Raw genomic sequence first — 56,184 nt, forward strand, 5'->3', positions numbered from 1 at the left:
CGACCGGCTGGAGGCGCTTTATCTGGAACTGGGCGAAACCAGCGCCGAGGACGTGGTGTGCCGCGCGCTCGAGGAACTGGCGGCGCGGCTGGGTCATGCCGAGCGCTGCTATCGCGAGGGGCGGTTGGGCGAGATGCGCAAGAGCAGCCGCAGCCTGATCGCCATCGCCGATCAGATCGGCATGTCGCTTCTGGCGCGTGTGGCGGGCGATGTGACCGCCAGCATCGACGCGGGCGATCACAACGCGCTCGCCGCTACTTTCGCACGGCTTTTGCGGATCGGTGAACGCTCGCTTTGCGAAATATGGGACGCGCAGGACACCCCGTTTTGACGGGCATGATTTGACGGGTTGCAGGTGGCACAATCGCAGCTAGTCTGACGGGTATCACCTGTTGGAAAAGGTCCGCCCAAATGAGCCTGACGTTCGCCGCCCCCGACACGCCCGCAATCCCGCTGCATGTGGTGGAGGACGGCGCACTCGAGGACTGGCTCGCGGGCCAGCCGCCGCAGGTCGCCGCCTGGGTGCAGGCCATGGGCTTTACCGGCGCGCTTGGTCGCGCGCTTGCCGTGCCGGACGAGGCTGGCGGCCTCGCTTGCGCGCTTGCCGGATACGGCAGCGCCGCCTCGCGCGCCCGGGGCCGGTTTCATCTGGCCGCCGTCGCATCGGTCCTGCCCGAAGGCACCTACCGGCTGGAGGGGCTGCCGGAAGAGGCGGCAGAGACCGAGGCGCTTGGCTGGCTGTTGTCGCATTACGCCTATGAACGCTATCGCGACCAGAGCCCGGCCAAGGCGCGGCTGATCGCGCCCGACGGCGTCGATGCCGCCCGGCTGGAGGTGATCGCGGCGGGCGAGGCGCTGACGCGTGACCTGATCAACACCCCGGCCAATGATCTGGGCCCCGACGCGCTGGAGGCGGCCTGCATCGCCATCGCCGATCAGCAGGGCGCGCGGCTTACCTGCACGCGCGGCCCGGACCTGCTGGAGCAGAACTTTCCGCTGATCCACACCGTCGGACGTGCCGCAGCGCAAGCCCCGCGCCTGATCGAGATGACATGGGGCGAGAGCGGGCCCAATCTGACGCTGGTCGGCAAGGGCGTCTGTTTCGACACTGGTGGGCTGAACCTCAAACCCGGGTCGTCCATGGGGCTGATGAAAAAGGACATGGGCGGCGCGGCGACGGTTCTGGGGCTGGCGCATATGATCATGGCGCTTGATCTGCCGCTGCGCCTGCGGGTGCTGATCCCGGCGGTGGAAAATGCGGTCAGCGGTGATGCTTTCCGACCAGGTGACATCCTGACCGCGCGCAATGGGCTCACCGTCGAGGTCAACAACACCGATGCCGAGGGGCGTCTGGTGCTGGCCGATGCCTTGGCCTACGCGGCGGAGGACCCCCCCGATTTGATGGTCTCCATGGCCACCCTGACGGGGGCCGCGCGCGTGGCGCTCGGGCCGGATCTCGCGCCCTATTACACCGATCATGCGGGCTTTGCCTCGGCGCTGGAAAGTGCCGCGACGCGCGTCGCCGATCCGGTCTGGCGGCTGCCGTTTCACACCCCCTACGAGGCGATGATCGAGCCGGGCATCGCCGATCTCGACAACGCGCCCTCGGGCGGGTTTGCCGGGTCGATCACCGCCGCGCTTTTCCTGCGGCGCTTTGCGGGCGGTCACAATTACAGCCATTTCGACATCTATGGCTGGTGCCCCACCGCCGCCCCGGCGCGGCCCAAGGGCGGCGTCGGCATGGGCGCGCGCGCGCTGCTCGATGCGCTGCCCCAGGTGCTGAGCCTGTGAATGCCACGCATCTTATCGGCTGGCCACTGGTCGATCTGCGGCGCGCCCCGGAGGGTGCGCGCGACCGGCAGTTGCTGATGGGGGAGGCGGTTGAGATCGTGCTCCCGTCATCCTCGGGCCTGACCCGAGGATATCCCGGCTGGGTGGCGGTCAAGGCGCTGCGCGACGGCTACCCCGGCTATATCCCCGAGGCGGCGCTGACCACAGGCACCGTCACCCACCGGGTGAGCGCCCGCGCGACGCATGCCTACAGCGCCGCCGATTTCAAAAGCCCAGAGCGCCTGAGCCTCAGCCACGGCGCGCGGCTTAATGTGCTCTCGGAACAGGGCCGTTTCGCGGAAATCCCGCAAGGCTATGTCCCATGCGCCCACCTCATGCCTCTCGACCAACGCGAGACCGATCCCGTCACCGTTTCCGAAATCTTCCTTGGCACGCCCTATCTCTGGGGCGGGAATTCCGCTTTTGGCATCGACTGTTCGGGGCTGGTGCAGGCGGGCTGCCTCGCCTGCGGTCTGCCCTGCCCCGGCGATAGCGGCGATCAGGAGAGTGCCCTGGGCGAAACGCTTCCCGAGAACGCCCCCCTCCGACGCGGCGACCTGCTCTTCTGGCGTGGCCATGTGGCCTGGGTTGCCGATCCCGGCACGCTGCTCCATGCAAACGTGCATCACATGGCGGTGGCCTATGAGCCGTTGCAGGACGCCACTGCCCGCATCAACGCGCAGGGCGACGGCCCGGTGACCGCCCGCAAACGACTGAAAGGACTGACATGACTTCCGATCCCTTCTTCCATCCGGTCTCGGGCTTCGAGATGCCACGCTTTGCCGGGGTGCCGACCTTCATGCGACTGCCTTATGTCCCGAAAGGGAATGCGCGCTATGACGACGTGCAGATCGGCCTTGTCGGGGTGCCGTGGGATAGCGGGACCACCAACCGGCCCGGTCCGCGCCACGGACCGCGACAGTTGCGCGACGCCTCGACCATGATCCGCGCGCAGCATCCGACCAGCGGCATGCGCCCGTTCGAGGCGGTGAATTGCGCCGATCTGGGGGATGTGGGGCCCAATCCGGCGGATATCATCGACAGCATGACGCGGATCACCGAGTTCTATGATGGGGTGACCGGCGCGGGGATCATGCCGTTGACGGCGGGCGGCGATCACCTGACGACCCTGCCGGTGCTGCGGTCGCTGGCGCGGCGCGCGCCGGTGGGCATGATCCATTTTGACAGTCATACCGACCTTTATCATTCGTATTTCGGCGGCACGATGTATACCCACGGCACCCCCTTCCGCCGCGCGGTCGAGGAAGGGCTGCTCGATCCCAAGCGCGTGGTGATGATCGGGCTGCGCGGCACCATGTATGACACCGAGGACCGCGATTTCGCGAAGGCCGAGGGCATCCGGCTGATCCTGATCGAGGAATTCCATGCCCGTGGCCCCGAGGACGTTATGGCCGAGGCGCGCGAGATTGCGGGCGACGGCGATACCTATGTCAGCTACGACATCGATTTTGTCGATCCGACCTTTGCCCCCGGCACCGGCACGCCCGAGGTCGGCGGGCCGAACAGCTATCAGGCGTTGCAGGTGGTGCGCGGGCTGGAGGGCGTCAGGATCGTGGGGGCCGATCTGGTCGAGGTCTCGCCACCGTTCGATGCCTCTGGTAACACCGCGTTTCTGGGCGCGTCGATCATGTTTGAACTGCTCTGCGTTATGGCGGCACAGGTGGCCCGTTCCTCCGCCTGACCGGCCTCGCGGATCAAGAGAAGAAGATCATATGTCATGCGCCTGAGCCAGTCTGTCCTTGCCGCTTTTGCCGCGCTTTGCGTGGCATTTGGGGTGTTCTGGCTCTCGCTCAGCTTCTTTCAGTCCGAGGAGGAGGCCAAGGCGCGGGGCCGGCTCTCGCTCTATCGCAGCACGGTGATCTCGGAACTGGAGCGGTTTTCGCATCTGACCTATGTGCTGGCGCGCGACAGCCATGTGATAGACACCGCCACGGGTGGGCCGACCGGGCGGCTGGATCGCAGGTTGGCGGCCTTTGCGGCGCAATCGGGTCTTGATGCGATCTACCTGATGCGGCCCGACGGGATGACGATTGCGGCGTCGAATGCGGGGCGACCGGGAACATTCGTGGGGCAGGATTATTCCTTTCGGCCCTATTTTCAGGCGGCACGGGACGGTGCGCAGGGCCGGTTCTACGGGATCGGGGCAACGACGGGCTTGCCCGGCTATTTCATCGCCGATGCGGTGCGTGACGCCGGGGGCGGTTTGGCCGGGGTGATTGCCATCAAGCTGGATCTGACCGATCTCGAAGAGGCGTGGCGCGCGGCCGGAGAGCAGGTGTTTCTGGCCAATCGGGACGGTGTGGTGCTGCTGTCATCGGACCCCGGGTGGCGCTATCGCAGCCTGAGCCCGCTTAGCGCCGATCAGCGCGCGCGCATTGCGCAGAGCCGACAGTTTCCGGGGCAGGATCTCGACCCGCTTGACTGGCAACCCAAGGCCGAGATGCGCGCCGTGATCGGTGGGACGGAGCGCATTCACCTGTCGGCCTCGGTCGCGCCGCATGACTGGGTGTTGCATTACTTTGCCGATGACAGCGCGGCGGTGACGCGCAGCTGGTTGCTGACCGGGCTGGTGATGATCCTCGCTGGAGCGGGATTTCTGGTGTCGCAGGTGCGGCGAACACAGCGCATCGGGGCGGCCTTGCGCCGGTCCGAGGCGGAAGAGGCGCAGTTGCGCGAGGCCAATGAGCGGCTGGCAGTAGAGATCGAGGAGCGGCGCACCGCCGAGCGCCGGTTGAAGCGGACGCAAGACGAATTGGAGCGGGCGAGCCGACTGGCCGCCCTCGGGCAGTTGGCGGCCTCGGTCACGCATGAGTTGGGGCAGCCTATTGCCGCGATGCGCAACCACCTGACCGCGGCCGAGATCGGTGGGCAACCGGCGGCGCGGATCATCCCGAGGATCACAGGGATCGTGGACCGGATGGAGGGGATCACCCGGCAGTTGAAGTTCTTTGCCCGCAACGACCGGGAGGAGTTCGGGCCAGTTGATCTGGGGGCCGTGGTGCAGGCGGCGCTGGCGCTGGTAGAGCCGAATATCGCCAAGGTGGGTGTCACGACATCGGTCGATGCGCCAGATGAGCCGGTGCTGGTGCGGGGCAATCAGTTGCGGCTGGAACAGGTGCTGACCAATGTACTGCGCAATGCCGTCGATGCGGTGGAGGATTGTGCCGCGCGGCGGATCAACATCACGCTGGGGCAGGGCGATGGTGCGGGCTGGGTCGAGGTGCGCGACACCGGGCACGGTCTGGGGCAGGCGCGGCTTGACGAGTTGCAGGAGCCGTTCGTGACGACGCGCGAGAGCGGGCGGGGCATGGGGTTGGGTCTTGCGATTTCAGCCAATATCGTCAAGGCACATCAGGGCCGGTTCAGCGCGGATAACCTTGCCCAAGGCGGCGCGATGTTCCGGATCGAGATCCCGCAAGACGGGATGGAGGAGGATTTGAGCGCGGCATGAGCAGCACCCCCCGTATTCTGATCGTCGAGGATGACCGCGCGATGCGCCTGTCGCTGATCGACCTGCTGGAGGCGTCCGAGTGGTGTGTCGAGGCGCTGCCGCGTGCAGAGCGGCTGGCCGACCGGCTGGAGGCGTTTCAGCCGGATGTCATCCTGTCGGATGTGCGGATGCCGGGCATGTCGGGGCTGGACTTGCTGGACAGTCTCGACCGCGAACTGTCGCCGCCGCTGGTGCTGATTTCGGCGCATGGCGACATAGCCATGGCGGTGGATGCGATGCAGCGCGGGGCCTACAGCTTTGTCGAGAAGCCCTATGAGCCGCGCCGCTTGCTGAACATCCTGCGCCATGCCGCCGATCAGCACGCGATGCGGCGCACGACGGAGCGGTTGAAATCGCGGCTGATGCAGCTGTCTGGGTTGGACCGGGTGCTATTGGGGCAGACGCGGGAAACCGTAGGCTTGCGCGAGGAGGTGCTGGACCTGTCGCAAAGCGGGGCGGCGGTGATGCTGCAGGGCGAGACCGGCACCGGCAAGGAACTGGTGGCGCGGGCGCTTCATGATCTGGGGACGGATGGCGCCGGGCCGTTTCTGGCGCTCAATTGCGCCGCGCTGTCGGCCGAGGGGTTCGAGGCCGAGATGTTCGGCACCGGGGGCGGGGCCAAGGGGCGGTTGCAGGGCGCGGATGGCGGCACGCTGTTCCTTGATGAGGTTTGCTCTTGCTCGATACCGGTGCAGGCCAAGCTGCTGCGCGTGATCGAGGACAAGCAGGTGTTGCCGCTCGGGTCGCAGAGCCCGGTGCCGCTGGCGTTTCGGGTGATTTCGGCGACCAACGAGGAGCCTGAGCAAGCGGTGCGCGAGGGGCGGCTGCGGGCCGATCTGCTCTACCGGCTCAACACCACTATGATTGCCCTGCCGACGCTCAGGCAGCGGCGCGATGACGTGATGCTGCTGGCGGCGCGGTTTCTGGATGAGTTCGCGCGGGTGTACGAGACCCGCGCACCCGACCTCGCGCCCGAGGACAGTGCCGCGCTCTTGGCGCATGACTGGCCCGGAAATGTGCGCGAATTGCGCAGCGTGTGCGAACGCCGGGTGCTGAGCGCGCGGCGCGGGGGCGGGTCGATGGCGCAGGCGCTGCGCCGCGATGCGCTGGCCGATGATGTGCCCGACACGCTGCGCGCCGCCGTTGCGGCGTTCGAGCGGGACTTGATCGCCAAGGCGATCACCGCGCATGAGGGAAAGATGGAGGCGGTGGCAGAGGCGCTCGGCATCGGGCGGCGCACGCTGAACGAGAAGATCGTCAAGCTGGGGCTGGACAAGGAGGCTCTGCTGTAGTCCCCTTGCGGATATCCGCAGGGCGGCTGCCGGGGCATGTGCGGTTTTCTTCATAGCCATCGTGCCGGACATGTCCCAAGGTAGCGCCCATCATACCGCATGACATCTGGGAGGAGAAACCATGCCGAAATATCTGAGTTACACCGCTGTGGCCGCGATCAGCCTTGCCTTTGCCGGTGAGGCGATGGCAACCGAATGGAACGTCTCGCTCTGGGGCAAGCGCCGGGCGTTTACCGAGCATGTCGAGAAGCTGGCCGAATTGGTGAGTGAAAAGACAAATGGCGATTTCACCCTGAACATCAGCTATGGGGGCCTCTCGAACAACCGCGAGAACCTTGACGGGATTTCCATCGGGGCCTTCGAGATGGCGCAGTTCTGCGCGGGCTATCACCGCGACAAGAACCCGACGATCACCGTTCTGGAACTGCCGTTCCTGGGCGTCGAGACGCTGGAGCAGGAGCGCGCGCTGTCGATGGCGCTTTATGATCAGCCAGCGGTCAAGGCCGATCTGGCGCGCTGGAACGCGACGCTTTTGATGCCCTCGCCGATGCCGCAATACAACCTTGTGGGTCTGGGCGACGCACCCCGCAGCCTTGACGATTTCGAAGGGTTGAGCGTGCGCGCCACCGGCGGCATCGGGGCCGCGATGGAGGCCGTGGGCGCCGTGCCGACCTCGATGTCGGCGACCGAAGTGCGGCAGGCGATGGACAGCGGCGTGGTCAAGGCCGTGGCCTTTGCCCCGCATGCCCATATGGCATTTGGCACCATAGAGAACGCGAAATGGTGGACCTCGAACCTGAACCCCGGTACGGTGAATTGCCCGGTTGTGGCCAATACCGACGCGCTCGACGGGTTGTCGGATGATCATCGCGAGGCGCTGTTGGGCTCGATCGACGAGTCGCTTGATTACTACATCGACAACTATCAGAACAACACGCTCGAGGCCTGGGGCCCGGCGCTCGAAGAGCGCGGCATCGAGGTGATCAGCTTTGACGAGGAGTCGCTCGCGAAGTTCGAAAAGGCGGTGGCCGGTCCCGCCGCAGCCGCCTGGATCGAGGACATGGGCAATCGCGGTATTCCCGCGCAGGAGCTCTATGACTTCGCCACCGGCAAGCTGGCGGAACTCAAGGGCGGCTCCTGAGCCTGAGCTTTGCGGCCCGTGATGTATGCGTCGCGGGCCGTCTTTTTCGACCTGAGCGGGAGATGCACCATGGCGGGAGCGGCCTCTGTCCTTTCGGACAACAGCACCCTGAGCAGGCTTGATCGCGGCCTCTACCGGATCGAGCGGCAGCTTGCGCTCTTAAGCGGGCTGGCGGTTTTCTCGCTCATGGTGCTGGCGGTGTTTTCCGTCGGCGGGCGCAACTTCTTCAATCAGCCGCTGCCCGGATATGTCGACTGGATCGAGCAGATCATGCCGCTGATTGCCTTCATGGGCGTGGCCTATACGCAGCGCGATGGCGGGCATATCCGCATGGATATCTTCGTCGGGATGTTCAGCGGCCGGGCGCTCTGGCTGATCGAGTTGATCACGACGCTGGCGGTTCTGGCGCTGATGCTGCTGCTGGTCTGGGGCAGCTGGGCGCATTTCGGGCGCAGTTTCGATTGGAATGCGCCGCTCTGGAGCCGGGACAGCACCATCGACATCGCCCTGCCGATCTGGCCTGCGAAGATCCTGGCACCGATTGCCTTTGGCGTGCTGTCGCTGCGGCTGATGTTGCAGGTCTGGGGATTCGGGCGGGCGCTGATCACCGGGGCTGAGCGGCCCGTTGCCGTGCCGCTGATCGAGGATGCCGCGGCACAGGCCGCGCGTGAGGCCGCGCATGTCAGCGGCCGTGATGAATAAGGATGTCACCTGATGGAGCCAATTGATATCGGGCTGGTCGTGACCGGTATGATGCTGGTCGTTGTGATCCTGGGCATGCGCGTGGCCTTTGCCGCCGCTCTTGCAGGCACGATCGGGCTGATCTGGATTTTCTGGTCCAAGAAGGGCTATGCGGGCGACGAATTTTTCTGGGCGCTGACCGTGGCGGTCAAAACTGCCGGTCAGGTGCCGCATTCCAAGGTCAGCTCGCAAGCGCTGAGCCTCATTCCGACCTTCATCATGATCGGCTATCTCGCCTATTACGCGGGGCTGACCAAGGCGCTCTTCGAGGCGGCGAAACGCTGGATTGCCTGGGTGCCGGGGGGGCTTGCCGTCTCCACCGTGTTTGCCACGGCAGGTTTTGCCGCCGTGTCGGGGGCGAGCGTGGCGACGGCGGCTGTGTTTGCGCGCATCGCCATCCCCGAGATGCTCAAGATCGGCTATGACAAGCGGTTCGCTGCGGGCGTGGTGGCGGCTGGCGGCACATTGGCGAGCCTCATTCCGCCCTCAGCATTGCTGGTGATCTACGCGATTATCGTGGAGCAGGACGTGGGCAAGCTGTTGCTTGCCGGTTTCATTCCCGGCGTGTTTTCGGCCTTTGTCTATGCGCTTTTGATCATCGGTCTGGCGCTGACCATCAAAGGGTTTGGCCCGCCGGTGGGTGGCTTTACCTGGCGTGAGCGTTTCGTGTCGCTGCCGCCCGCGCTGCCCATCGTGTTCGTTGTCGTGACGATCATCTTTTTCGTCTACAACCCATTCGGCGGCGATGCTTGGGGCACACCGACCGAGGGTGGCGCGATCGGCGCCTTTGTGGTGTTCCTGATGGCGCTTTATCGTGGCATGCGCTGGCCTGAACTGAAGGACGCACTGCTGGAGACGGCGAAGCTGTCGGTGATGATCTTTACCATCATCTGGGGGGTGCTGATCTATGTGCGGTTTCTCGGCTTTGCCGATCTGCCATCGGCCTTTGCGGATTGGATTACCTCGCTGACGCTGTCGCCGATGCTGATCCTGATCTGCATCCTGCTGGCCTATGCGGTGCTGGGCATGTTCATGGACGCGATCGGCATGCTGCTGTTGACGCTGCCGGTGGTCTATCCGGCGGTGATGGCGCTCAATGGTGGGATCAATGTCAGCGCGGCGGAGAGTGCCTTTGGCATGAATGGCCAGATGTGCGCGATCTGGTTCGGGATACTGGTGGTCAAGATGGCCGAGTTCTGCCTGATCACGCCACCTATCGGCCTCAACTGTTTCGTGGTGGCGGGCGTGCGCCCTGACCTGAGCGTGCAGGACGTGTTCAAGGGGGTGATGCCGTTCTTTATCGCCGATGCCGTGACCATCGCGCTGTTGGTGGGGTTCCCGGCGATCGTTCTATGGCTGCCGGGTCTGGCCTAGCGAAGTCCGTAAAACTGGATGTGTTAACAGACCGGTAAGCCACCCTGTGCTACCCCTTGGATCGGGTGAGACAAAGGTGGTGAGTATGGACGTGCGCAGCAACGCGGCGCCGGTCATCATCAAACGGAAAAAGATCATTGCAGGCGGCGGGCATCATGGCGGTGCCTGGAAAGTGGCCTATGCCGATTTCGTCACCGCGATGATGGCCTTTTTCCTGCTGATGTGGCTGGTGAACGCGACAACCGAGCAGCAACGCAAGGGCATTGCGGATTACTTTAGCCCGACCGTTCCGATCAACCGTATCTCAGGCGGCGGCAACGGCGCCTTTGGCGGAGACAGTGTTTTTTCGGAAGATGTTCTCGCACAGAATGGTACCGGTGCATCACAGCGTATGTCTACAGAGAGCCGTCAGGCACGTGGTGACATGGGCTTGATGACCGATGGCCGGTCCTCTGCAGAGACCACCGCCTTTACTGCGGTAGAAGAGATGCTCAAGGGTGTCAGCGGTGAAAGCATGGAGGCCGCAAAGAGGCTGCGTCACGTTGTAACGCGCGTTACTGACGAGGGGCTGGTCATCGAGCTGTTTGATCTGCCCGGGGCGCTGCTCTTCGAGGAGGGGCGTGCCGTTGCGTCGCCCTTGTTGCAAGAGCTGACAATGATACTCGCCAGAGCCGCCCGCCTCGTGACGAATGACGTGGCACTTGCTGGGTATAGCCGTGCCCGTCCGATCACGCGAGTGGATAATTCAGTGTGGGACTTGTCCTCTTCCCGCGCACACCAACTGCGCAAAATGCTTGAGACGGCGAGTGTTGATGGCAAGCGAATGCGTCGCGTCACAGGGCACGGGGACCGCTCTCCGAGCGTGCCTGACCCGATGGCCCTGCGCAACAACCGCCTTGAGATGATTTTGCTCAGGTCCGATCCAGAGCATTAGGAAAGATTTTAGCTGTTAGTGGGCTGTTAAAGTAACGCGCGTATGTCTGTGTCCCAAGTTTGGTCGACGCAGCAGAAAGGCGCATCCATGACAATTTCTTCTTCCCTCAATGCCAGTGTCGCAGGATTGAACGCGAATGCAACGCGGTTGGCTACAATATCTGACAATATCGCCAACTCCTCAACTTTTGGCTATCGGAGAATCGAGGCCGATTTTGAGTCGCTTGTCATATCGGGCAATGGAGGCGGCTATTCGGCCGGCGGGGTTCGTGCCAGCACCCAGCGTCTGATCGATCAGGGCGGTTCGATTGTCAGTTCTTCGAACCCGACCGATCTCGCTGTGCGGGACAGGGGTTTTCTGCCTGTGGCGCAGGTCTCGGATCTGACCGTCGCCAATGGCGATCCTCAAATGTTACTGACAACGACCGGTTCGTTCCGAACCGATTCCGAGGGACGGCTTGTCACCGAGTCTGGTCTTGTTCTTTTGGGGTGGCCGGCGAACCCGGATGGAACGGTTCCCGCGTTTTCGCGGGATACCAGTGCCGGGCTGGAGCCGGTTCAGATCAACGTTAATCAGTTGACCGGAGAGCCGACGACCTCTGTCGACCTTGGTGTCAACCTCCCCGCGACCGAGACACGGTTCGATAGTACGGGCGATCCTCAGCAGTTGTCCGTCGAGTATTTTGACAATCTCGGAACCTCCGAGAATATCTCTCTTGAGTTCACACCGACGATCCCCGCCGACGGTTTGTCGAATGAATGGACAGTGGCGTTGAGGGATTCGGCCCAGAATAACGCGTTGATTGGCGAATATGTCCTGACGTTCGATGCGAACCGAGACACTGGAGGGACCTTGTTGGATGTGCAGACGATTTCGGGCGGCCCGTATGATCCAACCACCGGAGCGCTGATCGTCGATGTGGCGAGCGGCCCTATCGAGGTCAGCATCGGGCGACTGGGTACATCAGACGGATTGACCCAACTCTCTGACAGTTTTGCGCCTCTCTCGATCGCCAAGGACGGATCTCCCGTTGGCAACATGACAGCGGCGGAGGTCGACGCAAACGGATTTGTCCGCGCCTCGTTCGACACAGGTGCAAGCCGTATCATCTATCAGGTTCCGCTGGTCGACTTGCCGAATCCCAACGGAATGATTGCCATGGATCAGCAGACATATCGTCCGTCCACGGATAGCGGCACATTCTTTCTCTGGGACGCCGGGGATGGCCCGACCGGTGACATCGTCGCCTTTGCCCGACAGGAGTCCGCGACCGATGTCGCGGGTGAACTTACCGACATGATACAGACGCAACGTGCTTATTCCTCAAATGCAAAAGTGATCCAGACCGTCGACGAAATGTTGCAGGAAACGACGAATATCATCCGCTGAAAGCTCGTGCCGAGCCGTTTTCAAAGGAGTTGCCATGACCTTGTCTGCCGCCCTGTCCAATGCGCTGAGTGGTCTTGCCGCGAGCACACGCACGGCAGATGTCGTTTCCGCCAACCTTGCCAATGTCCTGACCGAAGGTTTCGCACCCAGGGAGATTGCCCTCTCCTCGACGCGGGACAGTGGCGGCGTGCGTGTCGTTGGGGTTTCACGTCAGGTCGACGCAGGCCTTTTGGCGGATCAGCGCATCGCCGAGAGCGCGCGCGCGGCGGGAGAAGTGACTGCCGCATTCTCCCAAGCGCTTGAGCGGGTGATTGGAACGCCGGATGTCCCTGCGTCGCTTTCGGCCCGTTTCGCCTCATTCGAGGCCGCGCTCGTAACGGCGAGCACACGACCGGAGGATAATAATCGGTTGCAGGCAGTGCTGCGCGAGGCGCAGGCCCTCGGTGGGCGCATAAATGCGGCAGCGGACGAGATCGGGGATCTGCGAAGTGAGGCGGATCGCAATATCGCGACTGGTGTCGATACGATCAATTCAAGTCTACGGAGGGTGGTTGATTTCAATGCCCGGATATCGGCCAACTTGTCGCGTGGTGCCGACACGTCGGCGCTTGAGGATCAGCGCCAGCAGGTGATAGACAATTTGGCCGAGATCGTGCCTGTCCGGCAGGTAGCGCGTGAGAATGGCGCAGTGGCGCTTGTCACGACCTCCGGTGGTTTATTGCTTGATGGACGGGCTGTCACGCTCTCGTTCGATCCCGCACCCTTGGTCGCACCGAATATGATGATTGAGAGTGGAGCGCTGTCGGGTATTCGGCTGGACGGGGTCGACATTCCTGTTGGCGCGGACCGTGGGCCCTTGCAAGGTGGCCGGCTTGGGGCGTTCTTCGACATCCGTGACCGGGCTGCTGTTGAGGTCAACGCACAGCTCGATGCGGTTGCGCGCGATTTGATCGAACGGTTTCAGCAAGATGCCGTGGACTCTACGCGTGGGCCTGATGATCCGGGCATTTTTACCGATGCGGGCATCCGGTTTGACCCGGTGAATACGCTTGGTGTTGCAAGCCGGCTTTCCGTGAACCGTGCCATTGACCCGCAACAGGGTGGAGAGGTGTTCCGCATAAGAGATGGTTTGGGCGCATTGTCTCCCGGGCTGTCCGGCGAGGGGGGCCTGATTGCGGATCTTGGCCGTGCCTTGACGCGAAAGAGCAGCCTGCCCGGCAGCATACTCGGTACCGGTGCACGCACCATTGCCGGCCACGCGGCAACCTTGATTTCAAGTATATCACAAGACCGGGTCGCGGCTGAGCAAGAGCTGAGTTTCACCACGGCCCAAGCCGTTGAATTCCGGACCTTGGAGCTGGCGACCGGCGTGGATAGCGATGCCGAGCTACAGCGACTGTTACTGGTGGAGCAGGCGTTCGGTGCAAACGCCAGGATGGTACAGGCGATCGACGAGATGCTCGACGCTATATTGAGGATATGAAGATGAATTTTCAGACAATCGGTGATCTCGCGCAATCTTTTGCATTGCGGCGTCAGGGCGTTGAACTCCGACAGCAGTTGGATCGGCTGGGGCAGGAGCTCGGCACAGGGCGTGTTTCTGATCCGGGGCAACATCTCTCCGGCCATCTTTTGCCGCTTGCCGATATTGAGCATGAGCTTGTTGTCTTGTCCGGACATCAGACCGCCGCGCGGGAAGCAACCCTCGATACGGCGGTCATGCAGGCCGCGCTTGAAAGGGTGCAGAGTGACACCACAGATCTGGCCGCTCACGCCTTGTCGTTGAAGGCCACCGGCAATGTGGCACAACTGAATATTCTTGTGATCGAGTCCGAGCAGGTGCTCGCCACTTTGGTAGGTGCGTTGAATACGGACGCGGCCGGTCGATCGCTGTTTGCCGGAGCGCAGACGGATAGAGCGCCGCTCGCGCCAGCTGACATGCTGCTTTCAGAGCTACGCATTGCTTTGGACGGGGTTAAGGATCGAACAGACCTCCTGACGCGCGTTGACGCTTTCTTTGAGGGTGCGGCGGGTGGGTTTCGGGCAAACATCTACCGGGGGGCCACGTCCGAGGTCGCTCCTTACCAGCTAGGTTCTGGCGAGTCCGTGGCTCTTAATATTCGCGCGGACGATCCGGCGCTACGCGAGGCGCTCAAACATGTCGCTCTGATCGCACTTAGTGCAGATGAGACTTTGCCGCTTGCGGATGCCGAACGTATCGACCTTGCATCTAATGCAGGTGCGGGACTTCAGGAACACCAGAATGCTCTCACAGCCTTGCGCGCCAATCTTGGGCTTGCAGAGGGCCGCATCGCCCAAGCGTCTTCGCGGATCGCCGCGGAAATGACGAGCCTTGAAATCGCGCGTTCAGAAATGGTGTCGGCTGACGCCTTTGAAACAGCGGTCGAACTCGAGCAGGTTCAGTTGCAACTTGAGACCTTGTATACGGTCACCGCGCGCGCGTCGCGGCTCAGCCTTGTAAACTTCCTGTCATGAGTCTGCGATGTCTCCTGGCTTGTGTGCTTTTGGGGCTTGGGCTGCACTGCAGTCCGGTCGATGCGAGTCCGATCAGGATCAAGGATCTTGTCGAATTTGACGGCGTCAGGGGAAACGACCTCGTCGGATACGGTCTTGTTGTCGGATTGAACGGGACAGGCGACGGGCTGCGCAATGCTCCGTTCACCGAAGAGATATTGTCCAATATCCTCGAGCGCCTTGGTATAAATGTCTCGGGAGAGCAGTTTCGGCCAAAGAATGTCGCGGCGGTGTTTGTTACAGCAGAGCTCCCACCTTTCGCGCGCGCAGGCGGACAGATCGACGTCACGATTTCGGCGATCGGGGATGCCAAGAGCCTTTTGGGCGGGACGCTGGTGATGACACCGCTGAATGCGGCGGATGGTCAGATCTATGCGGTGGCGCAGGGTACGATCATTGCCGGGGGCGCCGCCGCAGAAGGCGATGCGGGAGGCGTCGTGCAGGGCGTTCCGACTGCGGGCGTGATCCCGTCGGGTGCGCGTGTGGAGCGCGAGATTGAATTTGATTTCTCTGCGCTCGACACGATCCGTCTCGCTCTGAGAGAGCCGGATTTTACGACCGCGGCTCGGATCGAGCGCGCAATCAACGGCACGGTCGGGCGGGATGCCGCGCTTATGCTGGATTCTGGAACCGTGCGCCTGACGCTTTCGAGGATGCGTGCGGCCTCGCCCGCACATGCGCTTGGCCGGATCGAGAACATTCTGGTGGAGCCGGAGCGCAAGGCGCGGGTCGTGGTCGATCAGCGTTCGGGCACGATTGTCATGGGTCAGGATGTCCGTATTTCGCGCGTTGCGGTCTCACAGGGCAACTTGACCCTGCGTATTCAGGAAGCGCCGCTTGCAGTTCAGCCCAATCCTTTTGCCCAGGGCGAGACTGTCGTGGTTCCTCGGACGCAGGCTGAGATCGAAGAAGAGCCGGGGATCGGACTTGCCGAAGTACCGCCGGGCACATCTCTGGCAGAGGTCATAGCAGGACTGAACGCATTGGGTGTCGCGCCACGGGACATGATCGACATCTTGAAGAGCATCAAGGCGGCGGGTGCCTTGCACGCCGAATTCGTCGTGCGGTGAGCTGCGGATTCGGGAGGAGGCAGCTCACTCGGTTGTAGAGCCAGTGACTTCAGCCAGCCTCCTCCGTCAGGGCCTCTAGGCCAATACGAACCGCGCGATTTGGGTTTGTTGAAAGGATATGCGTCCCAAGCGCTTTCGCAAGTCTGTCATGCCCCTTGGCGACGGCGCGCTTGAAAAGCTCGCGTTGATACCGAGGCGAACCACGTCTTGCGCGCAGCAAGCCATAGTATTCCTCCGAGGTTAGCGTGCCGTTGAGCGCCCCCAGAATGATCGGGCTCAGAATGCCCATTTGGTTGAGCGAACTGCCCAGCCGATGGCCAAGAAGCGGCGCGCGAAGATGCTGCACGTTGTCATGCGTGAAACGCGCCGCATGGTTGGCGTCAAGCGGTTCATAGGGATCGTAGATGATGGAAACGCGATTGGCGGCCACACTTACTTTGGCGGCGTCACCGTATCTTCCTGTGAAGTCGCGATCCCAAACAACCTTGTAACGGGTCTCCCAAGGGACGACCGACTTGTCGACCGTGCTTTGTGGCGAGATGGCCACCACATCGCATCCGGGTGCCGCGGCCGAAAAGGCGCATGCCGCGTAGCCGCCCATCGAGGCCCCGTAGAAAACGACACGTCTGAACTGCTTGAAAAACCCCTCGTCCCGAAGCGCATCGAATTGCTCATGGACCCAAGGCTCCCGATACCAGGTCCATCCGCCGGCCAGAACGCCCAACATCGACCAGCCGTGATCCTTGATGAAGCTATAACCCCAGGGGCGGCGGTCCTCGCGTTTGGTCATGGCTATGTCGAGATTGTCGAATGTCACCACGAGTGTGTCCGAGGCGCGCGGCATATAAAGAAAACTATGCCCGTTTGCGCCGGGTCGGTACCAGCCCTCCCGACCAGCCAATTGACGTGCGATTTCGTGCCACCCGTCCTCCGTGCTGGTGGGTTCCGGCGGCTTGGGTTGCACCCTTATGCGGGTAATTTCGTGCCCGTCTTCCTCGCGCGACGACAACGCGGTGTTAACGCCGAATTTCTTGAGGAATGGGAAGGCGCCCGATCCCTTGCGGACATCCATGAAAACACGCGTGTCGGAATGCATGCAACGGTCGAGGAATTTTCCAAGAAACGGCACATTGTAGCGGTCCCCGAACCCGGCAAGGTTGCATAGCACGTCAACTGGGCGCAGATCGTTCTCATCGCGAATGACCCGGATACGGCCCGGGTCCACGTCGTGATCCATGAGAAACTCAGTGTAGCTTTGAAGCCAGCCCTGATCCCCCTCCTTGAACTTGCCGCGCCGATTGCAATTGACCAGCTGAATCTCACAATCGAACTTGTGATGCAGCGCCAGCATGAAACTACGCGCGCCCCCGGTCAGGTCCGCAGCGACGGAGACGCTTTCGAGATCCAACTCATCGATCAACGCACCGTCAAAGGTTGCCTTCCCACGGCCCTTGATCGGCGCAAGCGCCGGGTTGATGTTGTGATCCTGAACAAGCTTCTCCAAATAGGAGTCTTTGGGTGGCAGGCCATCGTGGATATTACCGAGCTGGCGCTTGTTCGAGGCCCAAAGATGCAGGGCTGTGGTTTCCGGCGTGATCAGCCCTGTGGCGAGCTCTGCCCGGCGCATGAACTTGAACCGCTCGCGGAACGTGATGGGATAGAACGCGTTCAGCGGTTGCACATGGGCCTCAAGCCCGAGGGCGTGGACGTAATGTGTGACCATCATTGGCCCCCAGACGCCCCATGGCTGTTGCGAGACATGCACCGGCTTGCCCTTGGCCGCCTGTTTGCGCATCTGCTCCTGTCTTTTCCGGGGTAGAAAGGGGGCAATCGCATAGCGGTCGGATGTGAATTCGAGCATTTGTTGCAGGATGTCGCTGTCAGCGGGCAAGCCAAGGACCGCATTGTTTACACGGTGCTCTCCGGGCAGCTCATAGCCCATAACGTAGTCGCTGTCATACTCCATTGGGCGGTGACAATAGACATCGGTGTCAACCCAGATCATGCCGGGGCATTGGTGAATCATGTGAAGCCGAAACCAATCGGCAAAGAGCGCGTAGCTGTTCTTTTGCTCGTATTTTATGAAGTCATCAGTATCGATGATTTCCCGCCCATCGCGAAAGATGACGCCCGCGGGCAGGTTCGGGATGGGTTCGTATCCAAAGAGCGTAATCTTCTGGCCACGGTCCACGAATGACTTCAGGCAGAGTTGCTCCATCCAGCTGAGAGGGCCGCCGATCCAAAGCGTGCCAACCTCGCGTTCCCGTGCCACCTTTGCCTCTCCTAATTTGTACGCGCCCTTGGCGGGCAACATTGGGTTTGTTGCAGGGTAACTGCTCTGAATGCGTTTGTGTATCATCGTGGAGAGAGCGGCATGTAGATTTTACCTCAGGCGTGTCAGTCGCGCCATGCCGCTTGCCTCAGCAGGGAGGCACACGCTATTATTGTCGTAAAAAGAACCCGCCGCTTAGAGCAGATACATGAGGCAAAAATGAGTAAAGAGACCTATACCGTCGTCTCGACCATGAAAAACGAGGCGCCTTATATTCTGGATTGGGTGGCTCATTACAAGACACTTGGATTTGACAACATTCTTGTCTGTACGAATGACTGCACAGACACGACCGTTGATATTCTGGTGCGGCTGCAGGAGCTGGGGTTTGTCACTCAGCACAACACGATCGTGCGAAAGGCCGGTATTCATCGCAGCGCGTTGCGCCAGGCAAGTCGGCGCTACGATGTCGTCATGGACGCCAAATGGGTGTTTGTCTGTGACGTCGATGAGTATTTGAACGTGCATATGGGCGATGGTTCAGTCCACGCTCTGGTCGAGGGCTCTGGCCCCGATGCAGACGTGATTTCAGTGCCTTGGCGCATATTTGGCCCGGCTGGTGTCGAGCATTTCGAGGACATACCAGTGGCACAGCAGTTCGCAAAGGGTGAGTTGGAGTGGGACGAAACCGCGCGGCCCAACACCGGTAAATTCGTGAAATCTCTCTACACAAATCAGCATAAGTTTCAGCGCATGGGGCTGCATGCGCCTGTCTCTCTTGATGAGCATGTGGCCGACACAAAGCGGGTGCTGCCGGGCGGGGCGGAGTATATCGTCAATGGCACGCGCACGGACAACCCGCCGCTCTTTACCCATGCCCAGGTCAATCATTACGCGCTGCGTTCGATGGAAAGCTTTCTGATCAAGCGCGCGCGAGGGCGAGCGAACCATTCGCATCACGTTCTTGGTCAGGAATACTGGGAGAAGTTCAACCTCAACGACGAGACCGACAAAACCATTGAGCGATATCAGGACAAGAGCGCCGCGTTGCTTGCAGACCTCAAGAGCGACCCGCAATTGGCGGAGCTACACGCGCGAGGTGTTGAGTGGCACAAGCGCAAGGCGGCTTCGATCCGCATGGACCCGGAAATGGATGAGTTGGTTGCGGCGATATCCGCTGACCTGTAACCGACTGAGTACGGCTTGCCTGGATCAATGCGCGGTTTCGCCCTGTAGCTCGACAGAAAAGAACCAGTCGTCTTCCGGGTCGCGGGCGACAATCTCGTCCGGGATCACCCCGGGGCCGGACAGAAAGACGTTCGATCCGAAATGTGAATGCAGGCGCGACAGCTTTTGCATCCGTGGGCTGGTCAATTCCTCGTAAAACCGGCTGTAATTCGCGGTGGCCCGCAACGCTTCGATCTTGTCCTGATGACACGCGACCGCATGGTGATGCGCTGCGGTGATTTCGGGGTCGCTCATCAGGCGGTTAAGCTCTCTCTGCATCATCGGCAGGCGCGACAGGATGGTGTGATCCTCCTGATAATTGTTGTTCATGCGAAACCAATAGGCAAGCCCCTGATCGCGGTCGACATGGTTCACTCGCCCCCTATCGCGCTTGACCAGAAAGCTCTCGGCCGAGCGCACGGCGTAATGATTGAGTTGCACCAAATCATAGCCGTAGGTCTCGATCGTCGAGCGCCAGCCATTGCGGTACATGTCTCTTGGCAGCGGTTGTCCCGATCCATTGACCCAGTTGATGTCTTCCCAGAGTTGCGGGTTCAGACCCTTGGGGCGGTGCACGCCTAGTTTCTTGAACAGCCCGATATTCTGAAACAGCGTCTTGAAGCCCCATGCCTGATGCGGCTTGCGCGCGAATTCCGGGGCGCAGCGCAGGAATTGTTCGGTGATCGGGCGATCTGCATATTCATGCAGGTCACTATTGCCGAACAACCGCCATGTCATGGCGATCATGTTGGCGTCTGGCACCGCCTCAAAGAGCGCGTCAAGCGTGCCATCGCCAGTCTTGATGTTGATGAATTCATCGACGTCGATACAGGTAGACCATTTGGCCTTGAGGATCACCGGCTCTGCCTCGGCCGATTGAAGCGCGGCATGCTGTGGTTTGAGATCCATTTCGCGAAAGCGGTTCTCGCGGTGTTGCACCAGACCTTTTCGTTCCAGCATCTGGAGCATCGTGTCGGTGCCGTCGGTGCAGTCATTGGTGTAAACTAGGATATCGTCAAAGCCTATGGCGCGATGATAGGCGAGCCATTCCAGGATAAACGGCCCCTCGTTCTTCATCGTGGTGACAATGGCGCACCGCCCCCGCCCCGTTGGTGCGGCATCCGGTTTAATTTCAGGCATGCGAACCGGCTTGTGCCCAAAATGCTCCTGTGATTGCCGCAGGAGCGGAGGATGTTCGATCAGCGAGGTCTTGGGTACGATCTTGGAAATTGATGCTGTCGGATGGCGAAGGGCCATGTGACGATAGAACCCCCTTGCCCGAGTTTCATCGGGCCGCGCATTCCCCACACGAACAAGCCGCCATATCGCATCATCTGGTAGCTTTGCCGGAGCAAGACACCAGCGCTGCCGCCCGCCCTGAGCATCAAACTGAACGCAGATGTGATCTGCAAAACGTATCGGATGTTTGTTGCGTACGCGCCACGGGTAACAATGCCGACCGAGTAGCGGGACAAGGCCGCCATCGGCCGCTACGGCGCTATCAAAAATCGTCTCATCTGTGGGCGCAATGAGATCGTGAACGTCGATATTGGCCACGGCGCGCGCTTGCGCCAGAAAACGCGCGCGTGTGATTTCGTAGTAACTCAGCGTACCGAGTGGCGCGTCCCAAGGTGCAGGTGGTGGAATGTCCATCCGGTCCTTTCCAGGTGCTTCGGGCACGCAAAAAGGATGAGCCTCGGCCGGGCTGTCATGTCTTCCCAACGGCAGATCGCTCGACAGCAGGATGACATGGCATGACACCCCGTGATCCGCCATGCCTTTCCGCAACTCAGGGGCGAATCGTGTGTCCGTGCCGGGTTTCGCGCGGTCGAGGATGACCGCACCACTCATGCCATGCTCCCGGACATGATAGGTGAGCCAGGTCAGTACCGTTTCCGCATCTTCGCCATTGCGTACGGCCGCCAATACGTCGGCCCCTTCAAAAAGCTCCTGCTCCTCTTCTGCGGGTGTCACGTCGAGCATACCGAGAGGCGTGTCGAACTGTGCGCGACCTTCTGGCATCGAGAACGTCAGGATTGGAGCGCCGCCGACGCTCTTTTGCGCGATCAAGGCGGCGCCCTCTGGAGGGATGATCGAGCCCGCCTCAGTTTGCGATCCGAAAAAAAGCGTGATCATGCGCGCCCCGGCAGCGCGTAGCTCAACAGCGTCAAGCAAGATGATGTCACCCAGTTTCTGGCTCGCCATCCGGCGTTCTGTTACGTTATCGCTCATGGTGCTGCCCCACCTCGTGCCAATCGCATCTGGGCGGCGATGAAGGCTCGGCCATCTTCCGCGCTTGGCGGTGTGCTGCCCGTCAGAAAGCCGAGCCGAAACGCGAGCCTTAGCGCTTCGACATCCTCCGATAGTGCTTGATACCGCGAGTCGTGCGCCTTGAGGCAGGCCCTGTGGGCGGTCTCGACATTGGGAAGGCTCATCAAACGCACGACCTCGGCATGCGTCGCCTCCAGCATGGGGAGAATTTCGCCGGCCTCTTCATTGTTCCAGTTGCGCTCTGCCCAGTAGGACAAACCGATTTCGCGATCCATGTGATTGGGCAAGCCCCGCGCGCGTTTGACCATGAATTCCTCGACCGAGCGAAGGGAATAATGATTAAGCCATAGGCGGGGCGAACCAGCGGTCGCCCCGTAGAGCGTTATGGCGGCGTCATTGCGTGAGAACCCGTCATTCTGGCGCGCCCCGTCCGGGCCGAGCCAGCGCGCTGGCTTTCGCGGACGGGCGCGCGGGCGATGCACACCGGGCTGGCGGAATGCAGCTGGGCGGTGCAGGGTCTTGAACAGATGCGCGAGCGGGAAATGCAGATCAAATGGCGCGGCTCGGGTGAAACGTTCTGGTGTCAGGCCTGCAGTTCGCCTTTTCTGCCCCCCTGAGCCATAAAGACGCCACGGCAATGCCAAGGCATCGAATGCACCGGACGTTTTCTCGAAATTCAAGAGCGTTTGCCGAAGCGTATCGTGTGGCGCGCAGATAAACTCGTCGCAATCGAAGAACAGCGCCCACTCCGCAGTCGTGTAGATGTCTGTATCGCGCAGATGACGCAACGCTTGCCATTGCACCGATTTACCGCCCTTCGGAACGAAAGGCAGATGCACGATGCGATCATCCTGAGCGAGCGCGTCGAGGAGCGCGTCACTGCCATCTGTGCAATCATGGCTCAATACCAGCATTCGGTCGAACCCGGCCGCCAGATGGTGCGCAATCCATTCCACGACATAGGGACCGTCATCGCGCAAGCATGTGATACCCAAAAAGCCCAACGCTATCCTCTGCTCCCTCGCCCAACATCTTTTTTGCTTGATTATAAGCCGCAACGTCAAACAAAGTCACTCTCGGTACCCGACATATGCAAAAATTCTCGCGTTGCGACCATAAACAGGACCGAGCAGATGATCACATTCGACGCAGCGATGCGAGCCCTCGACACGCCTGCGATATCCGACTTGAAGACGACCGCGCTTGACGAGAGCGACATGGTCAACCTTATTCTTCAGCGATCCGAGATTATTCGGGATCAACCAAGGTTCAATCGCTATATCCGGGCCTGGACCCGCGGCGATGACACACCTCTGCGAGAGTTGATCGACCAGATGGGGGTCGAGGAGCTGTCGCGTCGTGCCGCTGCATTCATTTACCTTGAATATCTCGAGCTTCGCTGGATTTTCGAGGACAAGCCGCCAAAAAATATTGCCGATATCGGTTGCGGTTACGCGTTCTTTGATCTTTTCCTTGCCCGGGATCACGGCTGCGACGTGGCGCTCATTGACCTGGAGAGCAATGAAAACCGGCATTTTGGATTTGAGGCAGAAGGCGCGGCTTATTCCAGCCTGAAAGTGGCAAAAAAGCTTTTGACGGATAACAAGGTACCTGAAAAAAAGATTCAGACATTCAATCCTGAGACGGATGATGTCACGACGATGCAAGAGTTAGATTATGCGTTCAGTTTCATATCTTGCGGGTTTCACTATCCTTGGAGCGCCTATCGCGATTTTTTCAAAAATTGCGTTGCGCAGGATGGTCGGACGATCCTTGATCTTCGTGCCCGTACGCTAGGTGACGTGATGCTGGAGCTTTCGGAGTTCGGATATGTGCGCGCGCTCACCAAGGCGGCGAACAACAGCGCGCATCGCGTGATGATCGTCAAGGCAGCCTGATTGCTATCGCATCCACGCACGGTTGGCGTTACTCAGAAATATCCTCTGACGAGACTTTGCGCGATTAGTGTCCAGCCATCCGCAATGACAAAGAACGCGAGCTTGAACGGCAAGGACACAATCGCTGGCGGCACCATCATCATGCCCATGGACATCAGGATCGCGGCGACGACCAGATCGATCACCAGAAATGGCAAAAAGATCAGGAACCCGATTTGAAAGGCACGTGAGATTTCCGAGAGCATGAAGCTCGGGACGAGAACCGAGAGCGGCGCGTCGGGACTGGCGATGATGCCGGATGCATCCGGTCGAAGCGCGGCCATGGCAGCAAAGGTGTCGCTCTCCACGCGCCCGAACATGAACTGGCGAAACGGGACCAGCGCGCGTTCGATGGCAAGATCGGCCTCGAGCTCTTCCTGAAGGAGCGGATTGATACCCGTGGTCCATGCGTCCATGAAAACAGGCTCCATCACGAAATAGGTCAGAAACAACGCCAAACTGACGATCAACATGTTGGGTGGCGATTGTTGGAGGCCGATGCCCTGCCGCAGGATCGAAAGGACTGTGACCACGAACGGAAAGCACGTGATCATTATGGCCAGCCCGGGCGCGAGGCTGAGAACTGTGATGAGAGCAATAATCTGTATCGTGCGCGCCGATATCGAGGCGTCATCGCCCAAGGAGATCGAGAGATCCTGTGCCGTTACAGGCACGGTGAAGCCGACTGTGAAGATGACTGCAATAAACACAGCCGCGAGACTATTCCTCATCCGAGACCATCTTGCAGATTGGCAACCTCGGTCAGGCGGACAGCGATCTGGCCTTCCTGATCTCCTTCAACCTCTTCGAGTTGACCGCGGGCGATCAAGCGTTCGCCGACGTAAAGCTCGACCGCGTCGTCAACCCGACGGTCCAATGGCAGAACCGCGTTCTTGCCAAGTTTAAGTAATTCCTTGATCAGCGGGCGCGCCTTTCCGACCGAAACCGTGATTTCTATGGGAACGGATGAAAAGGGTGTCTGCAATTCCGATCTGAGCAAGTCTTTGTCATTGGAAACATCGTCGGTCATGCGACTGCCTTTCTGTTCTCTAGGAAGAAGCCGGATACGGCCTGCTCGATCCGCTTCAATACATCCTGAAGATCGACTGAACGCTCGTTCTGACCGATGCGCAGAAATATCTGTCCGCTTGTGAGGGCTGTATCCTCGACAATCTCGAACTCGACATCAGTCAGGTCGGCTGCAAGCTGATCCAGTATGGGTTTGTCATCCGGACCGACCGAGACCTCAACAGGCTGCCGATCTTGTTGGTCGATCAGGTCATGCAGGATCTCGGTGATGCGAGACGACAGTGTTGCATGACAGACAGCAGGCAGGACCGTAGCGATAATTTGCTGCAGTAACGGGTGCATCATGTCCATGACCGAGGTGTGGACTTCTTCATATGTGAAAGACAGGTCCTGAAGGTTCTGTGACAGGTCGGCCGTTATCCTGCGGCCATCCTCGATCTGCGATTTCACAGAGTCGTCCCATCCGGCCTGATAGCCCTTTTCAAATGCTTCGAGGCGTTCCTCTTCCAAAGAGATATCGGTCATAGCCAACGGCGTTCCTTGTGCGATCGGCCCGAAATCATCCAGCAGATGTGAAATGGACATCAGGCTTTTTCCTCTTCGCCTTCCAGCCAGCTTCGCAGGATTTCGACCGTCTCGTCCTGGCGATGTTCGATCATGTTACGTAGGCGGGCGACCGGATCCTCGGTCTCGTCGCTCATGTGACTCATGGCGGTTAAGCTGCGGTCCGACAGGGCCGTTGCAGAGATGTCGGACAGACCGGTTTCGTCAATGTCCCTCTCGTCGATCTCGCCCGATATGGGGGCCAGATCACTGTCTGGTGGTCCATCGGCTTGGGGTTGTGCAGTCAGGCGTTCTGGAGATGCCGTCGCGGAACGTGCCAGAATTGGCCGCAGGACAAAAAGACCCAGAACCAGAGCGACAACAGCGAGGAATGCAGATTGCAAAAGGGTCAAGACGTCAATCGCGAGCCGATCAAGCAGGTTTGCCTCCACCGGAGTTCCCAAGACTTCCACCGGCTCGAATTGCATGGTTCGGATCGTGATTTTGTCGCCGCGCGCGTCATCGAGCCCGACTGCAGAGGCCACCAGATCGCGAAGCGAATTCAGTTCTTCCTCTGGTCGGGGTTGAAATACGGGCGCGCCAGCGGCATCGGGCGCGGTCAGGCCGTTGATCAGGATCGCGACCGTCATTCGCTTGATCGCGCCGGGCTGCTGGACGATTTCGCGCTCGGTACTCGAGACCTCGTAGTTGATGCGTTCTCGCGTTTCGGTGTTCTCACTGGCCGATGCGCTCTGACCAGCGGCGTCACCGTCGGGAAGGTTTGACGCGACAGTCACATCGCCGCCCTCGTCGGTTGACGTGTTGGCGCGCTCTTCAGTGTCAGTGCTGATTGCAACGCGCCCCTCGGGATCGAACTTTCTCTCGCGGATGGATTCTGTCCGGGTAACGGTCTGTAACGCCAGTTCCACCACAGCATTGCCGCGTCCTACACGCGCCTCGAGCAAACGCTCAGCGCGTATCCGCATCGCCTCTGCCCGGTCATCTGTTGTCACTGCCTTGATTTCCTCCATGCCATTGATCAGACTGCCATCTGCGTCAATGATTGAGACATTCTCGGGCAAAAGCCCCGCGACAGCGGAGGCGACAAGAAACTGGAGCGCACGGGCATGTTTTGGGCTGATCTCGCCGCCGCGCGCTGTAATGGAGACCGATGCGGATTGGCGAATGTCCCTTTGAAAAGGGTTGGATCCCGCAGACGCAAGGTGCACGCGCGCACTCTGGATCGCCGGATGAGCGACGATTGTGCGCGCAAGCTCGCCTTCCTTCGCGCGCCAATAGGCTGCGTCGAACATTTGAGAAGTCGTGCCAAAGCCCGACAGACCGTCAAGCAGCTCGTAACCCCTGGAGCTGGCACTCGGTAGACCGTCGCCGGCGAGGGTCATGCGCAGCTCATCCCGGCGTGCCGAATCGACAAAGATGGAGCCACCTCTCACCTCGTACCGCGCACCGCGTTGTTCGAGCGCACCGACAACTTCGCCAGCGGCGCCGCTCTCGAGACCGGCATATAGCAACGTCATGCTCGGACTCGAGGTCATGCGAGCAAGCGACAGGACCGCCAGGAATATAACAAACGCGGCGCCGAAAACGATAAGTCTGCTGCGCATGCCAAGAGAGTGCCAGAGTGTCGTGATCTGCTGCAATTGAGTGCCTCCGGATACAGGGCTTTTGCCAAGATTCTGAAGCCATCATTCGTCGATCAGACTTAACATTCGGTTAGTTTCTGTCTGCCTATATGAGCGTTGTCTGCAACAAGAGGGCTGAACATGGCGGAACCGGACAAACCCGAGAACAAACCCGCGAAGACCTCTTTGAAAAAGCCGCTGCTCGTAGGGCTCGTGCTCGCAGTATTGGGCGGTGGCGGTGGCTATTTTGTTGTTGGATCCGGTATCCTTGCACTTGGTGCCGACATCGCAGACTCAGGCGAAGATGGGGCGGAAATGGAGCATGCAATACCGGTTGCCGAAATGCCCGACGTCGCGTTCGTGCCAATCTCTCCGCTGGTCGTCTCGGTCGGTCAGGGCGCCGAGCGTCTACATTTGCGCTTCAGGGCAGAGCTTGAGGTGAAGAGTGCGTTCAAATCAGATGTCGAGGACCTTCAGCCACGGATCGTCGATGTCATGAATACCTATCTTCGAGCGCTTAAACTGTCGGATCTCGAAGAGACAAGCGCCCTTGTACGGCTGCGCGCGCAACTCTTGCGGCGCATTCAGGTGGTGACTGGTGGAGGCCGTATCAATGACCTTCTCATTATGGAATTTGTGCTGAACTGAGGATTGGAGCTATGGAAATGATCGCGGATGTTCTGCTTGTCGCCGGAGCGGTAGGCGCTGGTTTTTATTGCTACATTCTCGCACGCCGCCTGACACGCTTCAACGATCTCGAAAGCGGTATGGGAGGAGCGGTGGCAGTTCTCTCGGCGCAGGTAGACGATCTGACCAAGACATTGCATGATGCACGTCACACGGCGGATGAGTCGACACGATCGCTGGAGGCTTTGACGGTGCGGGCCGAAGATGTCGCTCGGCGATTGGAGCTCTTGGTCGCCTCGATGCACGACCTTTCCGATCCACCGCCAAAGACCGAACCGAAAAGGACTGAGCCGCCAGAGGACAGATCTGCCGTGGGATCAGCCCAGGCCTCCGGCCCCGTGTTCAAGCGGCATCCGGGCATGGCGAGAGAGGTGTCGACATGACCCAGCCCGTCAGACGTGGAAGGCGCGGTCACCCACGTGCGCGCGGTGTTCTTTTCATACTGTCGACATTTCTCATATCTTCAGCACTGGTCCGTGTCGGAGGAGGGGCGGGCCAGGCCCTGGCACTGGTCTCTTCGGAGGCGGAACCTCCTGTCGAGCAAGCGGTGACAAACGAGAAATGCGAAACGCCTGACGACCTTCAACTTGTGCTCGACTCCCTTCAGGCGCGTGAAGCCAGGCTTGACGATCGGGAAGCGGCAATGGGAGACCGCCTGCATGCACTCGATATTGCGGAGCAGGAAATAGACCGCAAGATGAGGGCCTTGATGCAAGCAGAGGATAACCTCCGGCGCATGGTTGCCGTTGCCGAAACGGCGGCTGAAAACGACGTGGCACAGCTTATCAAGGTTTATGAGGCAATGAAGCCGAAGCAGGCCTCGGCCGTGTTCGAAGAGATGGATCCCGTGTTCGCTGCCGGATTTCTAGGCCGTATGCGTGCAGATGCGGCCGCCGAGATCATGGCGGGCATGTCGCCTGCGGCTGCGCATGGGATCAGCGTCATTCTGGCCGGCCGGAATGCGAATGTTCCAAGGCAATGACTCTCGGCAAGTCAGCATTTCTTAATCGGTTGATGCCAATATCCGGCTGGTCACTGCCAGCGAGGAAAAAATGTTCGGAATCATCGGCATTGTCGTTATCTTCATCATGGTCTTTGGCGGCTACGTGGCCGCCGGGGGCAAGCTTGGGATCATTCTCAAGGCGTTGCCATTCGAGCTCATGATGATCGGAGGAGCGGCTGTAGGAGCATTTTTGATAAGCAACGATGGCTCCGCGATTAAACACACGCTCAAAGATGTCGGCAAGGTATTCAAGGGCCCGAAATGGAAACCGCAAGACTACCAGGATCTGCTTTGCCTCTTATTCGAATTGATCCGTTTGGGGCGACAGAATCCGATTGCGATCGAAGAGCATATCGAGGCACCTGAGGACTCTGCCATTTTCTCGAAGTATCCGAAAGTAGTGGCCGATACGGAAGCGATTGCCCTGATTGGGGATACCCTGCGATCCGCCTCCATGAATTATGATGATCCACATCAAGTCGAGGAAGTTCTGGAAAAGCGAATGGAGGCCAGCCTGCATCACGCGCTCCATTCCAGCCATGCATTGCAAACCATGGCCGATGCCCTGCCTGCGCTCGGCATCGTTGCCGCGGTGCTCGGTGTTATCAAGACCATGGCGTCCATTGATCAACCGCCGGAAATCCTTGGAAAGATGATCGGCGGTGCGCTGGTCGGCACATTTCTCGGCGTGTTCCTGTCATATGGCTTGGTTGGGCCTTTTGCGGCAAAGGTCAAAGACGTGGTTGAGGAAGATGGGCACTTTTACCAACTCATTCGCGAGGTTCTGGTCGCCAATCTTCACAACCATGCCACAAACATCTGTATCGAAGTTGGGCGCCAGAACACACCGCATCACAAGCGCCCAAGCTTCATTGCTCTCGAAGACGCATTGAAATCACTGAAACAGGATGCAGCGTGATGCGGCGTATCGTCTTCGTTGCCGTTCTAATGCTACCGGCCTCGTTTGCTTGCGCCCAATCCATCCGGGTGCGTTCCGGGGAGCACGAGGGGTTTTCACGTCTCGTTCTCGACATGCCGGCACGTCTGGAATGGTCAAGCGAGCGGCGTGAAGGTGGCGTATCGGTGGTTCTTAAGACTGATCGGCCTGAGTTTGATATACGCGGAGTTCATGATCGTTTGACCGAAGGGCGTCTCAAGGAGATCATCGCCCCGGAGGGCCAGAAGCGTCTCGATTTGACGTTCGCGTGTGATTGTGACGTGAACTTTTTCTGGCACGACAAATCCATGTTGGTCATCGATATTGAGGACAACCCGGTTGGTGCCACGCGCCCGTCCGAGCGAGAGCTGGTGACCGACGAGGAAAATACCGTGCCGCTAGAGTTCTCTGATGCTTTGCGCCCGATCTCTCGTGCCGTTGAAATGACAACGAAAGCGATCATTTCTGGTGCCCAAGAGGGCCTAGCCCGAACTGACTCTGGCAGTGGCTCTCTCCCAGACATGGAAAAGAACCTGATGGCGGAAATGGACCACGCTGCGCGACTTGGATTGCTTGAACCATCGATTGTGAAGCAGGCAGAGCGTCGGACGAGATCTGTGCCAGCTCTGAATACGAACGCCGCAGGTCCGAAAATCCAAGGCACGTCCTCGCATCATCCATTGCAGAACATGAGGGTTGCACCCGCGGGCGGTCTAGAGCATCTGGTCAGATCCCGAAATCCGGGTGATAGTCGCCATCGCATCTTATCGGAGTGTCTTTCCGAGCACCTTGTCGATGTTCCGGCTTGGGGCGCGGATGCGCCTTTTCATGTACAGGTAGGGGCGTTGAATCGGGGCCTCACCCGCGAATTTGACATGGCGGATCCGGAGGCTATCCTCGCGTTGGCGCGGCTATACGTATTTTTTGGGTTTGGCGCGGAGGCCGCGCAAGTCGTCGCGCTCGCAGAGCCTTTTACCATCGAGTTGCAGATTGTCGGGGAAATGGCCGCCCTCGTCGATTCTTTTGAGTCAACGCGCGAACATTTGCTTCGGAATGATCTCGGCTGTGACGGTCCAAGTGTGGTTTGGGCTGCAATTGCTCACCCCACCATCCCGGCAGATCAGCCACTTGATCACCCGGCCATATTGCGATCCTTCGGGGCCTTGCCCGGGCACTTGCGCCGTCACCTTGGCCCGGAGCTGGCTCGGAAGTTTCTGGAGGCCGGTCATCGGGATACGGCGCATTCGATATTGAGGACCATCCGATATGCCGAGCCATCCGAGGCACCGGCCAAGGAATTGGCAACGGCGGAACTGGCCTTTGCCAATGGCAAGGATAAACTGGGTGAGGCTGCTCTTGGAGCCGCGATAGAACATAGCCTAGAGCCATCTGCAAAGGCTGTACTGGCATTGATCGAACGCCGGCTTGGCGAAAATCGACAGGTCCCGTATGACAGTGCGCAACTGGCCGGTGCCTACTTCCAGGAACATCGCGGAGAACCCTTCGGGCGCGCGCTTGGCAATGCCTATGTACGGGCGTTGGCGGCGGCGGGGGCATTCGAAGACGCATTTTCCGAACTTCGGCGCATCGCTCCCGACCTGATGCAAGCGACGGAAGCCGAGACACGGAATGATCTAGTCAGGCTGTTGGTCGAGCAGGCGGGAGATATCGACTTTTTGCGTTATGCGGCAGGAGCCCCCTCCGAGCATCTGCGAGTGCTACCTCATGAAACGGCGCTCAGTATCGCAGAACGGCTTTTGAACGTTGGACTTGTCTTGGAGGCATCTCAAGTCATGGATCAGGTGAACGCAGGCGTGCAAAGTGAACGGCATAGCCTGATCCTTGCGGAAATCGAATTGAAGTTGGGGCACCCGCACGCGGCTGAAGCGGAGTTGCTGGGCCTTGTTAGCCCTGAGAGCGCCCGCGCAAAAGCGCGTGCTCGCAGTATGTTGGGGGATTATGCGGCTGCTGCGGAGTATCTATCCGACTTGGGCGATTCGGCTGAGGCGCAGCAAGCGGCCTGGAGGGCGGAAGATTGGTCCAAACTGGCGCAATCCGATGACGAAGTCATCCGGAAACTGGCGGCCTTGGTCGTTGAGGAGGAAACGCCGGATGGCGAGGACCTTCTGGCGCGCAATCTACGCCTTTTGGACCAAAGTGCGAGTTTGCGAGACGCTCTGGTCGAGCTCCTTGAGAGCCCGTCCTTCGCCACAAGCCCCTGAGCTTGGCGCATCCTTACCAAATCTCAACACCCGGATTCTATGCTGGATGCACGAGTGAAAGAACGTCGTTCTTCGAGGAGATTCCTTGGTATGTTACATAGTAAATCGTGGCCCGGTAACTTGCGGGTGGCTTGCTCTATACCCATCAGCAGCGTGGTCCGTCGCCTGGCCGGTTTTTCTGTCATGTGTCTAATGGCGGGCACCGCGGGCGTTCTGTCAGCTTCAGACAGAGCCGTGGTGTTGAATACCTGCGATGTCGCGGCATATCGCGCATCTATTGCAACAGGAGTCCCTTTGTCCGTGCTCAGGTCGGTGACGCGTGCGGAAACCGGGCGCGGGGTTCTCGGGGACCTTACGCCATGGCCCTGGACGGTCAACATGGAGGGGGCAGGACATTGGTTCGACAGCAGAGACGCAGCGCTGTCCTATGTCTACGCAGAGTTTGGACGCGGCGCGCGAAGTTTTGACATCGGATGCTTTCAGATCAACTACCGATGGCATGGCGAAGCCTTTCGGTCCATTGATCACATGCTTGATCCAGTCTCGAATGCGACATATGCGGCGAAATTCTTGTCGGATTTGCACGAAGAGACCGGAAACTGGTCAATTGCAGCAGGTACTTATCATTCCCGAACTGCTGAATATGCCAACGCATACAGAGATCGCTTCGACCGTATTCATGCGCGCCTCGCTGAAACGACAACTCGGCTTCAAAGGGGGGCAAAACAGGCAAAGTCCCATTCGCTTTTGGAAGATTCGACCGTCTCCGTTCGATCGCGTGCGCTCGGGTCCTCAGTGCCTAAGGGCGGTGTTGCGGGCTCCGTATTTGGCGATAAGCGCAGTGCTTTCATAGGTCTCTGAAGCATGGCATGGGTTTCTCTAAGGGCGATTTTTCAGCCGACGGTCCTTCTTGCGATTGCGCTCATGGCCGTCATCGTAATGATGATCTTGCCCGTCCCGTCATGGATGCTTGACGTGGGGTTGGCAGCGTCTTTCTCACTTGCCATTTTGATTTTCACAGTGACTTTGTTCATCGAACGGCCACTGGATTTCTCTGCCTTTCCTACAATTCTCCTTGCCTCGCTCATGCTCCGGCTCTCGCTGAATGTTTCATCGACCAAGCTGATCATCGGTGAAGGCCACACAGGGACGGATGCAGCTGGCGAGGTCATCGAAGGTTTTGCCAATTTTATTATTGGTGGAAATGTATTCTTGGGGCTCGTCGTTTTCTCGGTTTTGCTGATCGTGAACTTTCTGGTGATAACCAAGGGTGCAGCACGGATGGCCGAAGTAGGGGCGCGGTTTGCGCTTGACGGCATGCCGGGCAAGCAGTTGGCGATCGACAGCGATATGTCGGCGGGAGCCATAGATCATCAGGAGGCGAGAGACCGCCGCGAACGCGAACAGCAGGAAACCACATTCTTCGGGTCGCTTGATGGGGCATCCAAATTCGTCAAGGGCGATGCGGTTGCAGGGCTCTTAATTACGCTTCTGAACTTGTTCATCGGGCTGATGATCGGGATTGTGTTGCATGACATGCCGGTTGGTCGCGCATTTGAAACCTATACGATTTTGACGATTGGTGATGGCTTGGTCACGCAAATACCGGCTGTGATCATATCCATCGCATCCGCCCTGTTACTGGCGCGGGGCGGAAACAAGGGTGCAACCGATCTGACGATCGTCGAACAACTCGGGCGCCATCCGGCCGCACTTGTGACCGTTGCGTTGCTGATGGTGGTCTTTGCTCTGGTGCCAGGGCTGCCCTTTCTTCCATTCATGATTGGTGGGCTTGTGTTGGGCGCAATCGCATTCTTCAGCTTCAGGCATCGTCGGGACAGTATGCCATCTACTGATACGGCACCTAGACCCGTGGTGATGCCTGAAAAATCCATGGGAGATATCCTTGAACTTGATGACATCCACGTTGAATTTGCACCTGATCTGGTCAATATGGTCCTTGATCCCGGCACCGGACTAGAGGCGCGTATCGCCAATCTTCGCCGGTTCGTCGCAACGAGTTATGGTGTTATCCTCCCCGATATTCGATTGACCGATGATCCGGGCATGCCGGCTAGCAGCTATGTGATCCGCATACACGGAGTGGAGCAAGCACGCGCTTTTCTGATGGAAAATCATATGCTTGCGCTTGATCCAGATCACCACCCTGGGCTCCCGTCTGGCGATACTGTTCAAGAACCTGTCTACGGTGCGCCTGCCCGATGGATACCGGCGCATGATCAGGACCATGCTGCGCTCTCGGGCGTCACGCTAGTCGCGCCACCAGAGGTTCTGGCCACCCATTTACTTGAGGTCATACGCCGCAATTTAAGTCGTTTGTTTACAATGAAGGCGATGCGGCGACTATTGGATGAGATGGCTAACCTGAGTGATCAAGCGCGCGCCGAGGCCAATCGCAAGCTTTTGGAGGAGATGATTCCGGATCGTGTCTCTCCTGATCTGCTTCATGCGGTGCTGCGCTTGCTGTTGGCCGAGCAAGTTTCGATCCGCAACATGCCTCTTATTCTTGAGGCGATTGCGGAGGGGCGACACCTTGGCAATCAGCCGGAAATGATCTGTGAGCATGTTCGACAAAGGCTTGGCTTTCAGATGGTCGCCAATATGCAACGAGCGGATGGTAGCTTACCCCTTATACAACTGGCACCGGAATGGGAGGATACATTCGTCACGTACCAGTCAGATGGCGACCGGGGTCGAATGGATGTCGCTTTACCCCCAGATGTATTCAACACCCTGACATCGGCCGTGGCCGAGCAGGTGAAACAGGCCGGTGAAAACGGCGTATCGCCGGTCCTGGTTACCTCAAGCATGCGTCGGAGGTTTCTGCGAACCATCTTGATAGCGAGAAATCTTACACTTCCCGTAATGTCGTTTGAAGAGATCGGACCCGATAGCAAACCGGCCTTGGTCGGCGTGGTGGGCGTGTGACGTCTCTGCCTGCGCTGCTTGACACTGCTCATGAGATGCTTTGGCTGCATGCGCTGGTGTTCTTTCGCATCGCTCCAATCATCGGGCTTTTGCCCGGATTTGGTGAGCAGTCGGTTCCCATGCGGATCAAGCTGATCCTTGCGCTCGCATTTACGCTGGTCACGTCACCAGCGCTGATGCCTGAGCTTTCTAAGGTCATCGAAGAGCAGGCGGTCACAGGTCATGCAATACTTGCTGAAACGCTTGTCGGCATCGTGATCGGCATTGGGCTTCGGTTGTTCCTGATGACGTTGCAAATGGCGGGCTCGATCGCCGCGCAATCGACTTCCCTGTCGCAAATTCTCGGGAGCGCCAGCGTCACGCCGCTTCCGGCCATGGGGCATCTTCTGGTCACTGGCGGGCTCGCTCTCATGATGCTTCTCGGGCTTCACTTGCGCGTAGCCGAGCTTATCATACACAGTTACCGGATCTTCCCCGCCACGGAATTTCCAGCTGTGGAAGCCGTTTCGCAATGGGGTGTGGCGCGCATCGCTCATGCCTTCTCATTTGGCTTCACGCTTGCGGCCCCCTTCGTGCTGGTGTCGGTCCTCTACAATCTCACCTTGGGCATCATAAATCGCGCAATGCCACAACTCATGGTGGTTTTCGTCGGTGCCCCGGCCATCACTGCGCTCGCACTTTTTCTCCTCATGCTTGTCGCTCCGGTCCTCTTGGTGGTCTGGGTTCAGGGCCTTGCGGCGTTCATTGCAAATCCATTTGGTGGATAGAGATGGACGGGCAGGAAGACGATACTGAGAAAACCCATGAGCCGACCCAGCACAAACTGGACGAGGCGCGCAAAAAGGGTGAGGTCGCGCGCTCTGCTGATTTGAACACGGCAGGATCCTATGGCGGGCTTTTGCTGGCGCTTTTGCTCTTAGGTGGTACAAGCGTTCAGACTGTCAGCGGGAGCCTGATGGTTTTGCTCGACCAGCCGCACCAACTTGCCAATCTAATTTTTAAAGATGGGCGCGCGTCCTCTGCCCTTGGTGGTCTGCTAGGGCAAGGAATGGGCGGGCTCTCGGTCTTGTTTATCGTACCGGCGCTGGCCGCGTTGCTCACGGTGTTTGCGCAGCGTAGTTTCGTCGTCGCACCTAGTAAGCTCGAGCCAAAGCTGTCTCGGGTTGACCCTGTTGAAAATGCCAAGAACAAGTTTGGACCATCCGGTCTTTTCGAGTTTGCCAAGAGCTTTTCCAAGCTGGTTCTTTATTGTGCGTTATTAGGCAGTTTTCTGTCCCATCGCCTTTCGGAAATGGCCGGTGCCGTGCACGCGGCACCGGCGATGATAGGCGCTATGATCGGGCAAATAATCATCGAGTTTCTATTGATCACCTTTCTGATCACCTTGGCCGTGGGTGTGATTGATTATCTCTGGCAGTATTTCGATCACCTGCGTCGGCAGCGGATGTCACATAAGGAAGTGCGCGACGAGATGAAGCAGAATGATGGTGATCCCGCCGTCAAACAGCAACGCCGTCGGCGAGGCATGGAAATCGCATCGCAGCAAATGATGGCGGATGTGCCGGGGGCGGATGTGGTGATCGTCAATCCGACGCATTTCGCGGTCGCGTTGAAGTGGAGCCGTGCCCCGGGCTCTGCTCCGGTCTGTGTGGCCAAGGGTGTTGACCACATTGCCCTGGCAATTCGCAAGCTTGCACAGGAACACGGCGTTCCCGTTCAACTTGATCCACCGGTTGCAAGGGCCCTGCATGCCACCACAAATCTGGGTGAGGAAATCGACCCGGACCAATATGCGGCGGTTGCTGTGGCCATCCGATTTGCCGATGAAATGAGGCGCAAGACCAGGAGTTTCGGATGAAACGCGATGCCTATGCCGGAATTGTGGGCTTGACCGACGCGCTCTATCAAGCGCAGGCGGCACAGCTGCAGGCTCTTTTCGCCGAAGAACAAAGGTTGCGTGCAGAGATCAGTCAACTCGAGTCCGTCCGCTGTGCCGCCCGTGACGCGCCAAACGAAAGTTTGCTGGGCTATCGTGAAGTCGGAGCTGATCTGATGTGGCAGGGCTTTATCGGCCGGAGAAAGTCAGAATTGCATTCTGAACTGGCTAGACTCTTGGGCCGCAAAGGACAGATGACTGTCCGTATGCGCCATGCATTCGGCAAGCATCAGGCGGCTTGCCAACTCTCACAGACCGAGACAAATGGCCGGATCGCCCGCCGCATTGCAAAGCGTGCCGGCCTTGTTGATGAGTTTGCGCTGCTGGTGGCGCGGGGCGATCGCGACATCGAGTAGTGGTCTAGCGGGAAGAACCGTCACACGTCCTGCCGGGCGATCTCGGTGATGAGTACCCCTTGCACCGCCTCGCCAAGAATGTTCCGTGCCACGTCAAGCAACGAGGCGCGCAGCATATCCATGTTGCGCGCATTCGTGAATGCGCCGTCGAAACCACCTATGTTCGCGTGATCGAAAAGCGCCTGGAGCAAGGCATCGCGAAGCTTTGGCTCACGCTCATAGACAGCCGAGGCGCTGCCTGGTCCGGTTTCAACACTGAGCGACAGGACCACCATTGCGCCGATCATGTCGCGGTCAACGACCGGGACGACGAACTGATTATTGAGTTTGACAATTTCTGTCGGATTCGTATCGGGCGGTGTGTGACCGTGGGACAGGACCTGATCGGTTGTTTCGGTTGGGGCGTCGTCACCGATATCGGATTCGGATCTTAACATATGTCCCGCACCCGCCCCCGCCACGATCCCGATTAACAGTAGAAAGACTGGCAGTAGCTTTGAGATCATGGCGTAGGGCCTCCTTTGGCTGGTTCAGAAGGGCAAAATGGCATCCAGAACCTGCTGGCCCAGCCTCGGCTGCTGGACGTCGGTAATCTGGCCGCGCCCGCCATAGGAAATGCGCGCTGCCGCGATCTTGTCATAGGTGATCTCGTTCTTGCGCGAAATATCCTCTGGTCTCACAAACCCGGTGACCAGCAATTCGCGCAGTTCGAAATTGACCCTTACCTCTTGTGACCCTTGGATCTCCAGAACGCCATTGGGAAGGACCTGCATCACCGTGGCCGCCACGCGCAGTGTCAGCTCTTCGCTGCGGCTCACCGAGCCGTCGCCGCCGGACCGTCCGGAGGAGTTGAGCCCGACTGCGCGATCGAGACTGGCGCCTTCCGGCAGGTCCTTGTTGATCCGTTGCGGCAGCCCGAAAAGGTCCGGGATCGCGAGGGTCTCCGATCCGGAACGGGAACGTTCGGTCGAATTCGATATCTCGGCCTCCTCATCGATCTCGATTACGACTGTCATGATATCGCCCCTCTGGGCTGCGCGCCGATCCCCCAGCAGGGATTGTTTGCCTCCGCTCCAGAGTGATGCATGTTGCAATGCTGTTTCTCGTGCGGTTGATAGTGGCAGTCCCGGGTTGAGCATCGCGAGCTGCTCGGTGGAATTCATGGTGGGTGTGAAGCTGGGTGCCTTGCCGATATGGTCCATACGCGCGCAGGCGGCGACGGAAAGGATCAGGATCAGGCTGATTGGGAGGCGAAAAGACGGCATCATCGTTCCTATTGCGAGACCATGATCTGGCCGGTTGACGTAACGCGACCCGTGATTGTCGCGCGCGAAGTCAGGTTCATCGCCCGGACGCGATCGCCAATGCCCGCCCGTTCCAGTGACCGACCCTCGATCGTGATCTGAAGGCCCACGCGCGCGTAGATGAGGGGAACAATCTGATTGCGTTCCACGATGGCAGGTGGGCCTACGTGGGCGGCGCGAACCTGACGCCCGGGATAGAGCGCGACGCGCGTTTCCATGCCAATCAGATCGGACAGGACCACGTCACCTTTGCCTGTGTCAGGTTTCAAAAGCAGGTCGCCGGGGCCAAGGATTTCCTGTGCCCGGATTGTGCGGGTTGCCACGATCATGTCCGCCAGCACTGGGCTAGCCAACATGATAGTAAACGTGAATGCTACCGGAAACCGCATCAGCGCACCTGCGTGGTCGCGCTTAGCATCTGGTCGGCGGCGGTGATCACCTTGGCATTGAGCTCGTAGCCGCGTTGGGCCTCAATCAGTTCTGTGATTTCTCGAACCGGATCGACAGAACTGTCTTCGAGGTAGCCCTGACGCAATGTGCCAAGGCCATCCTGCCCGGCAGTCGTCACATTCGCAGGGCCCGAGGCTTCGGTCTCAATAAAGAGATTGTTGCCAATGGCCTCAAGACCTTTTGCGTTGGTGAAACCAGCCAGATTCAACTGGCCAAGCTGTTGTGCTTCGGCAGTATCCTGGAAAAAGCCGAAAACCTCGCCCTCGGCGTTAATCGAGATGCTGCGCGCATCCTCGGGTATCGTGATCTCCGGGGCGACCGGAAAGCCGTCGGAATTCACGATCACCCCATCCGCGGATCGTTTGAGCGCGCCGTCGCGCGTAAAGGCCGCCTGGCCGGAGGGGAGCGTGACTTCAAGATAGCCGCTGCCATCGATGGCGACATCGAGATCGCCATTTGTCTGCGAGAGTGAGCCTTGGGACAATTGCACCGAAATTGCCGATGGCCGCACCCCGAGCCCGAGCTGGACGCCCGTCGGCAAAACCGTACCGTCCGCCGCGTTTATGGTGCCGGCGCGCGCGAGTTGCTGGTAATGGAGGTCCGCAAATTCCGCGCGTCGGGCATTGTAGCCCGTGGTCGACATGTTTGCGAGATTGTTTGAAATCGTCTCGACCCGCATTTGCTGGGCGGCCATGCCGGTGGCGGCGATCTTGAGGATGTGCATCTCTTTCTCCTTGGTCAACGGATGAAGGAATCGAGCGCGGTCATCACGCGCTCGTTTTCCGAGTCGAGAAAGCTTTGGCCCATCTCATAGGCACGCTGCACCTCGATCATGCGGGCGATCTGACTGATCGGATCGACATTCGCGCCTTCCAGAAATCCCTGGAGCACGCGGCTTTCGAGGATTGGCTCAAAGCCGCCCGCGCTGCGAAACATCACCCCGTCCTCGCGGGTCAGCTCAAAGCTCTCGATTGGTCGCACCAAGCCGATCTGAGCGAGGGGGCGCCCATTGTCGCTGAGCGTGCCATCGGGTGATAGCCCGATACTCTGCGAGTCGGGGGGTACAAATACCGGAGCCCCGCCCGCGTCGAGCACCCTGTAGCCATCCGGCGTCACCAGATCCCCTTGTGCGGACATGGTGAAATTGCCCGCACGCGTCAGACGCTCCCCCTCGGGTGTCTCAACGAGGAAAAAACCTTCACCTTCGATCGCCATGTCGAGCGTGCCGCCGGTGTGAACGAGCGGGCCTTGAAGCATCGAGGTCATCCGCACATTGCCGCGCGCCATGGACAGGGACGGGCCCTCTTGACCGCGTGAGACGAATTCGGAAAAGATCAATCCCTCCTGACGATACCCGGTGGTCGCCGCATTGGCGATATTATTGGCCACCACCTGCAATTCGCGCAGGAGGCCGGATTGCCGGGTCAGAGTGGTATAGCCTGCGTTCTCCATCTCAACCTCCTGTGATGAGCGGGATCAGCCGATCCTGAAAGAAGGTGACCAGCGTTTGGGTCATGAACCCCATGGTGATCCAGAACACGACAACGATCGCGCCAAGTTTGGGCACAAATGTGAGCGTGAGTTCCTGAATCGAGGTCAGAGCCTGAAAGAGCCCGACCACCAGACCAGCCAGGAGCGCGACGGCCAGGATCGGCAAGGAAATGATCACAGAGATCCAGAGCCCTTCGCGCAGCGTGTCAAAGAACAGAACCTCATTCAGCATCGGCTCAGACCGGCATGCGGAGGATTTCCTGATACGCTTCCACGACCCGGTCGCGCACTGTGATCGCGGCCTCGACAGCGAGTTCGGTTTGTGCGAGGGCCTGCACGAGCGCATGCGGATCGGCCGTGCCAGTCATGGCCGACATTGCAACCTCTTCGCTTTCTTTCAGGGTGGCGGCAAAATCCTTGGCCAGCGAATGAAGCGCCTCGCCCCCTCCGCTCTCGCCCGTGGCCTCTGTCGCGGCGCGGGACGCGGTGTATTTCTGGGTGGCGCTCAGTCCTGTGATATCCATTCTGGATCTCCTTTATCGACGTAACAGGTCCATCAGCCCGGCAGACATTTGCCGAACCTGATCGAACATCTTGAGATTGGCCTCATAGCTGCGCTGCGCTTCGCGCGCGTCCGCGATCTCGATCATCAGATCCACCGTCGAGCCCTGGTAATGGCCGGTTTCGTCTGCCAGCGGGTGACTGGGGTCGTAGATTTGCTGCGGTGTGCGCCGGTCGAGATTGACGCGGCTTACCTCTACCTTGCCATTGCCATTCGAGCGGCCAAACGCCGTTTCGAAAGACACCGTCTTGCGGCGATACCCGGGGGTGTCGGCATTGGCGATATTCTCGGACACGTGGCGCAGGCGCTGTGCCTGAGCCTTGAGGCCGCTGGTTGAGACTGACAATGCGTTGGAAAAATCGCTCATGACATGCCCCTCAGCGACGCCCGATCGCCGTGCGCAGCACGGTGAGCGAGGATTTGTATATGGCAAGGGCGCGATCATGCTGACGTTTTACATCGACCGACTTGAGCATCTCGGTTTCGAGCGAGACCGAATTGCCATTGGGATCGGCTGTGGCGGTCGGGTCGTCGATGGCATCAAAGCCACGATCCGGACCGCGGCCTATCATATGCCCCTCCCGCGTGGCGCGCGGCAGCAGGGCCGCCGCCTGTGGCTCGTAGAATGACGCAAAGGGCGTGATGTCCCGCGCGGAATACCCGGGCGTGTCCGCATTTGCCATGTTCTGCGACACGATAGCCTGTCGCGCACCGGCATGGCTGGCCATGGCATGCGCCATGCGAAAGATCTCAAGGTTTTCAAACATCGGGGTTCTCCCTCGATTGGCTTCAATCAAGGCTTAACCCTGATTCCTTTAGAAATTGTTTTCAGGAAATGATTGGAGCGTTCGATGATCAGGCAAAACATGGCAGGCCTTCAGGCAGAGATTTCCGGGCTGCGCGCGACGCGCATGGTCGGACGGGTCATATCTGTGCGCGGCAATGCGTTGCGGATCAGTGGCCTGTCTGATCTCGCCCGGCTCGGCGACCGGATCGTCATCCATCGTCGGGCCGGGGGCATACTGGCGGGTGAGGTCATTCAACTGGAGGCGGCCGCGCTATTGGTGCTACCGGATGACGCGCCTGAAGGGGTGGCCCTCGGGGATCGGGTAATTTTGGGTGACAGGGCCGTGATTTCGCCTGCCGATAGCTGGCTTGGCCGGATCATCGACCCTTTCGGTGAGCCCCTTGATGGCCGGCCACTCCTGCGCGGTGCCGGAATACTGCCGTTGCGCGCTGATCCACCACCCCCGGCGCGACGACGTGCGATGGGCACGCGGCTGGAAAGCGGGATGGCTGCCTTCAATACGGTGCTGCCCATCGTGCGCGGGCAACGTGTGGGGCTGTTTGCTGGATCGGGTGTGGGGAAAACCATGCTTCTGGGCCATCTGGCGCGCTACATGCAGGCGGATGTCGTTGTCATCGCGTTGATTGGCGAGCGTGGTCGCGAGCTTCGAGACTTCGTCGAGCATGTGCTGGGACCAGAAGGCATGCGCCGTGCGGTCATTGTCGCCGCGACCTCGGATCGTTCTCCGCTCATACGCCGGCGCTGTGCGTGGGCGGCGATGGCTGTGGCAGAGTTCTTTCGCGATCAGGGACGGCAGGTGCTGTTTCTGGCAGACTCGATCACGCGGCTTGCCGAGGCGCATCGCGAGGTGGCGACCGCGGCCGGTGAGATGCCCGTGCTACGCGGCTTTCCTGCGTCGACGTCGCATTTGATCATGTCGCTCTGTGAGCGCGCCGGGCCGGGAGAGGATGAGACAGGCGATATCACCGCGCTCTTCACGGTGCTGGTTGCGGGGTCGGACATGGACGAGCCGATCGCGGATATTCTCCGAGGCGTGCTGGATGGCCATGTCGTGCTGGACCGTCAGATCGCAGAGCGCGGGCGGTATCCGGCGATAGATCTCTTGCGCTCGGTCTCGCGTAGCCTGCCGCGGGCGGCGAGTGACGAGGAAAATACCCTGATCGCGCGCGCCCGCGGCCTGTTGGGCAGCTATGCGCGGTCCGAGACCATGATAAAGGCGGGCCTCTATGCCGAGGGCAGTGACCCTGAACTGGATCAAGCGATGCGTATCTGGCCCGAACTGGATGGCTTTCTCGCCGAAAAAGAAGCGGTGTCGGCCAAGAACAGCTTTTCACGCCTTTCTGTCATTCTGCGTCGGGCCGGTGCCTCCTCGGGCACGCGGGCCCGGTAAGCTGACCCTGCTCAGGCCGTCATGTGGCGTGCTCGTGCGCCCCGCTCGATCGCGGCGGCGTGCAGGCGGTCCAGATCAAGCTCGTAGCGGATTTCTTCAAGCAGTCGCAATTCGCGTTCATTGAGCGTGCCATCGGCCGCAGCCACGTCGCAGGCAAGCGCGTAGGCCGTCTCATAGAGGCGTTCGGGCAGGTTGGACCGGATCAGACCAAAAAGGGCGTCAAGGCCGTCCTCGACCGCGAAAAGATCGAATACGGTTTGCGACATCACGCGCAGGCGGTCGAGGTCATAATCGGCGAACACTGGCAGATTGTTCACAGTACTCTCTATCTTTACGAGTTCGGCCGTGCGCATGTCTTCGTCCGAGGCGGATATGGCAATCATGACCGCCACGAGGCAATCCTGCGGTGTAAGCGGATGGGGAAGCTGTTCAGACATTCGCTGGCCTTTCGTGGAGGAGCATTGTTGCGGTGCAGAATATTGACTGTTCCGCCCCCCCGCAATAGGAACCGGCGAAGCCCTGCCGGTGGCCTGACCGGTGCGAGAGGAGACAATCCCATGTCCGAGATGCGCGACGCCGCGATGAATTCGAAAGCCTGGCCTTTTGAAGAGGCGCGCCGCGTGCTCAAACGGTATGAGAAAAACCCGCCCGAAAAAGGCCATGTCCTTTTCGAGACGGGCTATGGCCCCTCTGGCCTGCCGCATATCGGCACCTTCGGTGAGGTGCTGCGCACCACGATGATCCGTCGCGCCTTCGAGACGATCAGCGATATCCCCACCCGGCTGATCTGTTTCTCGGACGATCTCGACGGGATGCGCAAGGTGCCGGGCAACGTCCCCAACCGCGAGATGCTGGCCGAGCATCTGCAAAAGCCGCTAACGAGCGTGCCGGACCCGTTCGGCACGCACGCGAGCTTTGGCGCGCATAACAACGCCATGCTGCGCCGGTTTCTCGATACCTTCGGATTTGACTACGAGTTCATTTCGGCGACTGAATTCTATGCGTCGGGGCAATTTGACGAGGTGCTCTTGCGCGCCGCCGAGCGCTATGACGACATCATGAAGATCATGCTGAAAAGCTTGCGCGAGGAGCGTCAGCAGACCTATTCGATCTTCCTGCCGCTCCATCCCGAGACGGGGCGCGTGCTCTATGTGCCGATGAAGGAGGTCAATGCCAAGGACGGCACCGTGACCTTCGACGACGAGATCGGGCGCGAATGGACGCTGCCGGTGACGGGCGGCAATGTGAAGCTGCAATGGAAGCCGGATTTCGGCGCCCGTTGGGCGGCGCTTGGCGTCGATTTCGAGATGTATGGCAAGGACCATTCGACCAACACGCCGATCTATGACGGCATCTGCCGCGCCCTTGGCATGCGCGCGCCCGAGCATTTCACCTATGAGCTGTTCCTGGATGAGAACGGCCAGAAGATCTCCAAGTCGAGTGGCAACGGAATCTCGATCGACGAATGGCTGAGCTATGCCTCGACGGAATCCCTGAGCTATTTCATGTATCAAAAGCCCAAGACCGCCAAGCGCATGCATTTCGACGTGATCCCCAAGGCGGTGGACGAATATCACCAACAATTGCGCGCCTATGCCGGGCAGGACATCACGCAGCGCCTCAACAACCCGGTGCATCACATCCACAACGGCGACGTGCCAGAGAGCCGCATGGTGGTGCCGTTCTCGATGCTCCTGAACCTCGCCTCGGTTTCGGCCGCGCATGACAAAGAGACGCTGTGGGGCTTCATCCGCCGCTATGCGCCTGAGGCAAGCGCCGAGACCCATCCCGACATGGATGCCGCCGCCGGTTACGCGGTGCGCTATTACGAGGATTTCGTCGCCCCCGCCAAGACCTATCGCGCGCCTACAGATCTGGAGCGAGAGGCGCTGACCGACCTGCGCGATCAACTCGCGGTCTATGACGGGCCGGTGGAGGACGAGGCGCTGCAATCCATCGTCTACGCCGTCGGGCGCGACCGCTTCGATCCGCTGCGCGACTGGTTCAAGGCGCTTTATGAGGTGTTATTGGGGGCCTCTCAGGGGCCACGTTTCGGCGGGTTCGTAGCACTTTATGGTGTGCAGGAGACGGTGGCGCTGATCGACAAGGGGCTGGCGGGTGAACTGGCCTGATCTGGGTCATTGCGCGGTTCTGGTCCGCTTGCTAGGCTTCTAACAGTGCAACAGAGGGGCAAACGATGCGGACCATAGCCATCCTGACAGCGGCGGCGCTCGCGGCCTGCGCGCAGACGGTTTCCATGCCGGATGCCAGCGAGGGGGCCGCAATCTATGCCGAGAATTGCGCGCAATGCCACGGGGCATCGGGTAAGGGCGACGGGCCTTGGGCTGCGGGCATGGTGCCGCCGCCCGCCGACCTTACGAAATTCTCTGAGGAAGGTACGTTTCCCCGTGCACATGTTCTGTCGGTGATCGACGGTTATGACCGCACAGATCTGCCGGGTAAGGAGATGCCGGAATTTGGCCTGTTGCTCGAAGGCGATACGGTGCCCGTGGATGTTGGCGATGGGGTGCTGACACCCACCCCCCGTCCATTGGCGGCGCTGATGGCCTATCTGGAGAGCATTCAGAAGCCTTGAAGACAAGTGGCAGGCCATGATCGGCCTGCCACGTTCTCAACGGCATTAGGCGGTTATCGTGCGTTCGGCAGAATCACGATCTCGACACGCCGGTTTTGTGCTTTGCCTTCCGTGGTCAGATTTGACGCGACGGGCTGGTCTTCGCCGCGCCCGAACGCTCTGAGCCTTGCCGAAGATACGCCGCCGGTCATCAACACATCAGCCACGGCATTGGCGCGGCGCTCTGACAGGGTTTGATTGTAGCTCGCCGCGCCATCGCTGTCGGTATGGCCCACGACCTGCACTGTCGTGTCGGGATATTTCTGCAAGCTGCGCGCGACCTTGAAGAGATCGTCGCGCAATACGGGCGTGACGTTGAAACTGTCGACCGCGAAAAGGATGTCCTGCGGCATCGTGAGGATCAGCCGGTCGCCGGTGTTGACGATCTGAACGTCATTGTCGAGTTGCTGGCGCAGTTCCGCCTCTTGCTTGTCCAGCGCGTTGCCAATCGCCGCGCCACCAGCCGCGCCAAGGATGCCACCGATGAGGGCGCCCTTGCCCTTGTCATCGCTGACAATTGCGCCTGTTCCTGCGCCGAGTATCCCGCCCAGAAGCGCGCCTTGCTTGGTTTTCTGATTGGGGTCCGTCCCGTTGACATAGGCCGGGTCGGTGCACGCGGTTGCCAATAGCAGGGACGCGCCGGAAAGAATGAGAAGGGGGTTGCGTGCTCGGATCATGAATTTCGCCTCTTTGATGGACACGCCCGATAGATCGGGATCGACTTGATGATATGCAATAACAACCCCTATCCCAAGGGGTTTTCAGGGGGAAAGACCAGGAATGGCGCGCAGAAATCCGCCTATGCGTCGGCCCTTGCGCTCTCCCATGCGAGGATTGCCCGCTTGACCGGCAGGCCCCAGTGATAGCCGCCAAGCCCCCCCGATTTGCGCAGGGCGCGGTGGCATGGAATTAGAAAGCTGACCGGGTTGCGCCCCACTGCGGTGCCCACTGCACGCACCGCGCGCGGGCTGCCGATGGCCGCGGCGATCTCGGAATAGGTGGTGACATGGCCCGAGGGAATGGCGAGCAGCGCCTCCCAGACCTTGATCTGAAAGGGCGCGCCGATCATGTGCAGCGCGGCCTCCCTCCGCCCGTCGAAGCCCGCCTCGACCCAAGGCGCGATCCTGTCGGGGGCCTCGATATAGGCCGCATCCGGCCAGCGCGCGCGCATATCGGCCATGGTCGCGGCGTGCCCGAACTCTCCGGCAAAGGCCAGGCCGCACAATCCGCGATCCGTGCCCATGGCAAGCGCCTCGCCGAACGGGCTGTCGAACCAACCGTAATGAATGGTCAATCCTGATCCCTTGCGCGCAAACTCCCCGGGGCTCATCGCCTCCCACCGCAGAAAAAGATCATGCAGCCGCCCCGAGCTCGACAGCCCTGCCGCATCGGCTGTCTCCAGCGTCGTGTAGCGCTGCGCCAGAAGATCCTTGGCATGGCCCAACGTCAGGTATTGTTGGTACCGCTTGGGCGAGACCCCAACCCATTGCGAAAACAGGCGCTGGAAATGCGCGGCGCTCATGCCCATTTCGGCGGCCAGATCGTTGAGCGAGAGGGTCTCGTCGCGCCCGTCGATCAATTCGATCGCGCGGCGCATGACATTGAAGTGGTAGCTCTGTTCGAGATCGGTCATCGCATATCCTGACAGCTTTGCCACAAGATAGGCCGGGCGCGCTTGGCGCGCGACCCGAATGTTGCGGATCCCGCCAAATCCCGTCATAGAACGCCAATGGTGCGCCAGCTCGATTATCACACGATCCGCGAGATCTTTACCCGGTTCGAGGCCGCAGAGCCTGAACCCAAGGGCGAGTTGGAACATGTCAACGCCTACACGCTGGTGGTGGCGGTCGCGCTTTCGGCTCAGGCGACCGATGTGGGCGTGAACCGCGCCACGCGCGCGCTGTTCCAAATCGCTGACACGCCGGAAAAGATGCTCGCCCTTGGCGAAGACGCGCTGACCGAGCATATCAAGACCATCGGCCTCTACCGCAACAAGGCCCGCAACGTGATGAAGCTCAGCCGTATCCTCGTGGAGGAGTATGACGGCAACGTGCCCAATTCCCGTGCGGCCCTTCAATCGCTGCCGGGCGTTGGACGCAAGACCGCCAATGTCGTGCTGAACATGTGGTGGCACTACCCGGCGCAGGCCGTGGATACGCACATCTTCCGCGTCGGCAACCGCAGCGGCATCTGCCCGGGAAAGACTGTCGACGCCGTCGAACGCGCCATCGAGGACAATATCCCGGTGGATTTCCAGCGCCACGCGCATCACTGGCTGATCCTGCATGGCCGCTACACCTGCAAGGCCCGCAAACCGATGTGCGGCACCTGCCTCATCCGTGATCTCTGCTTATTCGAGGACAAGACCTTATGACCAAATATCAGGCCGTCGGCATCGGCAATGCCGTGGTGGACGTGATCAGCCAGTGCGACGACGGATTTCTGGCGCGGATGGGCATCGACAAGGGCGTGATGCAGCTGATCGGGACCGAGCGCGCCGAATTTCTCTACGAGAACATGACCGACCGGCGGCAGATGCCGGGCGGCTCGGTGGCCAATACCATCGCGGGACTGGGTGCACTCGGCCTCTCGACCGGCTTCATCGGGCGGGTGAGCGATGATGCTCTGGGCCACTATTACGCACAGGCCATGGCCGAGGTCGGCACCGATTTCGTCAACGCCCCGCGCAGCGACGGTGCACTGCCCACCTCGCGCTCGATGATCTTTGTCTCGCCGGATGGCGAGCGGTCGATGAACACCTATCTGGGGATTTCCACCGAACTGGGCGAGGGCGACGTTTCCGAAGAGGTGGCCGGGCAGGCGGGGCTCCTGTTTCTCGAGGGCTATCTATTCGATAAGCCCAAGGGCAAAGCGGCGTTCGAGCGCGCGGCGCGCGCGGCGCGGGCCGGGGGTGGCAAGGCCGGTATCACGCTGTCCGATCCGTTCTGCGTAGACCGGCACCGCGTCGATTTTCGCGGGCTGTTGCGCGAGCTGGATTACGTCATAGGCAACGAGCACGAATGGTGCGCGCTCTACGAGACCGAGGACCTCGGCGCCGCATTGGAGCAGGCGGCGCAGGAAAGCGGGCTGATCGTCTGCACCCGTTCGGGACAGGACGTGGTGCTGGTCGAGGGTGCGGAAACGGTGACGGTGCCTGTGCAGCGCGTCGAGCCGGTGGACACGACCGGCGCGGGCGATCAATTCGCCGCCGGGTTGCTTTATGGCCTTGCGACACAGCGCCCGCTGGAGGTGGCGGGACGCATGGGCTGTATCGCCGCCGCCGAGGTGATTGGCCACTACGGGGCCCGCCCCGATGCGGACGTCAAGGCGCTCTTTGCCGCCGAAGGGCTGATCTGAGAGGCGTGCAGCCCGTGGCAGGGTCCGGGTTCGAGTATTTTTGCCATAAAGAAACACAAGGGTTTGTTAACCCTGACATGTCATGCTCGAGGTGCGGTACAGGCTGGAGAGCCGATGACCGTCCATGAAGACGCCGCGCCCGGGTGTTGCGTGTGTCAAACCCGGGCGCGCATTTTCATGTTTCTTTATGGTTCCAATACTCCGGGGTGAATTGGCCGCAGGCCAAGAGGAGCAGCGCCCCTCACGCCACAGACACGCTCACTTGTCGCGGAATTGTGCCTCGCGCTTTTCAGCGAAGGCGGCCATGCCCTCTTTCTGGTCTTCGGTCGCAAAGAGCGAGTGGAACACGCGGCGCTCGAACAAGAGCCCTTCGCGCAGCGTGGTCTCGTAGGAGCGGTTGACCGCCTCCTTGGCCGCCATCACCGAGATCTGCGATTTCTCAGCAATTTTCTGCGCCGCCGACATCGCCTCTTCCATGAGCTTTTTGGCGGGCACCACGCGGCTCACCAGACCAGCGCGCTCGGCCTCTTCGGCATCCATGAAGCGGCCCGTCAGGTTCATGTCCATCGCCTTGGACTTGCCCACCAGCCGGGTCAGGCGCTGCGTGCCGCCCAGCCCCGCGATGACGCCGAGATTGATCTCGGGCTGGCCGAATTTGGCGGTGTCCGAACAGATGATGAAATCGCACATCATCGCCAGTTCACAGCCACCCCCAAGGGCATAGCCAGAGACAGCGGCAATGATCGGTTTGCGCACGCGGCAAATCGCGTCGCTGTCATCGGTGAAGAGATCCTCGAGGAAGACATCGACGAATCCCTTGCCGCTCATCATCTTGATGTCGGCCCCGGCCGCAAACGCCTTTTCCGACCCGGTGAGCAGGATGCAGCGCACCTTGTCGTTCTTTTGCGCCTCGCCAAGCGCCTGCGACAGCTCCGACATGAGCTGATCGTTGAGCGCATTGAGGGCATCGGGACGATTGAGTTTGATGAGGGCGACGTGGTCTTCTATTTCGACGATGATCGTCTCATAGGCCATGAAATCAGCTTTCATTTGTTTCCATCAGACCGATTCATTACCACTGTTGGCCGCGCGTTCAACCTATCTTTGACAGCGCGGACAATAGAAACTGGACCGCCCGGACTGCACAACGCGCCCGATCACGCCCTCACATCCCTCCGTCCGGCACGCCTCGCCCTCGCGCCCGTAGACGTCGAAACTGTGCTGGAAATAGCCCAATTCGCCATCCGCCTGCCGGTAATCCCGCAGTGAGGAGCCACCTGCGGTGATCGCGTCCAGCAGCACCTCGCGGATGACGGGTACCAGCCCGCCCGCGCGCCTGCCCGAGATGTTCCCGGCGCGCCTGCGCGGCGAAATGCGCGCGCGAAAAAGCGTCTCGCAGACATAGATATTCCCAAGGCCTGCCACGATCCGCTGATCGAGCAACGCGGATTTGATCGGCGTGTTGCGCCCCTTGAGCATCGCCGCGAGATAGGGCGCGTTAAAATCGTTGCCCAAGGGTTCCGGCCCCAGTTTTGCCAGCAACGGATGCGCCTCTGCCCCGTCCTTAGGCATCAGGTCCATCGCGCCGAAACGGCGCGGATCGTTGAAGGTGATCCGCGCGCCATTTTCCATGTCGAGCACCACGTGATCATGCTTTTCCGGTGCGGGGTGGTCATGCACGAAACGCCCCAGCGGATCGCCCGAGACCAGCATGCGCCCCGACATGCCGAGATGGATGAGCAGCGTCTCGCCCGAGGCAAGATCGGCGAGGATGTATTTCGACCGCCGCCGTAGTATCAGCACCCGCTGCCCGGTCAGCCGCGCGGCCATGTCGGGCGGGAACGGCCAGCGCAGATCAGGGCGGTTGACGGCAGCGCGCGCGATCACCTGCCCCTCCATCACCGGGGCAAGGCCGCGGCGGACTGTCTCAACCTCTGGCAATTCGGGCATTTGGAACCTCGATCAACACAAGCGGCGCATTGTAACCCCCCGTCCGCGCCCTATAAGAAGGGCAGGACACAGGAGCGGCAAGGCCCATGAACGAGAAAACCACGCATTTCGGATTTCAGGATGTGCCCGAGTCAGAGAAGGCCGGGCGCGTGCGAGGGGTCTTTGGCCGCGTGGCGAGCAAATACGACGTGATGAACGATGCGATGAGCCTCGGGATTCACCGCATCTGGAAGGATGCGATGATGGATTGGCTCGCCCCGCGCACGGGCCAACGCCTGCTCGATGTGGCAGGCGGCACCGGCGATATCGCCTTTCGGTTCCTCAAGCGCGCCGGTCGTGGCCATGCCACCGTGCTCGACCTGACCGAGCCGATGCTGGACGAGGGGCGCAAGCGCGCCGAGGCGGAACAGATGGCCGACAGCCTCGATTGGGTGGTGGGCGATGCGATGGCGCTGCCGTTCGAGGACAACAGCTTTGACGTCTACACGATCAGCTTCGGCATCCGTAACGTGACCCGCCCGCAAGAGGCGCTGAACGAGGCGTTTCGCGTGCTCAAGCCCGGCGGGCGGCTGATGGTGTTGGAGTTCAGTCAGATCCCCAATGAGCTGATGCAAAAGGTCTATGATGTCTACAGCTTCAACATCATTCCGCGTCTCGGGCAGGCGATCGCCAATGATCGCGACAGCTATCAGTATCTGGTCGAATCGATCCGCAAGTTCCCCGATCAGGAGACGTTTCTGGGGATGGTCCGACAGGCCGGCTTCGAACAGGCAAAATACCGCAATCTCAGCGTGGGTATCGCTTGTCTGCATTCCGGCTGGAAAATCTGAGCGATGCGCGGACCGCATAATATCCTGCGGCTGATCCGCACCGGTGCCACGCTGGAACGCACCGGGGCCATGGGCCTGATCATGGACGCGTTCGAGGCACCGCCGCTGGTGCGCGGCACCATGCGATTTCTCGCCTGGCCGTTTCAGTGGATGGGCTACAAGGGCGACGAGAGAACCCCGCCCGCGCCCCGCGCGCTGACCGCCCTTGGCCCGGCCTATATCAAGTTCGGCCAGATTCTCAGCACCCGCCCCGATCTGGTGGGCGAGGAGCTGGCCGGGCAATTGCGCGTCTTGCAGGACAAGCTGCCGCCCTTCTCTGTCGATGTGGCCAAGGCGAGCGTTACGCAGGAGTTGGGCAATCTGGTTGAAGAGATGTTCGACGATTTCAGCCCGCCTGTCGCAGCCGCCTCGATCGCGCAGGTCCACAAGGCGCGCCTGCGCGACACCGGCGAGGAGGTCGCCGTAAAGGTGCTCCGCCCGGGGATAGAGAAGGCGTTTCGCCGTGACATAGACGCGTTCTATTTCGCCGCACGCATGGTGGAGTTGCTGGCGCCCGGTGCGCGCCGCCTGCGTCCTACGGACGTGATCGCGCATTTTGAAGGCGTTGTAACGGGCGAGTTGGATCTGCGGCTGGAGGCGGCTTCTGCCTCGGAGTTTGCGGCGAACACTTCGGAGGATGCCGGGTTTCAATTGCCGTCCGTGCAATGGCACCTCTCGTCGCGCCGGGTGATGACGATGGGCTGGGCCGATGGTCTGCCCCTCGGCGACAATGCGGCGCTTGATGCGGCGGGCCATGACCGCGCCGAACTGGGCGAGCGGGTGCTGCAGCTCTTTCTCAACCACGCGCTGCGCGACGGATATTTCCATGCCGACATGCATCAGGGCAATCTCAAGGTCGCGGCGAATGGCGATATCATCGCCTATGATTTCGGCATCATGGGCCATATCGACGAATATACCCGCCGGGTCTATGCCGAGATCCTCTATGGCTTCATCAAACGCGATTACCGCCGTGTCGCCGAGGTGCATTTCGAGGCGGGCTATGTGCCCGCCGACCGCGATGTCGACGCCTTTGCCCGCGCTCTGCGCGCGGTGGGCGAGCCGATATTCGGCATGGATGCCAGCCGGATCTCGATGGGAAGCCTGCTCAGCTATCTCTTCGAGGTGACCGAGCGCTTTGGCATGGAGACGCGCACCGAACTCATCCTGTTGCAACGCACCATGGTGGTGGTCGAGGGTGTCGCCCGGAGCCTCAATCCGCAGATCAATATCTGGCAGGTCGCCCGGCCCGTGGTCGAGGATTACATAAAGAAAACGATCGGCCCGCGTGCCGCATTGCGCGATTTCGGGCGTACCGCAGCCGTGTTGTCGCGCTACGGGCCGCGTCTGCCTGGCCTGGTCGAGGCCGCTCTCATTCGTCAATCTGCGCCGCAGCCTACGCAACAGCAAGTGAGCTGGCCCGAGCGCGCGCTTTGGGCCGGTCTTGGCGTGTTGACAGGAGCCGTTGGTGCGGGCGTTGTGGCGTTTGTGACTTAATTGCAATTTCCCTGCAGGCATTGCGCGAACAAATGCCTTGAGGGGGAAACTCGCATTGCCGCGAGAGGGTCTCGCAGGTATTGTCCAAAAAGCGTTTGATAGCTGATTGGGACGGATGTGAAGTCGATGATGTGCAGATTGCCCAAGGTCTTTGTTGCCCTGTCACTCATGGGGGGAGCGACCGGTGCCTTTGCTGATGACCTTACGACGACGATCACCAACAATTATGGTACCCCGGGCGGCTTGCTCGATATGCCGACGGCTGAAATGGCGCCCGATGCGCAGCTCTCGTCCACGATTGCCTATTTCGACGGTTTCAGCAAAACGACTCTGAGCTTCCAACTGGCGCCGTGGTTTACTGCTAGCTTTCGCTATGCCGGAACAGATGATTTGTCGCCCAACTTCAGCACATTTTATGACCGTAGCTTTGATGTGCGGCTGCGGCTCTTTGAAGAGACGGACTTCTCACCGGCAATCGCAGTTGGCTTGCAGGACTTCGTGGGAACCGGTGTGCTGAGTGCGGAATATCTCGTCGCCACGAAATCCTTTCGAAACCTCCGGGTTACGGGTGGCCTCGGCTGGGGGCGTCTGGGGACGCGAAATTCGTTTGGTGGTGTGGGGTCGCGTACTGCGTTCAACGCGGGCGACACCGGTGGCGATATCAACATCGACAACTGGTTTCAGGGCGACATCGGTGTATTCGCAGGCTTTAGTTACGACTTTAATGAAAAGCTTTCCTTCGCGATGGAGTACTCGTCGGACGGGTATGAGGAAGAGCAGGCAGCCGGTATTTTCGACCGCAGCACTGCCGTGAATTTGGGCATAACCTATAGACTGGGGGATCAGGCAAGCCTGCGTGGCTACTTGCTGCATGGCGAAGAGGTCGGTGTGAACCTGAATTTCGCGATTAATCCCCGCAATATGCCCGTGCCGGGCGGGATGGAGCCCGCGCCGCTTCCGGTGGCGGTGCGTGATCCGGACGCGGCACGCGATCTGGGCTGGCAGAATTCGCCAGACACTCGTTCAAAGATCACCAATTCTCTGGATCAGACGCTTGATCGGGACCGGATCGACCTTGTTGGCCTGCGTCTGGACGGGCGCGCTGCCTATGTTGGTATTCAAAACGAGACATATGACCAGACATCGCAGGCTCTTGGTCGAACGGCGCGGGTGTTGACACGCGTCTTGCCTGCTTCGGTGGAAGATTTTCACATCACCCTTTACACAAAGAGCATGCCCGCCAGCACCGTCAGCTTCCGCCGAACGGATATCGAGCGGCTGGAACATCGCGCAGCTGATCAGGCGCTCGCTGCCGCAACGTTCAGTGACAGCTTGCGGTTTGGCGACCTGCCCGATCCTCTGCCGGGGAAGTTTCCGCGATACGGGTGGGGTATCACACCTTTCACGAGGATCAGTCTCTTCGACCCGGACAATCCGGCGCGCATCGATGTGGCGCTGCGGTTTCAGGCGCAGGCCGAGTTGGGACGGGGCTGGGTGGCTCGTGGCGCGACGTCAATCAAGCTCTTTGGCAATCTTGACGAGACGACCCGCGTCAGCACTTCGCGTCTTCCTCGGGTTCGCTCTGACGCGGCGCTTTATGCTCAAGAGGACGGGCCAAGACTCGATTGGCTGACATTGACAAAATACCTCCGCATTGCGCCTGATGTCTACGCGCGCGGAACGGTCGGATATCTGGAGCAAATGTATGCAGGCGCCTCTACCGAAGTCTTGTGGCGGCCCGTAGATAGCCGCTTGGCTATCGGAGCCGAACTCAACTACGTCAGGCCGCGCGATTTCGACAGCGGTTTTGGCCTGCGCAGCTCTCAGACCGTGAGTGGTGAGATCCCGGACTTCAATGGACATGCGTCGGTCTATTACGATTTTGGTGGCGGCTTTCACGGTCAACTGGACGCCGGCAGGTATCTGGCGGGAGATTGGGGCGTGACCGTCGCCTTGGACCGCGAATTCGCGAATGGCTGGAAAGTCGGTGCGTTCGCGACAAAGACCGATGTATCCGCTCAGGACTTTGGCGAGGGTTCGTTTGACAAGGGCATTCGCATTACGGCGCCTCTGTCGTGGATTCTCGGCAAACCGACGCAGCAGGCACCGACCGCAATCATTCGGTCTCTGACCCGCGATGGCGGGCAGCGGTTGAATGTCAGCGGACGTCTATATGAAACGGTGCGCCCGTCGCACAAGCGCGAAGCCGCCGCGAGCTGGGGGAAGTTCTGGAGATGACATGTAGATCTTTGCCCCGCGCCGCACTCTTTGGCGCCCTTGTTTTGCTTGCTGCGTGTTCCAACCAGCGCAGTTCCGAGAATGTCTTTTCAGCGGCTAAGATCCTCCTTGATCAAAGTGGGACGCCGCCTGTTGCGCCTGATCCAAAGGTCGTCTCGGCGGTCGCACAAGATGCATTGGCCAAGACGAGCGGACCGGTTGCCGTGTACTCGCTGGAGGACCGCAACGCCGTGGCTGTTCTGCGCCCGATTGCACGCAACGGCCCACACCAGACATGGGCGTCATATGGCAGTTCTGACCGGCGCAGCGCCTCGACGCGCAACGGCGTGCTGACCTCGACGCGGGGCTTGGGAAATGATCTCATGTCTTCTCGAATCGAGCCGTTGCTTGCAGTGGTCACCCAGCGTGAAGATGGTGTGGCCACGATTCAACAACGATATCTCGACGGTGAAAACCAGATCGTGACGCTGAAATCCGATTGCAAGATCACCCGTGCCGGTAGCGAAACCCTCCCTGTCGGCGGACGCAATGTCGCCGTGGTGCGCATGACGGCCGAATGTTGGCAGGCTGACCGCAGCGTGACCAATTCCTATCTTGTCGATGGCAACGGCAGAATTGTGCAATCCCGCCATTGGGCCGGTCCGACCATGGGCTATAGTGCGATTCAGATCCTGCGCTAAGCGGCGTCGCTCAGGTCAGATCAGATATTGTTCATCCGTCGGCGGCGCGCGTCGCCCGGAGATAAAGTCGAGCGTGGCCTCGCATCGTTCGGCGCGGAAATATCGCTCCAGCACCTGAGCAAAA

General features: G+C 60.1%; 57 protein-coding genes (2 of these 57 running past the window's edge). 35 read left to right on the forward strand and 22 right to left on the reverse strand.

Going from position 1 to position 56,184, the window contains the following annotated elements; translation table 11 throughout:
* The 14 genes from Q0X85_RS13860 to Q0X85_RS13925 form a co-directional block, all read left to right on the forward strand.
* Positions 1-331 carry the 3' portion of a hypothetical protein gene (locus Q0X85_RS13860; protein WP_297772819.1) on the forward strand. 50 nt of this gene lie to the left of the window's left edge, so only the last 331 of its 381 coding nucleotides appear in the window; its start codon lies beyond the left edge, outside the window; its stop codon occupies positions 329-331.
* 80 nt (positions 332-411) lie between these two features.
* Complete coding sequence (locus tag Q0X85_RS13865) at positions 412-1,791, forward strand: leucyl aminopeptidase family protein (RefSeq protein WP_297772820.1); 1,380 nt, start codon at positions 412-414, stop codon at positions 1,789-1,791.
* The gene (locus Q0X85_RS13870; RefSeq protein WP_297772821.1) at positions 1,788-2,561 is read left to right on the forward strand and encodes an NlpC/P60 family protein; all 774 of its coding nucleotides are present in this window, start codon (positions 1,788-1,790) and stop codon (positions 2,559-2,561) included. The genes Q0X85_RS13865 and Q0X85_RS13870 overlap by 4 nt, the downstream gene beginning before the upstream one ends.
* Positions 2,558-3,532, forward strand: a complete 975-nt coding sequence (speB, locus tag Q0X85_RS13875; RefSeq protein ID WP_297772823.1) for an agmatinase — start codon at positions 2,558-2,560, stop codon at positions 3,530-3,532. Before Q0X85_RS13870 ends, speB begins: the two co-directional genes overlap by 4 nt.
* A 36-nt stretch (positions 3,533-3,568) precedes the next feature.
* Entirely contained in the window at positions 3,569-5,302 is a 1,734-nt protein-coding gene (locus Q0X85_RS13880) for an ATP-binding protein (protein WP_297772825.1), read from the forward strand.
* Positions 5,299-6,633 (forward strand): sigma-54 dependent transcriptional regulator, encoded by a 1,335-nt coding sequence (locus tag Q0X85_RS13885; RefSeq protein WP_297772827.1) that lies wholly within the window; start codon positions 5,299-5,301, stop codon positions 6,631-6,633. Before Q0X85_RS13880 ends, Q0X85_RS13885 begins: the two co-directional genes overlap by 4 nt.
* A 121-nt stretch (positions 6,634-6,754) precedes the next feature.
* Positions 6,755-7,774 (forward strand): C4-dicarboxylate TRAP transporter substrate-binding protein, encoded by a 1,020-nt coding sequence (locus Q0X85_RS13890; RefSeq protein WP_297772829.1) that lies wholly within the window; start codon positions 6,755-6,757, stop codon positions 7,772-7,774.
* 69 nt (positions 7,775-7,843) lie between these two features.
* A complete protein-coding gene (locus Q0X85_RS13895; protein WP_297772831.1) occupies positions 7,844-8,476 on the forward strand; it encodes a TRAP transporter small permease in 633 nt (210 codons plus the stop codon).
* 12 nt (positions 8,477-8,488) lie between these two features.
* Positions 8,489-9,889, forward strand: coding sequence for a TRAP transporter large permease (locus Q0X85_RS13900; protein ID WP_297772832.1), 1,401 nt, complete (start codon positions 8,489-8,491; stop codon positions 9,887-9,889).
* Positions 9,890-9,974: 85 nt separating this feature from the next.
* Complete coding sequence (locus Q0X85_RS13905; protein WP_297772833.1) at positions 9,975-10,823, forward strand: flagellar motor protein MotB; 849 nt, start codon at positions 9,975-9,977, stop codon at positions 10,821-10,823.
* An 87-nt stretch (positions 10,824-10,910) separates the two neighbouring features.
* Positions 10,911-12,212 carry a flagellar hook-basal body complex protein gene (locus tag Q0X85_RS13910; RefSeq protein ID WP_297772835.1) on the forward strand — a complete coding sequence of 434 codons (1,302 nt, stop codon included), beginning with the start codon at positions 10,911-10,913 and terminating at the stop codon, positions 12,210-12,212.
* Positions 12,213-12,246: 34 nt separating this feature from the next.
* Positions 12,247-13,695, forward strand: a complete 1,449-nt coding sequence (gene flgK / locus Q0X85_RS13915) for a flagellar hook-associated protein FlgK (protein WP_297772837.1) — start codon at positions 12,247-12,249, stop codon at positions 13,693-13,695.
* A 2-nt stretch (positions 13,696-13,697) separates the two neighbouring features.
* Positions 13,698-14,708 (forward strand): flagellin, encoded by a 1,011-nt coding sequence (locus Q0X85_RS13920; protein ID WP_297772839.1) that lies wholly within the window; start codon positions 13,698-13,700, stop codon positions 14,706-14,708.
* Entirely contained in the window at positions 14,705-15,817 is a 1,113-nt protein-coding gene (locus Q0X85_RS13925) for a flagellar basal body P-ring protein FlgI (RefSeq protein ID WP_297772840.1), read from the forward strand. Before Q0X85_RS13920 ends, Q0X85_RS13925 begins: the two co-directional genes overlap by 4 nt.
* A gap of 49 nt (positions 15,818-15,866) precedes the next feature.
* On the opposite strand, the gene Q0X85_RS13930 is transcribed toward Q0X85_RS13925, so the two are convergent.
* On the reverse strand, positions 15,867-18,089 hold the full coding sequence (locus Q0X85_RS13930; RefSeq protein ID WP_297772843.1) for a hypothetical protein: 2,223 nt from the start codon (positions 18,087-18,089) through the stop codon (positions 15,867-15,869).
* 219 nt (positions 18,090-18,308) lie between these two features.
* Between Q0X85_RS13930 and Q0X85_RS13935 the strand changes: the two genes are divergently transcribed.
* Positions 18,309-19,277 (forward strand): glycosyltransferase family 2 protein, encoded by a 969-nt coding sequence (locus Q0X85_RS13935; protein WP_297772845.1) that lies wholly within the window; start codon positions 18,309-18,311, stop codon positions 19,275-19,277.
* A gap of 24 nt (positions 19,278-19,301) precedes the next feature.
* On the opposite strand, the gene Q0X85_RS13940 is transcribed toward Q0X85_RS13935, so the two are convergent.
* Positions 19,302-21,548: a glycosyltransferase family 2 protein gene (locus Q0X85_RS13940; RefSeq protein ID WP_297772846.1), complete on the reverse strand. Its 2,247-nt coding sequence runs from the start codon at positions 21,546-21,548 to the stop codon at positions 19,302-19,304.
* Positions 21,545-22,534 (reverse strand): glycosyltransferase family 2 protein, encoded by a 990-nt coding sequence (locus Q0X85_RS13945; protein ID WP_297772940.1) that lies wholly within the window; start codon positions 22,532-22,534, stop codon positions 21,545-21,547. The genes Q0X85_RS13940 and Q0X85_RS13945 overlap by 4 nt, the downstream gene beginning before the upstream one ends.
* Between Q0X85_RS13945 and Q0X85_RS13950 the strand changes: the two genes are divergently transcribed.
* Positions 22,421-23,485, forward strand: a complete 1,065-nt coding sequence (locus tag Q0X85_RS13950) for a class I SAM-dependent methyltransferase (protein WP_297772944.1) — start codon at positions 22,421-22,423, stop codon at positions 23,483-23,485. The two genes, Q0X85_RS13945 and Q0X85_RS13950, sit on opposite strands and share 114 nt — an antisense overlap.
* A gap of 32 nt (positions 23,486-23,517) precedes the next feature.
* Here the strand turns inward: Q0X85_RS13950 and fliP are convergent, their stop codons facing one another.
* Genes fliP through fliF form a run of 4 tightly spaced genes read right to left on the reverse strand, consistent with a single transcriptional unit; the run spans position 23,518 to position 26,721 of the window.
* On the reverse strand, positions 23,518-24,255 hold the full coding sequence (gene fliP / locus Q0X85_RS13955) for a flagellar type III secretion system pore protein FliP (protein WP_297772847.1): 738 nt from the start codon (positions 24,253-24,255) through the stop codon (positions 23,518-23,520).
* The gene (locus Q0X85_RS13960) at positions 24,252-24,554 is read right to left on the reverse strand and encodes a FliM/FliN family flagellar motor C-terminal domain-containing protein (protein WP_297772849.1); all 303 of its coding nucleotides are present in this window, start codon (positions 24,552-24,554) and stop codon (positions 24,252-24,254) included. Before Q0X85_RS13960 ends, fliP begins: the two co-directional genes overlap by 4 nt.
* On the reverse strand, positions 24,551-25,138 hold the full coding sequence (locus tag Q0X85_RS13965; protein WP_297772851.1) for a FliH/SctL family protein: 588 nt from the start codon (positions 25,136-25,138) through the stop codon (positions 24,551-24,553). Before Q0X85_RS13965 ends, Q0X85_RS13960 begins: the two co-directional genes overlap by 4 nt.
* On the reverse strand, positions 25,138-26,721 hold the full coding sequence (gene fliF / locus Q0X85_RS13970) for a flagellar basal-body MS-ring/collar protein FliF (protein WP_297772853.1): 1,584 nt from the start codon (positions 26,719-26,721) through the stop codon (positions 25,138-25,140). The genes Q0X85_RS13965 and fliF overlap by 1 nt, the downstream gene beginning before the upstream one ends.
* Before the next feature lie 159 nt (positions 26,722-26,880).
* Between fliF and Q0X85_RS13975 the strand changes: the two genes are divergently transcribed.
* The 10 genes from Q0X85_RS13975 to Q0X85_RS14020 all read left to right on the forward strand — a co-directional run bounded on the left by Q0X85_RS13975 (position 26,881) and on the right by Q0X85_RS14020 (position 36,829).
* On the forward strand, positions 26,881-27,387 hold the full coding sequence (locus Q0X85_RS13975; protein WP_297772856.1) for a flagellar basal body-associated FliL family protein: 507 nt from the start codon (positions 26,881-26,883) through the stop codon (positions 27,385-27,387).
* Between the two features lie 11 nt (positions 27,388-27,398).
* Positions 27,399-27,809 carry a DUF6468 domain-containing protein gene (locus Q0X85_RS13980; RefSeq protein WP_297772858.1) on the forward strand — a complete coding sequence of 137 codons (411 nt, stop codon included), beginning with the start codon at positions 27,399-27,401 and terminating at the stop codon, positions 27,807-27,809.
* Positions 27,806-28,408: a hypothetical protein gene (locus Q0X85_RS13985; RefSeq protein WP_297772860.1), complete on the forward strand. Its 603-nt coding sequence runs from the start codon at positions 27,806-27,808 to the stop codon at positions 28,406-28,408. The genes Q0X85_RS13980 and Q0X85_RS13985 overlap by 4 nt, the downstream gene beginning before the upstream one ends.
* Positions 28,409-28,478: 70 nt before the next feature.
* The gene (gene motA / locus Q0X85_RS13990) at positions 28,479-29,348 is read left to right on the forward strand and encodes a flagellar motor stator protein MotA (RefSeq protein WP_297772861.1); all 870 of its coding nucleotides are present in this window, start codon (positions 28,479-28,481) and stop codon (positions 29,346-29,348) included.
* Positions 29,348-31,588, forward strand: a complete 2,241-nt coding sequence (locus Q0X85_RS13995) for a hypothetical protein (RefSeq protein WP_297772863.1) — start codon at positions 29,348-29,350, stop codon at positions 31,586-31,588. Before motA ends, Q0X85_RS13995 begins: the two co-directional genes overlap by 1 nt.
* A 312-nt stretch (positions 31,589-31,900) precedes the next feature.
* Positions 31,901-32,449, forward strand: coding sequence for a transglycosylase SLT domain-containing protein (locus Q0X85_RS14000; protein ID WP_366130053.1), 549 nt, complete (start codon positions 31,901-31,903; stop codon positions 32,447-32,449).
* A gap of 3 nt (positions 32,450-32,452) precedes the next feature.
* Positions 32,453-34,537 carry a flagellar biosynthesis protein FlhA gene (gene flhA, locus Q0X85_RS14005; protein WP_297772864.1) on the forward strand — a complete coding sequence of 695 codons (2,085 nt, stop codon included), beginning with the start codon at positions 32,453-32,455 and terminating at the stop codon, positions 34,535-34,537.
* 35 nt (positions 34,538-34,572) lie between these two features.
* The gene (locus Q0X85_RS14010; protein ID WP_297772866.1) at positions 34,573-35,304 is read left to right on the forward strand and encodes a flagellar biosynthetic protein FliR; all 732 of its coding nucleotides are present in this window, start codon (positions 34,573-34,575) and stop codon (positions 35,302-35,304) included.
* Between the two features lie 2 nt (positions 35,305-35,306).
* Positions 35,307-36,395: a flagellar type III secretion system protein FlhB gene (locus Q0X85_RS14015; protein ID WP_297772868.1), complete on the forward strand. Its 1,089-nt coding sequence runs from the start codon at positions 35,307-35,309 to the stop codon at positions 36,393-36,395.
* Positions 36,392-36,829 (forward strand): hypothetical protein, encoded by a 438-nt coding sequence (locus Q0X85_RS14020; protein WP_297772870.1) that lies wholly within the window; start codon positions 36,392-36,394, stop codon positions 36,827-36,829. Before Q0X85_RS14015 ends, Q0X85_RS14020 begins: the two co-directional genes overlap by 4 nt.
* Positions 36,830-36,849: 20 nt before the next feature.
* Here the strand turns inward: Q0X85_RS14020 and Q0X85_RS14025 are convergent, their stop codons facing one another.
* The 9 genes from Q0X85_RS14025 to Q0X85_RS14065 are packed head-to-tail and all read right to left on the reverse strand — an operon-like array spanning position 36,850 to position 41,403.
* Complete coding sequence (locus tag Q0X85_RS14025) at positions 36,850-37,335, reverse strand: flagellar basal body-associated FliL family protein (protein ID WP_297772871.1); 486 nt, start codon at positions 37,333-37,335, stop codon at positions 36,850-36,852.
* Positions 37,336-37,359: 24 nt separating this feature from the next.
* Positions 37,360-38,094 carry a flagellar basal body L-ring protein FlgH gene (flgH, locus tag Q0X85_RS14030; protein WP_297772873.1) on the reverse strand — a complete coding sequence of 245 codons (735 nt, stop codon included), beginning with the start codon at positions 38,092-38,094 and terminating at the stop codon, positions 37,360-37,362.
* An 8-nt stretch (positions 38,095-38,102) separates the two neighbouring features.
* Complete coding sequence (gene flgA, locus Q0X85_RS14035; protein WP_297772875.1) at positions 38,103-38,522, reverse strand: flagellar basal body P-ring formation chaperone FlgA; 420 nt, start codon at positions 38,520-38,522, stop codon at positions 38,103-38,105.
* On the reverse strand, positions 38,522-39,307 hold the full coding sequence (flgG, locus tag Q0X85_RS14040; protein ID WP_297772876.1) for a flagellar basal-body rod protein FlgG: 786 nt from the start codon (positions 39,305-39,307) through the stop codon (positions 38,522-38,524). The genes flgA and flgG overlap by 1 nt, the downstream gene beginning before the upstream one ends.
* A 14-nt stretch (positions 39,308-39,321) precedes the next feature.
* Complete coding sequence (locus tag Q0X85_RS14045) at positions 39,322-40,035, reverse strand: flagellar hook-basal body complex protein (RefSeq protein WP_297772878.1); 714 nt, start codon at positions 40,033-40,035, stop codon at positions 39,322-39,324.
* A 1-nt stretch (position 40,036) separates the two neighbouring features.
* Complete coding sequence (locus Q0X85_RS14050) at positions 40,037-40,306, reverse strand: flagellar biosynthetic protein FliQ (protein ID WP_297772880.1); 270 nt, start codon at positions 40,304-40,306, stop codon at positions 40,037-40,039.
* 4 nt (positions 40,307-40,310) lie between these two features.
* A complete protein-coding gene (fliE, locus tag Q0X85_RS14055; RefSeq protein ID WP_297772883.1) occupies positions 40,311-40,598 on the reverse strand; it encodes a flagellar hook-basal body complex protein FliE in 288 nt (95 codons plus the stop codon).
* A 12-nt stretch (positions 40,599-40,610) separates the two neighbouring features.
* Positions 40,611-41,003: a flagellar basal body rod protein FlgC gene (flgC, locus tag Q0X85_RS14060; RefSeq protein ID WP_297772885.1), complete on the reverse strand. Its 393-nt coding sequence runs from the start codon at positions 41,001-41,003 to the stop codon at positions 40,611-40,613.
* 10 nt (positions 41,004-41,013) lie between these two features.
* Positions 41,014-41,403: a FlgB family protein gene (locus Q0X85_RS14065; RefSeq protein WP_297772887.1), complete on the reverse strand. Its 390-nt coding sequence runs from the start codon at positions 41,401-41,403 to the stop codon at positions 41,014-41,016.
* Positions 41,404-41,487: 84 nt separating this feature from the next.
* Between Q0X85_RS14065 and Q0X85_RS14070 the strand changes: the two genes are divergently transcribed.
* Positions 41,488-42,834 (forward strand): FliI/YscN family ATPase, encoded by a 1,347-nt coding sequence (locus tag Q0X85_RS14070; RefSeq protein ID WP_297772890.1) that lies wholly within the window; start codon positions 41,488-41,490, stop codon positions 42,832-42,834.
* An 11-nt stretch (positions 42,835-42,845) separates the two neighbouring features.
* Here the strand turns inward: Q0X85_RS14070 and Q0X85_RS14075 are convergent, their stop codons facing one another.
* Entirely contained in the window at positions 42,846-43,271 is a 426-nt protein-coding gene (locus Q0X85_RS14075) for a tellurite resistance TerB family protein (RefSeq protein WP_297772893.1), read from the reverse strand.
* Between the two features lie 120 nt (positions 43,272-43,391).
* Here Q0X85_RS14075 and Q0X85_RS14080 point away from each other — a divergent pair, with 120 nt between their 5' ends.
* Positions 43,392-44,966: a lysine--tRNA ligase gene (locus tag Q0X85_RS14080; protein WP_297772895.1), complete on the forward strand. Its 1,575-nt coding sequence runs from the start codon at positions 43,392-43,394 to the stop codon at positions 44,964-44,966.
* A gap of 65 nt (positions 44,967-45,031) precedes the next feature.
* Positions 45,032-45,430, forward strand: coding sequence for a cytochrome c (locus Q0X85_RS14085; protein ID WP_297772898.1), 399 nt, complete (start codon positions 45,032-45,034; stop codon positions 45,428-45,430).
* A gap of 53 nt (positions 45,431-45,483) precedes the next feature.
* Here the strand turns inward: Q0X85_RS14085 and Q0X85_RS14090 are convergent, their stop codons facing one another.
* Both Q0X85_RS14090 and Q0X85_RS14095 read right to left on the reverse strand, forming a co-directional pair.
* Positions 45,484-46,146, reverse strand: coding sequence for an OmpA family protein (locus tag Q0X85_RS14090; RefSeq protein WP_297772899.1), 663 nt, complete (start codon positions 46,144-46,146; stop codon positions 45,484-45,486).
* 122 nt (positions 46,147-46,268) lie between these two features.
* On the reverse strand, positions 46,269-47,102 hold the full coding sequence (locus Q0X85_RS14095) for a bifunctional helix-turn-helix domain-containing protein/methylated-DNA--[protein]-cysteine S-methyltransferase (protein WP_297772900.1): 834 nt from the start codon (positions 47,100-47,102) through the stop codon (positions 46,269-46,271).
* A 96-nt stretch (positions 47,103-47,198) separates the two neighbouring features.
* Here Q0X85_RS14095 and nth point away from each other — a divergent pair, with 96 nt between their 5' ends.
* Both nth and Q0X85_RS14105 read left to right on the forward strand, forming a co-directional pair.
* Positions 47,199-47,843 (forward strand): endonuclease III, encoded by a 645-nt coding sequence (nth, locus tag Q0X85_RS14100; RefSeq protein ID WP_297772902.1) that lies wholly within the window; start codon positions 47,199-47,201, stop codon positions 47,841-47,843.
* Positions 47,840-48,826 carry an adenosine kinase gene (locus Q0X85_RS14105; protein ID WP_297772904.1) on the forward strand — a complete coding sequence of 329 codons (987 nt, stop codon included), beginning with the start codon at positions 47,840-47,842 and terminating at the stop codon, positions 48,824-48,826. Before nth ends, Q0X85_RS14105 begins: the two co-directional genes overlap by 4 nt.
* Positions 48,827-49,084: 258 nt before the next feature.
* Here Q0X85_RS14105 and Q0X85_RS14110 read toward each other — a convergent pair whose 3' ends face one another.
* Both Q0X85_RS14110 and mutM read right to left on the reverse strand, forming a co-directional pair.
* Positions 49,085-49,861 carry an enoyl-CoA hydratase gene (locus Q0X85_RS14110; protein ID WP_297772942.1) on the reverse strand — a complete coding sequence of 259 codons (777 nt, stop codon included), beginning with the start codon at positions 49,859-49,861 and terminating at the stop codon, positions 49,085-49,087.
* Positions 49,862-49,924: 63 nt separating this feature from the next.
* Positions 49,925-50,776, reverse strand: a complete 852-nt coding sequence (gene mutM / locus Q0X85_RS14115) for a bifunctional DNA-formamidopyrimidine glycosylase/DNA-(apurinic or apyrimidinic site) lyase (protein ID WP_297772905.1) — start codon at positions 50,774-50,776, stop codon at positions 49,925-49,927.
* An 86-nt stretch (positions 50,777-50,862) separates the two neighbouring features.
* On the opposite strand from mutM, the gene ubiE reads away from it, so the two are divergent.
* From ubiE to Q0X85_RS14135, 4 genes are all read left to right on the forward strand, one after another.
* Positions 50,863-51,606, forward strand: coding sequence for a bifunctional demethylmenaquinone methyltransferase/2-methoxy-6-polyprenyl-1,4-benzoquinol methylase UbiE (gene ubiE, locus Q0X85_RS14120; RefSeq protein WP_297772906.1), 744 nt, complete (start codon positions 50,863-50,865; stop codon positions 51,604-51,606).
* 3 nt (positions 51,607-51,609) lie between these two features.
* Complete coding sequence (ubiB, locus tag Q0X85_RS14125) at positions 51,610-53,142, forward strand: 2-polyprenylphenol 6-hydroxylase (protein ID WP_297772909.1); 1,533 nt, start codon at positions 51,610-51,612, stop codon at positions 53,140-53,142.
* Between the two features lie 126 nt (positions 53,143-53,268).
* Complete coding sequence (locus Q0X85_RS14130) at positions 53,269-55,380, forward strand: YjbH domain-containing protein (protein WP_297772911.1); 2,112 nt, start codon at positions 53,269-53,271, stop codon at positions 55,378-55,380.
* A 44-nt stretch (positions 55,381-55,424) separates the two neighbouring features.
* Positions 55,425-56,060: a YjbF family lipoprotein gene (locus Q0X85_RS14135; RefSeq protein ID WP_297772943.1), complete on the forward strand. Its 636-nt coding sequence runs from the start codon at positions 55,425-55,427 to the stop codon at positions 56,058-56,060.
* 15 nt (positions 56,061-56,075) lie between these two features.
* Here Q0X85_RS14135 and Q0X85_RS14140 read toward each other — a convergent pair whose 3' ends face one another.
* Positions 56,076-56,184, reverse strand: partial view of a DUF1810 domain-containing protein gene (locus Q0X85_RS14140; RefSeq protein ID WP_297772913.1) — the 3' end only. The gene runs 338 nt beyond the window's last position; 109 of the gene's 447 nt are visible here — the last part of the coding sequence; its start codon lies beyond the right edge, outside the window — the gene reads right to left on this strand; the stop codon is at positions 56,076-56,078.

Origin of the sequence: uncultured Roseovarius sp. (genome assembly GCF_947259555.1) — a bacterium.
Classification (GTDB): Bacteria; Pseudomonadota; Alphaproteobacteria; order Rhodobacterales; family Rhodobacteraceae; genus Roseovarius.

Bases quoted from the DNA above. Each gene is read 5' to 3' on its own strand.
- flgA (WP_297772875.1), bottom strand. From the start codon at position 38,522: ATGCGGTTTCCGGTAGCATTCACGTTTACTATCATGTTGGCTAGCCCA.
- Q0X85_RS13975 (WP_297772856.1), top strand. From the start codon at position 26,881: ATGGCGGAACCGGACAAACCCGAGAACAAACCCGCGAAGACCTCTTTG.
- flgC (WP_297772885.1), bottom strand. From the start codon at position 41,003: ATGAGCGATTTTTCCAACGCATTGTCAGTCTCAACCAGCGGCCTCAAG.
- Q0X85_RS14025 (WP_297772871.1), bottom strand. From the start codon at position 37,335: ATGATCTCAAAGCTACTGCCAGTCTTTCTACTGTTAATCGGGATCGTG.
- Q0X85_RS14010 (WP_297772866.1), top strand. From the start codon at position 34,573: ATGCTTTGGCTGCATGCGCTGGTGTTCTTTCGCATCGCTCCAATCATC.
- Q0X85_RS14065 (WP_297772887.1), bottom strand. From the start codon at position 41,403: ATGTTTGAAAACCTTGAGATCTTTCGCATGGCGCATGCCATGGCCAGC.
- flgH (WP_297772873.1), bottom strand. From the start codon at position 38,094: ATGCCGTCTTTTCGCCTCCCAATCAGCCTGATCCTGATCCTTTCCGTC.
- speB (WP_297772823.1), top strand. From the start codon at position 2,558: ATGACTTCCGATCCCTTCTTCCATCCGGTCTCGGGCTTCGAGATGCCA.
- Q0X85_RS14085 (WP_297772898.1), top strand. From the start codon at position 45,032: ATGCGGACCATAGCCATCCTGACAGCGGCGGCGCTCGCGGCCTGCGCG.
- flgK (WP_297772837.1), top strand. From the start codon at position 12,247: ATGACCTTGTCTGCCGCCCTGTCCAATGCGCTGAGTGGTCTTGCCGCG.
- fliP (WP_297772847.1), bottom strand. From the start codon at position 24,255: ATGAGGAATAGTCTCGCGGCTGTGTTTATTGCAGTCATCTTCACAGTC.
- mutM (WP_297772905.1), bottom strand. From the start codon at position 50,776: ATGCCCGAATTGCCAGAGGTTGAGACAGTCCGCCGCGGCCTTGCCCCG.
- fliF (WP_297772853.1), bottom strand. From the start codon at position 26,721: ATGCGCAGCAGACTTATCGTTTTCGGCGCCGCGTTTGTTATATTCCTG.
- Q0X85_RS13895 (WP_297772831.1), top strand. From the start codon at position 7,844: ATGGCGGGAGCGGCCTCTGTCCTTTCGGACAACAGCACCCTGAGCAGG.
- flgG (WP_297772876.1), bottom strand. From the start codon at position 39,307: ATGCACATCCTCAAGATCGCCGCCACCGGCATGGCCGCCCAGCAAATG.
- Q0X85_RS14110 (WP_297772942.1), bottom strand. From the start codon at position 49,861: ATGGCCTATGAGACGATCATCGTCGAAATAGAAGACCACGTCGCCCTC.
- Q0X85_RS13900 (WP_297772832.1), top strand. From the start codon at position 8,489: ATGGAGCCAATTGATATCGGGCTGGTCGTGACCGGTATGATGCTGGTC.
- Q0X85_RS13920 (WP_297772839.1), top strand. From the start codon at position 13,698: ATGAATTTTCAGACAATCGGTGATCTCGCGCAATCTTTTGCATTGCGG.
- Q0X85_RS13950 (WP_297772944.1), top strand. From the start codon at position 22,421: ATGCACGATGCGATCATCCTGAGCGAGCGCGTCGAGGAGCGCGTCACT.
- ubiB (WP_297772909.1), top strand. From the start codon at position 51,610: ATGCGCGGACCGCATAATATCCTGCGGCTGATCCGCACCGGTGCCACG.
- Q0X85_RS13890 (WP_297772829.1), top strand. From the start codon at position 6,755: ATGCCGAAATATCTGAGTTACACCGCTGTGGCCGCGATCAGCCTTGCC.
- Q0X85_RS14045 (WP_297772878.1), bottom strand. From the start codon at position 40,035: ATGGAGAACGCAGGCTATACCACTCTGACCCGGCAATCCGGCCTCCTG.
- Q0X85_RS13995 (WP_297772863.1), top strand. From the start codon at position 29,348: ATGCGGCGTATCGTCTTCGTTGCCGTTCTAATGCTACCGGCCTCGTTT.
- Q0X85_RS14130 (WP_297772911.1), top strand. From the start codon at position 53,269: ATGATGTGCAGATTGCCCAAGGTCTTTGTTGCCCTGTCACTCATGGGG.
- nth (WP_297772902.1), top strand. From the start codon at position 47,199: ATGGTGCGCCAGCTCGATTATCACACGATCCGCGAGATCTTTACCCGG.
- Q0X85_RS14075 (WP_297772893.1), bottom strand. From the start codon at position 43,271: ATGTCTGAACAGCTTCCCCATCCGCTTACACCGCAGGATTGCCTCGTG.
- Q0X85_RS13880 (WP_297772825.1), top strand. From the start codon at position 3,569: ATGCGCCTGAGCCAGTCTGTCCTTGCCGCTTTTGCCGCGCTTTGCGTG.
- Q0X85_RS14015 (WP_297772868.1), top strand. From the start codon at position 35,307: ATGGACGGGCAGGAAGACGATACTGAGAAAACCCATGAGCCGACCCAG.
- Q0X85_RS14105 (WP_297772904.1), top strand. From the start codon at position 47,840: ATGACCAAATATCAGGCCGTCGGCATCGGCAATGCCGTGGTGGACGTG.
- Q0X85_RS14020 (WP_297772870.1), top strand. From the start codon at position 36,392: ATGAAACGCGATGCCTATGCCGGAATTGTGGGCTTGACCGACGCGCTC.
- Q0X85_RS13910 (WP_297772835.1), top strand. From the start codon at position 10,911: ATGACAATTTCTTCTTCCCTCAATGCCAGTGTCGCAGGATTGAACGCG.
- Q0X85_RS13965 (WP_297772851.1), bottom strand. From the start codon at position 25,138: ATGTCCATTTCACATCTGCTGGATGATTTCGGGCCGATCGCACAAGGA.
- ubiE (WP_297772906.1), top strand. From the start codon at position 50,863: ATGAACGAGAAAACCACGCATTTCGGATTTCAGGATGTGCCCGAGTCA.
- Q0X85_RS13885 (WP_297772827.1), top strand. From the start codon at position 5,299: ATGAGCAGCACCCCCCGTATTCTGATCGTCGAGGATGACCGCGCGATG.
- motA (WP_297772861.1), top strand. From the start codon at position 28,479: ATGTTCGGAATCATCGGCATTGTCGTTATCTTCATCATGGTCTTTGGC.
- Q0X85_RS14070 (WP_297772890.1), top strand. From the start codon at position 41,488: ATGATCAGGCAAAACATGGCAGGCCTTCAGGCAGAGATTTCCGGGCTG.
- Q0X85_RS13940 (WP_297772846.1), bottom strand. From the start codon at position 21,548: ATGAGCGATAACGTAACAGAACGCCGGATGGCGAGCCAGAAACTGGGT.
- Q0X85_RS13960 (WP_297772849.1), bottom strand. From the start codon at position 24,554: ATGACCGACGATGTTTCCAATGACAAAGACTTGCTCAGATCGGAATTG.
- Q0X85_RS14080 (WP_297772895.1), top strand. From the start codon at position 43,392: ATGTCCGAGATGCGCGACGCCGCGATGAATTCGAAAGCCTGGCCTTTT.
- Q0X85_RS13980 (WP_297772858.1), top strand. From the start codon at position 27,399: ATGGAAATGATCGCGGATGTTCTGCTTGTCGCCGGAGCGGTAGGCGCT.
- Q0X85_RS13905 (WP_297772833.1), top strand. From the start codon at position 9,975: ATGGACGTGCGCAGCAACGCGGCGCCGGTCATCATCAAACGGAAAAAG.
- Q0X85_RS14050 (WP_297772880.1), bottom strand. From the start codon at position 40,306: ATGCTGAATGAGGTTCTGTTCTTTGACACGCTGCGCGAAGGGCTCTGG.
- Q0X85_RS14095 (WP_297772900.1), bottom strand. From the start codon at position 47,102: ATGACCGATCTCGAACAGAGCTACCACTTCAATGTCATGCGCCGCGCG.
- flhA (WP_297772864.1), top strand. From the start codon at position 32,453: ATGGCATGGGTTTCTCTAAGGGCGATTTTTCAGCCGACGGTCCTTCTT.
- Q0X85_RS13985 (WP_297772860.1), top strand. From the start codon at position 27,806: ATGACCCAGCCCGTCAGACGTGGAAGGCGCGGTCACCCACGTGCGCGC.
- Q0X85_RS13925 (WP_297772840.1), top strand. From the start codon at position 14,705: ATGAGTCTGCGATGTCTCCTGGCTTGTGTGCTTTTGGGGCTTGGGCTG.
- fliE (WP_297772883.1), bottom strand. From the start codon at position 40,598: ATGGATATCACAGGACTGAGCGCCACCCAGAAATACACCGCGTCCCGC.
- Q0X85_RS13935 (WP_297772845.1), top strand. From the start codon at position 18,309: ATGAGTAAAGAGACCTATACCGTCGTCTCGACCATGAAAAACGAGGCG.
- Q0X85_RS13865 (WP_297772820.1), top strand. From the start codon at position 412: ATGAGCCTGACGTTCGCCGCCCCCGACACGCCCGCAATCCCGCTGCAT.
- Q0X85_RS14090 (WP_297772899.1), bottom strand. From the start codon at position 46,146: ATGATCCGAGCACGCAACCCCCTTCTCATTCTTTCCGGCGCGTCCCTG.